Genomic DNA, 56481 nt, shown 5'->3' with positions numbered 1-56481 from the left:
TTCTTCGGACATGGCTGGGGACTCCACTGAAATGGTGGCGGCGGGCGGCGACGGCTCGTCGCTGGGAATGGGGGCCATTGTGCCGCCATCAGAGAAGACCACTTCCGGTGCCGTTTCGGGTGCCGGCGGTTTGTCGGTGATGGCCGGGAAATACAGGGTGAAGGTGGTGCCTTCGCCCAGGCGGCTGTCGACCGTGATCGCGCCACCGTGGGCCTCGACAATGCCGAGCACCATCGGCAGCCCCAACCCCGTGCCCTGGCCCACGCCCTTGGTGGTGAAGAAGGGCTCGAAGATGCGCGCGCGCGTGGCGTCGTTCATGCCGCAACCGTCGTCGCTCACGACGATGCGGACCGCGCCCGCGCCGCCGCGCCGGCAAGGCTCCTGCAGCGCCGGCGGCAGCGCCGGGTCGTCCAGCCCGACGGCGTCGATCCGGAAACCGATCCGGCCCGCCCGCCCCTGCAGCGCGTGCACGGCGTTGGTCCCCAGGTTGAGCAGCACCTGCCCCAGCCGGGTCGGGTCGGCCAGGATGGCGTGGCCGTTCGGCGCCACCTCCTTGACCAGCTGGACGTTGGAGCCGATGGCGGTCCGCAGCAGACTGCAGGTTTCGGTGACGATGGTGTCGGGGCAGACCGGCGTGCGCGCCAGCGGCTGCTGGCGACTGAAAGCCAGGATCTGGCGCACCAGCTCGCGCCCGCGCCGCGCCGCACTGCTGATCTCGTGCAGGCTCTGGCGCGCCGGGTTGCTTGGCGCCAGGTCCTGGCGCGCCAGGTCGGCATTGCCCAGGATCGCGGCCAGGATGTTGTTGAAGTCGTGCGCCACGCCACCGGCCAGCGTGCCCAGCGCCTCCATCTTCTGCGACTGCGCCAGCTGTTGCTCCAGAGCGCGCTGCTGCTGCTGCATCTGGCGCAGCGCCGTGATGTCGACAAAGGTGAACACCACATGGCGCAGGCCGCCGATGGCGTCGTTCTCCGGATAGGCGTTGCACAGCGCCCAGCGCAGCTCGCCCGTGTCACCGGTGCGGATGCCGGCCACCACGTCGCTGACCGGCTGGCCGCTGGCCAGCACGCGCTCGAACGGTATTTCATGTCGCGGCATGCGCGCCCCATTCTCGCCGAGCAGCTGCCAGTCCGGTATCTGCGGAAGGGAACCGGGGTCGTCGCTATCACCGGGCCAGCCGAAGAAGCGCCGCGCCGCACGATTGGCTGAGACGATGTGCTGATCGGCCTCGAACACCACCACGCCTGCCCCCAGATTGCTCACCAGCGCGCGCGAATCGGCAGCCCGCTCTGCCATGGCCAGACGGGCCTGGTCGGCCTCCTGCCGCAAGCGCAGCGAGACCAGTGCGCTGAACAGCAGCACGCGCAGGAACTTGGTCATCAGGAACACAAGGATGAAACCGGCCGCGACACTGTCCAGCGCCCGGCTCGCGAACACCACCCAGCCCGAGACCGCGAGCAGCAGCGCCAGCTCGAACGCCGTGAGCAGGGCCAAGGCCCGGTACTCCGGCGCGAGGCCCGGGGTACGCTCGTGCAACAGGTCGTACAGCACCAGCGCCGCCAGCACGACCATGGTCAGGGCATAGACCATCTGGTGGCCCGAGGGATCATCCCCGCGCATCGCCAGGCCCACCTGCAGCACCAGTTGCAGCGCCAGCAGAGCAGTCAGCGTCCGCCAGGGCATGGTCATCCGGAGGTAGGCGCGCAGGCCGATCCACGCGCAGGCGTGGGAGCCAAACAGCATGACGCCGGCCAGCCCGGCCGCGAACGCGTTGCCGCCACCAATGCGCGCCATCATCAACAGCGAACCGACAATGCTCAGCACCGCACCGAGCGACCACCATCCCGGACCTCCGATGCCGGGATAGCGGCGCATCTGGCCCCAGAAGGCCACGGCGATGAGGGCGTCCACGCCCAGCCGCACGAGCAGGAGCGTGGGCAGGTCAGGCAACATGAGCCATTGACGGGACAGACATGGCGCTCATTGAAGCACGACCGGAGGCTCAAGGTTCGTGTCAAAACGAACGGAAATGGCCGCCATTTCCGGCTTGAGCCGACCGGCGTGGCGTCTGCGCGACCCGCAGTCGCTGCGGGGACAAAGACCTGGCGCGGGCTGCGAACAGAATCCCGCCCCATGGGAACCCTCTACCTCGTGCGCCACGGCCAGGCCTCTTTCGGAGCCGCCGACTACGACCAGCTCAGCGACCTGGGCCAGCGCCAGAGCGAGCGCCTGGGCCGCTACTGGGCCGAACGCGGGCTGCGCTTCGATGCAGTGATCACCGGCACGCTGCGCCGCCACGCCCAGACCTGGGCCGGCATCGCGCGCGGCGCGGGGCTGGAGCTGTCGCCGCTGGAATGGCCGGGGCTCAACGAATACGACAGCGGGGCGGTGATCCGCGCCATCCTGCCCGGCCGGGGCGAGACCTCGCTGGGCGACCCGCACAGCCCCGAGGGCTACAAGGCGCACTTTCGCCTGCTGCGCGACGGCCTGCGGCAGTGGATGGCCGGCACCATCAGCCCCGACGGCATGCCCCGCTACACCGACTTCGTGCACGGCGTGACCAGCGCGCTGGAGCATGTGCGCGCGCACCACGCGGGGCAGAACGTGCTGCTGGTCTCCAGCGGCGGGCCGATCGCGACCGCCGTTGGCCATGTGCTGGGACTGAGCCCGGACGCCACCATCGACCTGAACATGCGCATCCGCAACAGCGCGGTGACCGAGTTCCAGTTCAACCCCAAGCGCCACCACCTGCTGACCTACAACACGCTGCCGCACCTGGACAGCATCGAGCTTCGCGACTGGATCACGTACGCGTAACCCCCCTGCGCCGCTTCGCGTCTTCCCCCCAGGGGGACCACACCAGTGGCCCGGCAAAGCCGGTTCCACGGTGCGTTCTGGACACTAGGAAAAGGCGGTCTGCTCGCGCAGGGTGTCGGGCGGCAGTTGGTCGATCTCCGCCAACGCCTGGGCCAGCGCCCGGCCGGCCGCGTCCAGCAGCGCACGCCCCTTCTCCGCCGTGGCCGCCGCGGCGTTGCCCACCGCGCCATTGGCGTTGTAGTCCTGCATCATCCAGCCGAGCTTGGCGCTGCGGCCGTTGCCCAGCGTGGCAAAGCGCTCGGCGCGGTCCTGCGAGCTGGATCGGAAGTACTCGGCCCGGTCCATGCGCACGCGCTCTGGCCGCAGCGCCAGCATCATCGAGGTCTCGATCTCGCCGGCATGGATGCCGAAGCGGTGTTCGTCGGCGCTGAACAGCGCATTCACGTCCTGCCCCTGGGCGTCCAGAAGCGGCAGGCCGAACCAGTTGACGCTGTAGACCAGCATCGAGAGCCGCGCCCGCAGGTCGCGCGCCACCAGGTCCAGCGCGCCCACCTGGCCGCCGTGGCTGTTGAGCAGCACCAGCTTTTTCACGCCGCTGGCGGCCACTCCCTCGCCGATTTCGGTCCAGACGCGGACCAGCGTCTCGGCCTTGAACGTGAGGGTGCCGGCAAACCGCGTGTGCTCGGGAGAAAAACCGACGGTCTGCGTTGGCAGGAACAGCGCCGGCAGGTCGCGCGCGAGGTGCGGCAGCGCTGCGGCCACCACGCCGTTCACGATGTCGGTGTCCACCGACAGCGGCAGGTGCGGCCCGTGCTGTTCGGTCGCGGCCACAGGCAGCACCGCGATGGCGCGCTCGCGGTTCAGTGCGGCGAAGTCGGCGGTGGACAGGTCGGACCAGAAGCGGATCGGGGCGTTCATGTGCCGGAGTGTAGGCCCGCCCGTTTCACGGGTACATCCAGTGCCGCGACCAGGGCAGGCCCTGCGCCGAGAGCCCCGCCGGCCGACACAGCACCTGGTAGATGGCGACCTCGTCGTGCTCGAAGGCCCAGGTGCAACCGGCCAGGTAGATGCGCCAGATGCGCCAGCGCTTCTCGTCCACCAGCGGGCGGACCTGCGCCGCGTGCGCCTCGAAGGCCTCGCTCCAGAGCTGGGTGGTGCGCTGGTAGTGGCGGCGCAGGTTCTCCACGTCCAGCGCCTCCAGCCCGCCTTCCTGCAGCGTGCGCAGCACGGTGCCGATGTGCGGCAGCTCGCCGCGCGGGAACACGTAGCGGTGGATGAACTGGCCTCCGCCGTGGCGCGTCTCGCCGTCGTGCGCGTCGGTGCTGGTGATGCCGTGGTTCATGGCCCAGCCGTCGGGCTTGAGCAGCTCGCGGATGCGGCCGAAGTACGCCGCCAGGTGGTCCAGCCCCACGTGTTCGAACATGCCCACGCTGGTGATGCGATCGAACGGGCCGTCGGCCACGTCGCGGTAGTCCTGCAGCCGGATCTGGACCCGGTCCTGCAGCCCGGCCGCCCGCACCCGTTCGGTCGCCAGCTCGAACTGGTTCCGCGACAGCGTCACGCCCACGCAGCGCGCGCCGAAGCGCTGCGCCGCCCGCAGCACCAGCGCGCCCCAGCCGCAGCCGATGTCCAGCAGGCGCTGGCCTGGCGCCAGGCGGATCTTGCGCAGGATGTGGTCGATCTTCTTCTCCTGCGCCTGGTCCAGCGTCTCGTCGCCCTGCTCGAAATAGGCGCACGAATAGACCATGCCCTCGCCCAGCCAGGGGCGGTAGAAGTCGTTGGAGACGTCGTAGTGGTACTGGATCGCCTCGCTGTCGCTCTCGCGTGTGTGACCGAAGCGGCGGCGGATGCGACCCAGCAGTCCGCTGGTCGGCTGGGCGCTGGCCGCCAGCCCGTGGGCCACCTCGACGATGTCGGACAGTCGCCCGTCCACATCGACCAGCCCTTCGACATAGGCCTGGCCCAAGGTGTCCAGCCCGGGTTCGATCAGCAGTGGCCAGGCCGCCGCCCCGTGTACCCTGATCTCGACCGTCGGCGCCTCACCCAGCGCCACCGTCGACGCACCGTCCGTCCCCCAGCGCAGGCGCACCGGCACATTGGCTTCGCGCCGCACCCGCTCGGCCCAGCTCTGCAGTGCCCGCTCCAGCATCGATCCCATGGCGCATCTCCCGTGAGGTCAACGCCCGGGTTGTAACATTTGCCGGCCGCTGCCGCACCCCCTGAGGAACTTGGCGCGCCCGGCTCCCTCCTACCTCGGCGCCCTTCCACCCCACTCCCCATGCGTTTCCTGCCCACCCTCCTCGCCCTCCTGCTGCTGCCCCTGGCAGGCTTCGCACAGAACCTGCTCGGCGGCGACGCCACCGTGGTCAAGACCGACCAGGTGCGCGCCGAACTGATGGCGCACGCGCCCGAAGGCGCCGCCCCCGGCGCGAAGGTCTGGGTCGGACTGCAGCTGACCCACGCACCCGAGTGGCACACCTACTGGAAGAACTCGGGTGATTCGGGTCTGCCGACCGATTTGCAATGGACCCTGCCGCCCGGTGTGACCGCCGGCGAGATCGCCTGGCCGACACCGCGCAAGTTCCCCATCGGCCCACTGGCCAACTACGGCTACAACGGCACGGTGCTGCTTCCGGTGCCGCTGACCGTGTCGCCCGACTTCCAGGGCCAGCAGCTGGACGTGAAGCTGCAGGCGGCGTGGCTGGTCTGCCGCAAGGAGTGCATCCCGGAAGAGGGCTCGTTTTCTCTGCGCATCCCGGTCATGGGCTCGACCGGGCTGAACGGCGCCGCCTTCGACGCCGCGTTCAGCGCAGCCCCCAAGGACCAGGCCGCCGCCGCCAGCGCGCTGACGCCCGAGGCCGGGTTCCTCAATGTCTCGCTCGACGCCCTGCCCGCCGCCTGGAAGGGCCAGAAGCTGGAGTTCTACCCCGAGCCCACCGGCCTGATTGACCCCGGCGCGCCCTGGACCCAGGCCTGGGACGGCGCGCGCTGGACGGCGAAGATTCCCCTGTCGGCGCAACGCGGGGACAGCCCCGCCGAGGTCGCCCTGGTGGTGGCGCAGGCCGACGCGCCCGGCGAGGGCCCGGGCCTGGCCGGCGTGCGAATGACCGTACCGGTGAAGGGCACCTGGCCGCCGGTGGCGGCCCTGCCAGCGGCCGGCGTCTCGCCCGCGCTGCAGGCGGCGCTGGACGCCAACGCCGCGCGCGCCGCGGCCGCACCGGCGGCCGGCGCCTCGACGCTGACGCTGGGCGCTGCGCTGCTGGGCGCGCTGATCGGTGGCCTGATCCTCAACCTCATGCCCTGCGTCTTCCCGGTGCTGGCGATCAAGGTGCTGGCGTTCGCGAAACACGCGGATGATCGCGCCGCCCACCGCCGGTCGGGCCTGGCCTACACCGCCGGGGTGGTGGTGTCCTTCCTCGCGCTGGGCGGCCTGCTGCTGGCGCTGCGCGCGGCCGGCGAACAGCTGGGCTGGGGCTTCCAGCTGCAGAGCCCAGCCGTGGTCGCCGGGCTGGCGGTGCTGTTCACGCTGATCGGCCTGAACCTCGCCGGCCTGTTTCAGTTCGGCCATGTGCTGCCGTCCGGCCTGGCCAGCCTGCAGGCGAAGAACCCGACCGCCGACGCGTTCCTGACTGGCGTGCTCGCGGTCGCCGTCGCTTCGCCCTGCACCGCCCCCTTCATGGGCGCCTCGCTCGGCCTGGCCGCCACGCTGCCCGCCGCCCAGGCGCTGGCGGTGTTCGGCGTGCTCGGCCTGGGCATGGCCCTGCCCTACCTGGCCGCGAGCTGGTGGCCCGTCATCGCGCGCGCGCTGCCGCGGCCCGGCGCCTGGATGGAACGCTTCCGCCAGTTCATGGCCTTCCCGATGTTCGCCACCGTGGTCTGGCTGCTCTGGGTGCTGGGACAGCAGAGCGGCATCGACGGCGCCGCCGCGCTGCTGATGCTGCTGCTGGCGATGGCGTTGCTGGTCTGGTCGCTCGGCCTCTCGGGCAAGGGGCGCGTGGTGCTGGGCGGCCTGTCGGCTGCGGCGCTGGTCTGGTTGGGTGTGGCCGTCGGCCCGAACGTGACCCGGCTGCAAGAGAGCGGCCCGGCCACCGTGGCAGAAACCGGTGTGCAGGGCGTGAGCTGGCAGCCCTGGAGCGCCGAGAAACTGAGCGCGCTGCAGGCCGAGGGCCGACCGGTGTTCGTCGACTTCACCGCCGCCTGGTGCGTCACCTGCCAGTTCAACAAGCGCAACGCCCTGGCCGACGAAGGTCTGCTGCAGGACATGGCTGCGAAAAACGTCGCCCTGCTGCGCGCCGACTGGACGCGCCGCGACCCGGCCGTGACCGCCGCGCTGGCGCAGCTCGGTCGCAATGGGGTGCCGGTGTACGCGATCTACAAGAACGGCCAGCCACCCGTGGTGCTGACCGAAGTGCTGAGCGTGGGGGAGGTTCGTACCGTGCTGCAAGGGCTCTGACCCCGCAGCGTCGCCGTTTCAATCACCGACCGGAGATTAACAATGCAACGACGCCCCTTCCTCACCAGCCTCGCCGCCCTGGGCTCCGCCGCCCTGCTGCCCCGCCTGGCCCAGGCCGCCGCCGCAGTCGGCCAGCCGGTGCCCGACTTCCGCCTCACCGACACCTCCGGGCAGGCCGTCAGCCTGTCGCAATTCAAGGGCAAGACCGTGGTGCTGGAGTGGAACAACCCGGGCTGCCCCTTCGTGCGCAAGCACTACAACGGCAACATGCAGTCGCTGCAGAAGGACTTCACGCAGAAGGGTGTGGTCTGGCTGGCGGTGAACTCGACCGAAACCCAGAGCGGTGACTACATGGAACCCGAGAAGCTGGCGCGCTGGATGCGCGACAAGGGCGCCAGCCCCACGGCCACGCTGATGGACCCGGACGGCAAGGCCGGCGCCTCCTTCGGCGCCCGCGTTACACCGCACATGTACATCGTCAACGCCCAGGGGATGCTGGTCTACGCGGGCGGCATCGACAGCATCCCCTCCGCCCGCGAATCCGACATCCAGAAGGCCACCAACTACGTGCGCCAGGGGTTGACCGAGCTGCTGGCCGGCCGGCCGATCAGCGTCGCCACCAGCCAGGCCTACGGCTGCAGCATCAAGTACAAGAGCGCGGCCTGAGCCCCGCCCACGGCGCTCACTTCTTCCCGCGGGCGCCGCGCTCGTACTTGCGCCAGTAGGCGAACTCGTCCTCGTGGACCTCCAGGTCCACTTCCGACACCCGCTGCTGCAGCCGCTCCTGCACATCGGCCACGGCCTTGTTGTAGACCACCGGGCCGATCTCTTCGAGGAAGAAACCGAGCAGGCCGCCCGCGGCGATGTTGCCAATGGGCTCGTCCATGTGTTCGCGGAAGTAGCGCTCGATGGACTGGATCGCCTGGGCGCGCTGGTCCTTGGGCAGTTCGATGGGCATGGCTCGGTCCCTTTCAGTCGCTGGCGCCAGCCCCATCGCGCCATTGGCTGAACGGGTGTGAGGCCAGATTGGAGTTGAAGTAGCGGTGATCGTGAGTCACCTCGTCGCCCACCCACGGGGGCAGATCCACGGCCTGGTCCTCGCTCGCCAGCTCCACCTCGGCCACCACCAGCCCCGCGTTGTCGCCCAGGAACTCGTCCACCTCCCACACCAGGCCGCCAAAAGCCACCCGGTAGCGCACCTTGTCGATCAGCGGCCCGTCGCACAGGCCCAGCAGCGCATCGGCGTCGGCCAGCGGGACCCGGTACTCGAACTCCGCGCGGGTGGCCCCGGTCGTCGCGCCCTTGATGGTCAGGAAGGCCTGCGGCCCGGCGATGCGCACCCGCACCGTGCGCGCCTTGTCGCGGTTGAGGTAGCCCTGCACGATGCGCTGACCGTCGGGGGTGCGCCAGGCGGTGCCGGTGACGAGGAATTTGCGTTCGATTTCGGTGGGCATGGCTTCAGAAGTGGGCCGCATGCACCGGCGGGGCAAAGCGGTCGTTCAGCCCGTCGATGCAGGTGACGGGGATGCGCGACAGCTCTTCGTCCGTCACATCCTCCAGACACCCCAGGTTGACGTCCACCATCAAACCGATCGGCGTGTCGGTGCCCACGCCATAGGCCTGCACGCCGCACACCCGGCAGAACCAGTGCTGGTTCTTGCGGGTGTTGAACAGGTACTGCGTGAGCTCCGACTCGCCTGTGAGCAGCCGGAACCCGTCCGCCCGCGCCACCGCCGGCCAGAAGCGCGTGCGCCGGCAGATCGAGCAGTTGCAACGGTAGGAACTCTGTGTGAGGTCCAGGTCGGCCTCGAAGGTCACGGCACCGCAGTGGCAACTGCCGCGGTAGGCTTTCAGCATGGACGGTCTCCAAAGATCTGACGGGTGGATTCTCGACGGATCACGGCCATTCAAGGCAACAAGACGCGCACATCGGCAGCATCTGGCGCTGTGGCGGCGGGCAGCAGACTGCGCATCAGGATACGGGTATCGAACTCCGTGTAATGAACATACCCGCCACTCATCCAGAAGATCGCTGCAGCACTGCGACCATTCCCGCGCGGGACCACCGGCCGCACATTGTGTTGCTTCGACCCCTTGGTGATGGCCGATGACGACCAGCGCCGCCCCGAGCCCGAGACCGTCCATCTTTCAATTTCGAAGACCCCGTTGACCGGCCTCGAAAGATACACAACAGATGGATTCTGGTGATCGATCACGATACCCCCTGAATAGTAGGGCTCGCGCTCTGTCACATTCGATGGCGTTTGTGGAAACCACGGCCCGCCCGGCGTGATCTCCTCATCCCGCCAGGCCAGTCCGTCCCAATGCGCGTAGTGGTAGCGGTGGTCCGCAGGGCGGGGCAGGCGCGTGTAGGCAATCACCGGCGCCCCCTTGTCCGACAGAGCGATATCCCAGACCCACCCGCGAACCTTGCGTGACCTGGCATCGTAGACAAGATCAGAGTCACGATGCTGTATCGGCAGCCTGTCCATAGAACCCACGACAGCACCATCGGCCTTATAAAAACTGCCACCGCGGTACTTCAAGTAGTAGATGGAGTTCTGTTCTTCGTTGGCAGGATGGGCATCTGTAAATGCGAAATGAATGGCGGACTGACCATCCGAAACCAGCTTCAGATAGGGACGCACACTCCTGTCTTCACGCCCACGGTCCTGAAGAAGAACCCTGGAGGCGCTCCACACCACCCCATCCGTCGAGGTAGAGAACGTGGGCTTCCAACTCTCTCCTCGCCAGAAGACATAAAACCTTTTCTCATCACTCAAATACACCGGCTGGCTGTAAGTGATCCCATGCGCTGCGGAAACAACAATTTCCTCGCCCCACTGACTGATGTCTTCAGGGTTTGAGGTGATTCGAGCATACAACCCGGTTCTGTTGTGCTCCGCATAGAAGATCATGATGCGGTTGTCAGGAAGCACCAGGAACGAGTTGTTGTTGTGGTCGTCAATCTCCCACTGTTCCTTGATGGTGACCCGCTCCAGCTCGCCCGTCGCGTGGTCATAGGCGCCGACCTGAAGCCTTCCGTCTCTCGTCACCCATCCGGCGTAGGTGCGGTTTCTTCGGCCCGAGACATGGATCGCACGTGGATCCTGAAACCAGCTCCAGGCCCCGGAATGCGTGAGTTCCAGCACCGGCCCAGGGGCGGGCGATGCGGTGCCAGGACTGCACGCAGGCACGGAAGCGGCAGCAAGCAGCAGTGAAATACAAAGGCCATTGAAGAGACCTGCAACAAGTTGTCCTGCCACCACGCGCGGCTACCTTTTGGCCAGATGCCAGGCCACCAGCGCGTTGGCGTGCCCATGGCCCATGGCGTGGTCGGCCTTGAGCAGCGCCACCAGTTCCATGTGCTTGCGGTCGCCCGCCTGGGCGAGGATTGTCATCCAGTGATCGATGGGCTGGCCGTACTTCTTCTCGATGGAAGGAAAGTACGAGGCTGGGCCCTTGACGCTTGCATCGGTGGCCATCGCTTGCTCCTATGAGTGGTTGTCAGAACACGACGAACGGTGCGGCCTCTTTTCGACAACGGTACTTGCACGTGAAAAGGTGACGATACCCCCGCTTTTGAACGTCATTTCGCCCTTTTGGGTGGCGCGGATGTGCCGAAGATGCAGGTGTGCCTTCGCAGGGCGACCGAAGGCACATGGGCCAGATCAGAGCCGTTCTGGTTCAGCGACTGGACGTCGTCGCCCGGAATTGGGGTACGTCATGATGACTCAACTCAACGCACCGGCGCATCAGCTGCGGTTTGCCTCGCTGTTCGACCCCGGCCGCGGAATCGCCATCCCGTGCGACGCCAGCGGCGAAGTGCAAATGGATGAACTGACCGAACGTCTGCGGAACGCCTACCTCGGCGCACGCGCGCTGGTCGGGCGGGAGTATGCGTTTCCCGTGGTCGAGACGCTGCACTGACCAGGTCTTTGCCGTCCACGGCGCGGAGTGGACTGCGAGGACGGCTGCCTGCCAGCCGCGTGCAGGGAAGAGTCAGGCGTCGCGCTCTTTGCGGACCGCTTGCCCTGCGAGCAATGCCAGGCACTCCGCCTGCCAAGCGAACTCCGGTTCGAAGGACTCCCGGTCCGTCACGGCACCATAGCCACCTTGGCCGTAGACCATGGCGTAAGCGGCGTACTCGGCCGCCTGCAATGTCTTCTTGCCCGCCAATGCATTGGCAACGGCGTATGTGGCGGATACAGCGGCGTGACCGGCACCATCGATGGACCTGGACCCTTGGTGTTGATTGGCCAAGCGAAAGGCTTGAGTTGCGAGTGCTTCCAGGTGAGGCCGACCAATGGAACCACTGAGAAATTGACCCAGACCGAACAGGCAGTCAGCCACCGCGGGCTCTTCGATGAAGTGCCTCACCCGAAGCACGCAGGCGTAGCCAAACTCCAGGCGCAGGCGCTCGTTGTCAGGCTCATTCAGTGCGAGCCTGGTGGCGAGGCGTTCGAGCGCTTGATTCACTGAGGACTCCGCTGGCAAGGGTTGCGAGGCCTGACGTTGCGCTAATTGGCCGCTGCCGGGAAGGCACCCCTGCCTGCGGTACACGAGCGGCTGTTGATGGGGATCGAGAAGCTGAAAAGCATGCCTGGGCATGCCCCCCACATGTGGGAGCGGCACCCACCACAGCAGCCACTCGTCGTTTGAACGCCGAACCTCCACGGGGGCCTCCGCCAGCCTGCAGGGGCCCACCGAGACGTCGGCGCTATGGACGAGGGGAGCCCAGGTCGCCGCCCACTGGGAGAAGCGCTGATAGCAGGTCAGGTACTGCTCCTGAGTGGGTTGTGAGGGAGGGGCTCCGGGGGGTGGCAGGCAATTTCCGACTGCCCCATCCGGGTGTACGGCCAGGATGTAACCCTCCGGCTCCACAGAGCGTGCGACAGCCAGCGGCTTGTTCGAGCGATCGCGAAACAAGAGGCTCACTTCGTGAGGTGAGCCATAGGCAGATTGAGCCGTGCTCAAGGCGTAGTCGTCGACCTGGAGCAGCAGGTCCGCGTGCCTGCTCGAGTGCCAATAACCCCACGCGAGGGCCACCGCGGCTGCCACCGCCATTGCCAGGAACACTCGGGCAGTGCGAAGCATGAGTCACACCCAACGTTTGAACTGAGGGGCTGTAGCCGGGAAGGTGCTTGGCCCGAGAGGCGAATGATGACCTGAAGCGCCCCAGGGGCCAAGTGCCAAGCCGGCGGAGGTCTCGCTCGATTGTCGGCACGGAACATTGACGATTCCACTCCATATGCCGGATGTGCGACTGCAGGTGCTTTACCCCGCGGTCCCCAATCGGTCAGTCCGTTGCCGTTGAGGGGGAGTCCATATGTGAGTAATTTGGAGGCAAAAACTCAGTCCTCATCCAAATCGTGGCGTTTGGAGACGCGACGCACCCTCACAGCGGTGACGCCAACGGCCACGACGAAGACTCCAAGGCTCCCCAAAAACCTGCCCACCAACTCCGGAACCTCTCTTGATTGACCCTGCCAATGGTCCACGGCCCACACTCCGATAGAACCAATCAGCAGCCACCACCATCGCCTTACGCCCAGCACGATTGCTTCAAAAATTGTCATCGCAGTCCCGCCTAACGAATGAATGGGAACCCCCCATCCCGAGTGATCCGTGCATGTGCGGGGGACGTCATCCAGGCGCCCCGAGGGGAGGCACGAACTCTCATTGTCTCATCGACTCGCTCGTTTGTTGGAAGGGGAAGTCCATGGCCCTCGTATCTGTTGGCATCGATCTGGCAAAGAACGTCTTTGCCATTCACGGCATGGATGAATCGGGCAAACCCGCAATGGTGTGGCCCGTTGTTCCGCTCGCCTGCGCAAGTCATTGCGCCTGTGCGTGAAAGAGGTTGCCGTCACCGCCATGCACTCATGCTACTGGGCAGCATGAGCGAAGTCAGTCCCGGTACGCCGCCAGCGCCTTCGCCAGGTCCTGGTATTCCTCACACGCGGTGCCGCCGCACAGGCGCTGCAGCGCCTGCAGGTGTTCGCGCGCCTTGGCGGGTTGCTTCTTCATGAGGTAGGCCTCGCCGATGTACTCGTGGGCGCCGCGGTGGCCGGGGTCGATATCCAGCGCCAGGCGGTAATGCTCGAAGGCTTTTTCGAGGTCGGGCCGGGCCTGCTTGCGGTAGGCAAAGCCCAGCAGGTTGTGCAGGTCGGCGTTGCGGCTGAGGCTGGGCAGCTGGGCCTTGAGCAGGTCCAGCGCCTTGGACCATTGCTGCGCGGCAATCGCGTCGCGCGCGGAGCGCAGCGGGTCTGCGGGTGCGGCGCTGTCGCTCGTCGCCTCGGGGCCCATGTTGGATGGTGTGTCCATGGCGCTGGCGCTGGCGGGCAGCAGGGCCAGGGCGACGACGGTGGCCAACGGCCAGCGGTGGCGTGTCATGAGCCAGCTCCGGGTGCAGGTTGATCGGATGGGCCGCATTGTGGCGGCAGACGGTGGCAAACGGGTGACCGCCAGGCCCGCGCGGGATAATCGCCGCTTCCTCCCGCAGCCCGACCCGGACACCCCCATGAGCTTTGCCCCCCTGCAGAACGACACCTTCCTGCGCGCCTGCCTGCGCCAGTCCACCGACCACACGCCGGTGTGGCTGATGCGCCAGGCCGGGCGCTACCTGCCCGAGTACTGCGCCACGCGCGCCAAGGCGGGTTCGTTCATGGGGCTGGCCACCAATGTGGACTACGCCACCGAGGTGACGCTGCAGCCGCTGGAGCGCTACGCGCTGGACGCAGCGATTCTGTTCAGTGACATCCTGACCGTGCCGGACGCGATGGGCCTGGGCTTGTCGTTCGCGCAGGGTGAGGGCCCGAAGTTCGCGCGCAACGTCCGCACCGACGCCGACGTGGCCACGCTGGCCGTGCCGGACATGGACCAGCTGCGCTACGTGTTCGACGCGGTGACCAGCATCCGCAAGGCGCTGAACGGCCGCGTGCCGCTGATCGGTTTTTCGGGCAGCCCCTGGACGCTGGCCTGCTACATGGTCGAGGGTGGCGGTTCGGACGACTACCGCGCGGTCAAGAGCCTGATGTACAGCCGCCCGGACCTGATGCACCGCATCCTGGCGATCAACGCCGATTCCGTGGCCGCCTACCTGAACGCGCAGATCGACGCCGGCGCGCAGGCGGTGATGGTGTTCGACAGCTGGGGCGGCGTGCTGGCCGACGGCAAGTTCCAGGACTTTTCACTGGCCTACACCAAGCGCGTGCTGGCGCAGCTCAAGCGCACCGACGCCACGGGCGCCATCGTTCCGCGCATCGTCTTCACCAAGGGCGGCGGGCTGTGGCTCGCCGACATGAAGGGCCTGGACTGCGAGGCCCTGGGCCTGGACTGGACGGTGAACCTGGGTGCGGCGCGCGCGCTGGTGGGGGACAGCAAAGCGCTGCAGGGCAACATCGACCCGAACGTGCTGTTCGCGCCGCCCGAGGCGATCGACCGCGAGGTGGCGGCCGTGCTGGAGAGCTTCGGCACCCCGCACGAAGGCGCGGGCACCGGCCCGACGCACATCTTCAACCTGGGCCACGGCATCAGCCAGTTCACGCCGCCGGAGCATGTGAAGGTGCTGGTGGACGCGGTGCACGCGCATTCCAAACGCCTGCGCGCGCAGTCTTAAGTCTCCATCGGCCCGAAAGCCGCGCCGGGCCTAGCGGAGCGTGTCAAAAGTCGCTTGTCAAGGCTCCCGCGGCAAATACTTTTGAAAAACAGCGCTTGACAGGCCTTGGTTATGCACAAATTTTTTGCTGCGGTGCAGAAGGTACATTGCATCACCATCACCCACTACCCCGGAGGGGTTGGTTTCGCAAGCCGTTGATTTCATTGAGTTTTGTGGTTTGCCATTTTTCCGGGCAGTTTAAGAAAGCCCTTGATTTACAAGGGCTCCCGAGCGCAAAAACACAGCTATCAACAAAGTTATCCACAGAAAATCTGGACAGCTGTGGAAGCCATGACAAATCAATGACTTACCCGGCTTTTCGACAGTTCAACTGAGGAAAAAGCGCCAAATATGCCTACTTGGTCCAGCGTGGTCGTTGCGACCCCGGCCCACAGCGGTCTGGGTGCGGCGCTGAGTTACCGAAGTGAGTTGTCGCTCGCGCCGGGAACGCTGGTGCGCGTGCCGCTGGGCGCACGCGAGGTACTGGGCGTGGTGTGGGACGGGCCGGGCGGACCGCCGCCGGGGTTGGACCCGGCGCAGGCGAAGTCGGTGATCGGGGCGCTGGAAGGGCTGGCGCCGCTGAGCGCCGCCTGGCAACAACTGGTCACATTTGCGGCGCGCTATTACCAGCGCAGCCTGGGCGAGGTGGCGCTGGCGGCGCTGCCGCCGCAGCTGCGCGAGCTGGACGCGGTGCAGCTGGCGCGGCGGCTCAAGCGCCGGGCCAAGACCGCGGCGCCAGCGGACCAGGCCGAGGCCGCCGCGGCGGCGGCGCCTGCGGCCAGTGAGGAACAGGCGGCGGTGCTGGCCGCCTTGCCGACGGCGACCGAGCCGGTGCTGCTCTACGGCGCCACCGGCAGCGGCAAGACCGAGGTCTACCTGCGCGCAACCGAGGACGCGCTGGCGCAGGCCGCGTCCGAAGGCGAACCGCCGACCCAGGTGCTGGTGATGGTGCCGGAGATCAACCTCACGCCGCAGCTCGAAGCCCGCTTCCGCGAGCGCTTCGCCCCGCTGTACGGCGAGGGCGCAGTGGTGTCCATGCACAGCGGCATGACGCCAGCGCAGCGGCTGGCGAGCTGGCTGGCGGCCCACAGCGGACAGGCGCGCATCGTGCTGGGCACGCGCATGGCGGTGTTCGCCAGCCTGCCCGGCCTGCGCCTGATCGTGGTCGACGAAGAACACGACCCGAGCTACAAGAGCCAGGACGGTGCGCGCTACTCGGCGCGCGATCTGGCGGTGTACCGCGCCAAGGTGGAGAGCGAGGCGCTGGCCGGCACAGGCCGCCGCTGCCAGGTGATCCTGGGCTCGGCTACGCCTTCGCTGGAGAGCTGGCACGCGGCCGACCAGGGGCGCTACAAGCGGCTGGCCATGCCGGCGCGCATCGGCGGCGGCGCCCTGCCCCGGCTGCGCCTGGTGGACATGAACCACCAGCCCAAGGGCGCCAGCATCGCGCCGCCGCTGCTGGCGGCGATGGAGGCGCGCATCGCGCGCGGCGAGCAGTGCCTGGTGCTGCTCAACCGCCGCGGCTATGCGCCGGTGCTCTCGTGCGACGCCTGCGCCTGGAAGAGCCAGTGCCCGCACTGCAGTGCCTTCCGCGTGTTCCACAAGCTCGACCGCACGCTGCGCTGCCACCACTGCGGCTTCAGCTCGCGCGTGCCGCGGTCCTGCCCGGACTGCGGCAACCTGGACATCGCACCGGTGGGGCGCGGCACAGAACAGATCGAGGAACAGCTCGCCGGCCTGCTCTCGGACGTGAAACGCCCCGACGGCCAGACCGCCAAGGTCGCGCGCATGGACGCCGACACTACGCGCCTCAAGGGCAGCCTGGAGCAGCAGCTGGCTGCCCTGCACAGCGGCGAGGTGGATGTGCTGGTGGGCACGCAGATGGTGGCCAAGGGCCACGACTTCCGGCGCATCACCCTGGTGGCCAGCATCAACGCCGACGCCGCCCTGTTCGCCAGCGACTACCGCGCACCCGAGCGGCTGTTTGCGCTGCTGATGCAGGCGGCGGGGCGGGCCGGGCGCGACGCGGCGCAGGCCGGCGCCAGCGAGATGTGGTTGCAGACCAGGCACCCGGAGCACGCGCTGTTCGCGTCCCTGCGCAAATACGACTTCCCCGGCTTTGCCGCCGCCCAGCTGGCCGAGCGCGAGGCCGCAGGCATGCCGCCCTTCGGCGCCCAGGCACTGCTGCGCGCCGACGCGCGCACGCAGGAAGCGGCCCAGGCCTTCCTCAACGCCGCCGCCGAAGCGGCCGAGGGGCTGCCGTACCGCGACGAGGTCACGCTCTACCCGGCGGTGCCGCTGACCATCCAGCGCGTGGCCAATGTCGAACGCGCGCAGCTGCTGGTGGAAAGCGCCTCGCGCGCGGCGCTGCAGCGCTTCCTCGCGGCCTGGCAGCCGCTGCTGCTGGACGGCCGCAGCGTGCCGGGCGCGCGCGGGCTGCTGCGTTTCGCGGTGGACGTGGACCCCTTGTCGATATAGCCCCCACGCTCCGCCGCTGCGCGGGTCGCTGCCCCCCGAGGGGTCTGATCCGGCTTGGGGCGGCCCGGCGCCAGATCTTCCTCACCCCCACGCTCTGCCGCAGAACCTCTGAGGCCCCCTACACTGGGCCGATGGATCTGATGCGTTCTGCGGCGCTGGGCGCCATCCGCCTCTATCAGCGCTGGCTCTCACCCCACAAAGGTTTTGCCTGTGCGTACCGCGTCCACACGGGCCGCTGCAGCTGTTCGCAGCTCGGTTATCGCGCCATCCGCCGCTTCGGCGTGGCCGGTGGCTGGCGCCTGCTGCAGCGACGCACCGCGCTGTGCGGGGTGGCGCACCGCCGGTACAGCCTCGCGCCACGGCGCCCGCCGGCCCGCGAGCGCGGCGACTGCGACCTGGGCTGCGACTTCGACGTTCTGCCGGGCAAGGGCCTGGACCTGTGCGACGTTTTCAACTGCTGTGACGCGGGCGGTTGCGACTGGGGCAGCGACAAGAAGAAGCGCAAGCAGGAGCAGCACGTCCACATCCCGCCCTACGCGGATCTGGGGCAGCGCCGCCGCAGGCGCGGCGAGGGAGCGGCCCGCTAGGGCGGCAGCGTCCTCGTCAGGAACTGGCCGTTGGCGATGCGCGCGGCCGTGAAGAACTCGGCTTCGGGGACTCCGTCGATCAGGTGGCGCAGGCAGCGCACCACGAAGCCGTGCGAAACCAGCAGCACGGTCTGGCCCGCGTGCCGCTCGCGCAGGCGCTGCAGGCCGCGCGCCACGCGCTCGACCACATCCCGCGTGGGCTCGGCGCCGGGCGGCTCCAGGTCCCAGCGGTAGGCGGCGTTGCGCGCCGCGAGCTCGGGGAACTGCGCCGCGGCCTCGGCTTCGGTGAGGCCGTCGAACACGCCGAAGTCGCGCTCGCGGAAGTCGGCGTCGAAGGCAATGGGCAGGCCCAACCGGGCCGCTGCGGGCTCCGCGGTCTGGCGCGCGCGCTGCATGGGCGAGGCGACGATGACCCCGATGCCCGTCGGCAGTTCATTGGCCAGGCGCTGCGCCTGCGCCAGGCCGGCGGCGTTCAGCGGCGCGTCGATGCGGCCTTGCCAGCGCTCTTCGGTGTTGAGGTCGGTTTCGCCGTGGCGGGCCAGCAGCAGGGTCAGGGGCATGGAGCGCGGGAATGGAAAAGGGGTGCCGGCAAGCTTACCGGACACCCCCTCCGGGGAGACCGCGCGGCAGACTCAGCGCGTGAAGGTCTGCGGCGCCGCCGCCCCCATGTCACCGCCCGGCAGCGCCAGCGTGCTCAGCGGCTTGAGCTCGGCCGCGTCGTACACCGCCAGGTTGTTCCAGGTGCCACCCAGGTACACCTTGCTGCCGTCCCGGTTCATCGAGACCGTGTAGTGCGAGTGCGGGATCTCGGCCGCCTTGAGCAGCTTCTTCTGTTTGATGTCGTACTTTGCCAGCCGGTTGAGCACACCGAACATGAGGTTCGGGTCCTTGGGTGAGCGCACGCCGGTGAAGTAGATCTCGGTGAAGGGCGCAAAGTCGCGCGTTTCGGTCTTGCCGGTCTTGAGGTTGATGTTGAAGTAGCCGTAGATCCAGTCGGCCGTGGCCGGGTCGTCGGTCTTGCCCTTGAACTTCGCCGTGGTGTAGAGGATGGTGAAGTCCTCGGCGGCGTTCTTCAGCGGCCAGACGCTGAGCACGTCGGGCGGCGCGTAGCGCGGGCGCTTCCAGTTGCGCGAGGGGATGGCGACGGTGTGCTGACCGGTCTGCGGATCGAACTTGTAGATGTCGGGCCCGACCATGTAGAGCGAACCGTCGTGGCCGGTGGCCATGACCGTGACCTGGCGCGGCGCGGGCATGGTGCGCAGCGGTTGGGCGCCCTCGCCGGCCAGCGCGTCGTACACCGCCAGCCGGGGCTGGCCGACGCGGTAGTGGTCGGGGTTGAGCGTGGTCGGCGTCTGGATCACGTAGAGCTGCTTGCTGTCGTTGCTCAGCGAGAGCGCAAACAGCGCCTTGGCGCGCTCGTCGGGCTTCTGCGACATCTTGGCGCGGAACACCAGCTTGCAGCTGTCGAGCGCGATGCCGTGCACCTCGTCGAAGCGGTTGGTGATGAGGTAGGCCGTGGCCTTGTCGGGCGACATGACCAGGGTGGCGGGGCCGACCGAGCCGGGCACGGCGCAGGTCTTGTAGAGGCTGTCGGTCTTGAGGTCGACGACGTGCAGGTTGTCGGGGTAGTTGCCGACCACCAGGTACTCGTCACCCGGAACCAGAGGCTTGTCGGCGTTGAGCGGTGCGGCGTGCACGGCGGCAGGCGCAAGGGTGGCCAGCGCGAGGGCTCGCCACGCGGGGGCAAAGGTCTTGTTCATGCGGGTTCTCCGGTGGCGGGTCACTCGTTGGGGAAGACGGAGCCGAGCTTGCGCCAGTCGTCCTTGGTGCTGGCGGTCTGTTTGCCCCAGTCCGGGTAGGTGTTCATGGTGTCCGGCACCTGGGCCGGCCACCAGCAGGGGTCGGCGCAGCCGTAGAGGTCGGCCTCCATGGGCTGGCACAGCGAGGCGACGCCGCCGAAGGCGTCGACCTCCCAGCCGGGGTCGAAGGTGGCGGTGCAGCCGGCCACGCTCTGCATGGCAACCACGTCCTCGACCTGGTTCTGTTCGGCCGCCTGATCGAGCAGCTGGGCCTTCTGGTTGATGGCTTGGAGGTGTTTCATGTCAGTGCACCTTTCGCGGTGAGATGAAGCGGTCGATGAAGGACGGGTTCTTGGCCATGATTTCGCTGTAGACGCCGATGCCGAAGTCCACCCAGTCGCGCATGAGCTCGCAGTAGTGGTAGGTCGGGTGGATCGGGTCCTGGTAGCGGGCGTAGCTCTCGTGGTAGCAGCCGCCGGCGCAGAAGTTGCGGATGCGGCAGGTTTCGCAGCCGGTGCCGGTGCGGTCCAGCCGCTGGTCGAGGAACTCACCCAGCGCCTCTTTCTCGATGCCGGTCTTGACGTCGCCGAAGGTCGGCAGCGAGGAGCCGGTGAAGCGGTGGCAGAGGTTGAGGCCACCTTCGTGGTCCACCGCCAGCATCTTCAGCCCCGCGCCGCAGGGCAGCGCCTTGCGCTGGCCTTCGTGCAGGTCGGTGATGAGCTGGTGCAGGTTGGAAAAGCCGGTGGTGCGGCCCTGCAGCGCTTCGCTCAGGTAGCGCTCGCCCAGCCGCTTGAAGCCGGCGAAGACCTCGTGCAGCTCGTCCACCGAGAGGTTGAAGGTGTCGATGTCGCCCGAGGTGACGGGCGCAAAGCCGACCTCGGCGAACCCCAGCTCGTTGAACAGATGGTCCCAGATGCGCTCGACCTCGGTGGTGCCGTGGGTGAGCGTGACGCGGGCGCCGACGGGCCGCGCGTTGTAGCGGGCCAGCAGCTTGCGCGCCTTGTCGCTGACGGTGCGGTAGGTGCCCTTGCCGCCCACGGTGCGCCGGTTGCGGTCGTGGATCGCCTCGGGGCCGTCCATGCTGATCGAAAGGCCGAAGCGGTGCGCGTCCAGCCAGTCGACGATCTCGTCGGTCAGCAGCGTGGCGTTGGTGGTCATGACGAAGTCCACCTGCTTGCCCAGCTGGGCGAAACGCTCCTCGCAGTAGTCCACCACCGCGCGGATCAGCTTGATGTTCGACAGCGGCTCGCCGCCGAAGAACACCACACTGAAGCGCTTTTCGTTCGGAGACTCGGCCAGCATCAGCTCGATCGACTGCTTGGCGGTTTCCAGCGACATGCGCCGGCCCTTGTCGGGCGTGTCGAGGTCCTCCTTGTAGCAGTAGGTGCAGCTGAGGTTGCAGCCGGTGTTGACGTTCAGCACCACGGTGTTGATCGCCAGGTTGCCCACCGTCGTCACCGGCTTGGCGGCGGGCTTGGGGCGGCCGTCGCTCAGCAGGTCCAGCGTCAGCAGTTCGCCGACGGTCTCGCGCAGGTCCTGTTCGTCGAACCGGCCGCGCAGTTGCTGCACCAGCTGGTCAGCCGAGAGGGATTCGGCGCGCACCCGTTCCAGCACGGTGTCGGTCATCTCGTCGATGCCGTACAGCGCGTTGGTCGGGATGTGCAGCATCATGGTGCGCTCGCCCACCCGCACCTTGTGCAGGTTGTGTTCGCGCAGGCTCAGGATGTCACTCATGTCTGTGCTCCTTGGGGTGTGCGCTCAGGGCAGCGGCGGGTTGTTCCAGCGCTGCACGGTCACGATGAAATGGCCCTTGCCGGTCAGCGTCTTCTTGCCTTCGGTCACCGTCGCCACCGCGTTCAGGTTGCCCGCGTTGTTGGTGCTCATGCGGCGTTTCGGGTTGGGGCCGGCGCCAGCTGGCGTGAAGATGCCGGTGTCGGCGTCCATCAGGCCCGCGAACTCGGCGTCGCGGTCTTCCTTGGCCACCTCGTTGAAGGGCTCGACCGACCACTTGGCGGGCACGGGACCGATGGCCCAGTCGTCCTTGGTGCCTTTCTTGCCGTCGCGGCCCACCGAATGGGCGATGGCCTCGAAACGGCCCTGCACCACCGGCGTCGAACCGCCGTTGCCGCCGATGCGGCCGACCGCGTACTCGGGCGCCACCTTCACATAGTCGATGCGGTCGAACACCGCCAGCGGGCTGCTCGCCGCGCCGACCTGGAGCGTCTTCACGCCCTTGGCCGCCGACTTCGCGGCCGCGACCTTGAGCACCAGCTGGTTCGCATCGCGCGAGACGGTCTCGGTGAGCGTCAGGCCCTTGGGCAGTTTCACGTCGCCATCGAGCCCGGCGCCGACAATGCGCAGCGTAGCGGTCTCACCCGCACGGATCAGCGCCGGCTGCACGGCCAGCACCACCGTGCCCGCGCCCTGCCGGGCGGCGCTGAGGTCGCCACCGCTGGCGTCCTGCTCACGCTCGTACATGCGGCCGCTGGCGCGGTCGCCGTCCAGCGCCAGCACCTGGCGCATCTTCACGCCACCCAGGTCGAGATCGGCGCGCCATTCGTAGCCGGTGTAGACCAGGGCCGCGCCGCTGCCCTTGAGCGGGCTGCCATCGGCCCAGGTGCCGTCGAGGCCGACGGTGTAGCGGTCAGGATCACTGCCGGCGGCTACCGTCATCACGCCCGCGTAGTCGCCCTTGCCGGGCCAGCGGCCGGCCACCGTCCAGGTGCCCACCGGGCTCACAGGCGCCTTGGCCTTCCAGTCGTTCCAGGCCTTGGACTCGTAGGGGTAGGTCTTGGCCAGGTAGGGCACCATCTCTTTCAGCGCGATGCCCAGCCAGTCGCGGTCGCGGCCACCGGCCTGGTACTCGGTGGTCGGGAACTGGCCCAGGTGGAAGTGCACCAGGTGCTCCCACTCGGCCATCGGCCGGCGCTGCAGCTCCACCCGCGCACCGGAGTGGCAGCGCGCGCACATCTGGCCGAACAGCTCGTTCTTGTGCTGCTCGATGGTGTTCAGGCGCCGTTCCATCGCGAAGCGCGCGCCCTGCGTTTCCGATGGCGCCAGGCCCTGGGTGTCGGCCAGGTGTTTCACCACGGTGCGCACTTCCTCGGGCGAGAGCGGCGCGTTGTGCATGGTGCGCATGCGCGTGACCGTCATCAGCCAGCCCTCGGGCGACTTGCGCTGCTGCAGGCGGTTGACCTGGTCGCCCACCTTGGTGTGGCAGGTGACGCACTTGCTGTTGATGATCTCCTGCGCAGTGGCGGCGCCCGCGGCCGGCGTTGCCGCCAGCCACGCCAGCGCCGCGCCCAGCGGCAGCAGCGACCTGAGTGTCTGTGTCCAGTTCATGGGGGTTCTCTCCTCGCAAAGTCACCGCCTTCTGGCGGCGTGCGGCTCACTTTAGGGAGATTCCCGATGGCGCCGTATCCACTTTTGGCAAACGCTTGCGCACCTGCCCGGCGGCATGTTTTTTGCACCGCAGCACAGGCGCGCACCACCCGCGTGCAGATTCCGCCCCACGAATTGCGAGTCGCCCCATGAACCGCTTCCTTGGACATCCCACCCCGCGCATCGCCAGCGCCGACGCGGTGGACGTGCGCGTGAGCGACACGCACGACGCCGACGAACAGGCCGCCTGCCTGACCGACTGGGGCCAGTGCTACGAGCAGATGAGCCACGGCAGCTTCGACGGCCACTTCGAGTCCTTCCGCTTCGACGGCATCGAAATCTTTCGCGAAGACACCAACCAGGTGGTACAGCAATACGGCCAGCCCCAGGCGGGCACCATGACGCTGGCGACGCTGCTGGACACCAGCGAGGATGGGAGCTTCTGCGGCACCCCCGTCACCACCGACCACTACTTCTTTCTGCGCGGCGGCCGGGAGTTTCACTTCCGAACACCGCAGCGCGTGACCCTGGCCGCGGTGACGGTGGAGCTGGAGCGTTTCGGCGCCTACTGCGAGCGCGTGGGCGAGCTGCCGCCACCCGGCGCCTGCGTGGACAACGGCCTGATCCGCAAGGGCGCGATGGACGAGCTGGGCGGCGTGCTCACCAGCCTGATGCAGAGCCTGCGCCACTCGCCTGACATGCTGCGCCACGACACCCTGCGGCGCTGCCTGGCCGAGGGCCTGCACAGCACCGTGCTGGGCCTGTGCGGACCGACGGAGAACATCAGCAAGGACCTGACCGCCTGCACGCGGCAGTACGTGGTGAACAAGGCGCGCGACTACATGCGCGAGCACGTGGACGAGCCGATCACCGTGAGCGACCTGTGCGCGCACATCCGGGTCTCGCGCCGCACGCTGCAGTACTCGTTCCAGGACGTGCTGGGCACCAACCCGGCGCGCTACCTGCGCAACATGCGCCTGAACGGAGCCCGGCGCGAGATCCGCCGCCAGACCGACGAGCGCGCGCCGGTGGCCGACATCGCGGCGCGCTGGGGCTTCTGGCACCCCTCGCGGTTTGCGGCGGAGTACAAGTCGCTGTTCGGCGAGCTGCCCTCGGCCACGCTCAAGGCCGCGGTGCGGCACTGAGCGGCCAGACCGCGGTTCAGCGCCAGCCCTGCGCGCGCAGCCAGCGCAGCGCCGCCTGCGCCCGCCCGGTGTCTCCGCCCAGCAGAGGCACCAGCGCCTCCACCTCGCGCCCCGGGGCGGCCTGCGCCGCGCGCCACAGCGGTGCGATCGCCACCCCGTCCACATGCCAGATGCCCAGCGGCTGTCCGGCCGTGACCAGCACCTCGGCCAGGCGGATGCGGTCGCGGTCCACCACCGGCCGTTGTTCGATGTGCGGCGGTGCGTCGCCTTCTGCGCCATGGGTCGGCAGCGCATCGGGCCAGGCGCGGCGGGCGGCCCAGAAGGGTTCGTCGGCCCAGCGCGCTTCCTGCGCGTAGAAGTCTCGCCCGATGCGCGCGAAGCGCTGGAACAGGCCATGCACCCGCTCGGTGTGGAAGCGCCGCGCGTGCGGCGCATCGGCCGGGTGGTTCAGCAGGGTGTGCACCACCATCGGCGCCTGCAGCGCCGACGAGAGCGACTGGAAGATGCCGTTGCCCGACAGCGGGTCGGCCGCCATCGCGGCGTCGCCGACGCGCAGCCAGGTGGCGCCACAGACCTCGGGCGCCAGCACGGCGCCGCTGGTGCGCGCCAGCGCGTGCACCTCGGTGGCCGCGGTATCCAGAAACGGCAAGGCCGCGTCGACAGCGGCCAGCTGTTCGCGGACGAAGGCGCCCAGCTGCGCGCGCGGCGGCAGCGCGATGGCCGACGGGTCCACGGTGAGCTGCAGCGCCACCGCGCCACCCGGCAGCCGCGCGCACCAGGCCCAGCCGCCGGGCAGGCTCTCCACCGCCGAGCCGGCCTCGCCACCCGCCGCGCCCTGGCCGCGCCAGAGCAGGGCCACGGTCTCGGGCCCGCGGCCCACGCCCTGCGGCGGGTGCGGGGCGAGGCGGCCGCGCGCTTCGACCACGAAGCGCGCGCGCAGGGTCGTCGGCTGTGTCTCGTCGGGGCGCTGGATCTGCAGCGTGTGGCCGCTTTCGCCGTGCTTGTCGTGCTCGCCGGGCGTCCAGCGCATCACCCGCGCGGCGATGCACTCGACGCCGTGGTCCTGCAGCTCCTGCCAGAGCAGGCGGTCGAAGGCGGCGCGGTCGACCAGGCGTTCGCTGTTCAGGGCAGTGGTCGCGCCGGCCCAGGTGGCGCGGCGCGGCGAGGGCTCGGCGATGGCGGCCAGCGCCGCCTCGATACCGACCCCGCGCAGGCCGGCGACCACGCGGTCGGACACGCCCTCGATGGCGTCGAAGGCGCGCGGCACGCCGACCACGGTGACCGCGTGCCCGAGCCGGCGCAGGCCCAGCGCCACGGCCGCGCCTGCCGGACCGGCGCCCAGCACCAAGATGCCGCGGTCGATCCGCGTCACCGCGTTCTCCGCTCGGGGCCGTGAAAGGCCGCGCTGGCGACCAGCGCCTGCCAGACCGCTTCGCGCGTGGGCGCCACACCTGCAGAGAGCAGCGCCGCCACGCGCCCGCTCAGGTGGGCGCAGCCCAGACTGGCTCCGGCGTTGGCGCGGTCGCCGTCGGGTGGCAGCACGCAGGCGCCGAAGTCGGCGTGGGGTAGCAGCAGCGTCGAGTGCTGGCCCGGCGCGCAGCGCGCATCGCCCATGGCGCGGATCGCGCCCGGGTAGGTGGCGGGGAACACCGGCTCGCCGCGCGCGGGCGTGGACGCGACCATCAGACAGCCGCTCGCCACGGCGCGCTCGCAGGCGGCGCGCAGGGTCGGGTAGTCCTGCCGCACACCCAGGCTGAGGTTGATCAGTGCAACGCCCTCACCCACCAACCAGTCCACCGCGCGCGCGACCGTGGCCATGTCGGTGCGCAGCGCCTCGCCGAACACCTGTGCCACCACGAAGCGGGCGTCGGGCGCCAGCGCGGCCATGGCCTGCAGGTTGCGCGCACCGTGACCGAGGCGGTCCTGCGCGTCGCCCCCTTCGGTCACGAAGCTGCGCGCCGCGAGCACCCGGTCCTGCAGCGCCAGCGGCCAGCCGCTGTCGACCACGCCGACCCGCAGCGGCTCAGCCATGCGGGGCCTCCGCGCCCTCGCGCTTCTGCACCTCAATGCGCCCGCCGGCCAGGTGCAGGCGCAGCGAGCAGCCCGCCCAGGCGCTGGGCCGGTGGCTGACGATCAGGCGTGTGCGGCCCGCGAAACAGGTGTCGATCTGCGCCAGGATCTGCGCCTCCATCGCCTCGTCCACGGCCGAGGTGGCCTCGTCCAGCACCAGCACCGCCGGGTCCTGCAGCAACGCACGGGCGATGGCGATGCGTTGGCGCTGACCGCCCGAGAGCGTCTGGCCGCGCTCGCCGACGGTGGTGTGCAGGCCTTCGGGCAGCGAGGCGATCCACTCACTCAGTCCGGCGCGCTGCGCCGCCTGCGCCACCGACGTCTCATCGGCGTCGGGACAGGCGTAGCGCAGGTTCTCCAGCAGCGGCGCGCGGAACAGCACGATGTCCTGGCTCACCACGGCCACCGCGCGGCGCAGGTCGGCCAGGGCGAGCTGCCGCAGATCGACGCCGTCGAGCGCGACCGCGCCGGCCTGTGGGTCGTGGTGGCGCAGCAGCAGGTCGATCAAGGTGCTCTTGCCTGCGCCCGAGGCACCGGTCAGGGCCACGCAGGCGCCCGCCGGAATCACCGCACTCGCGCCCGCCAGCACCGGCTCGCTGCGCCCGGGGTGGGCGAACACCACACCGTCCAGCCGCAGCTTGCCGCGCAGCGGCGACGGCAGCGGCCGCGGTTCGGCCGGGTCGCTCACGGCCACCGGCTCGTCGAGCAGCTCGGCCACGCGCTCCAGGCTCACGCGCACCTTCTGCAGCCCCACGTACCAGCCCAGCAGGCTGTTGACCGGCCCGCTGGCCATGCCGAGGTAGGTGGAGAACGCGACCAGCGAGCCCAGCGCCCACTGGCCGTCGATCACCCAGGCACCACCGATGAGAAAGGCCAGCGCGCGCGTCCACGCGGTCAGTTGCCCCGGCACCGCGTGGGTGGCGAACTCGATGATCTGCAGCCGCAACAGCGACGACAGGTAGCCCGCGTGCAGCCCGTCCAGCCGCCGCGCCTCGCGCGCCTCCTGCCGGCTGGCCTGCACGAACTTCAGCGCGGGCAGCACCTCGACAAAAAAGCTGGACACATCGCCCGAGCGCTCGCGCAGCGCGCGCGTGCCCTCGGCCACGCGCGGGCGCATGCGCCGCAGCCACCACCACTCCAGCGGCAGCAGGAGCGCCACCAGCAGGGTCAGCTCCCACGACAGCCAGAGCATCCAGCCCACCGCGCCCACAAGGCCGAGCAGGTTGGACAGCACGGCGAACAGGCTGTCGACCGCGAAGCGCTGGATTTCGGCCATGTCGCCGTCCAGCCGCGACATCACGTCGCCTGTGCGCCAGCGTGCCCAGAACGAAGGCGAGAGCCGCTGCAGGTGGGCGAACACGTCGTGCCGAAGGTCGAACAGCACCGCGGCCGAGAGCCTGGTGTGCAGGTAGCGGTTCAGCCCCGCGAGCAGCGTCGCCGCCAGACCGGCCATCAGCATGAAGAGTGCCGTGGTCCACAGCACCTCGTGGCTGCGCGCGATCAGCCCGTCGTCGATCAGCCGCTTGACCAAGAGCGGCTGCAGCAGCACCAGGGCCGAGGCGATGACCGAAAGCGCCATCACGCCCGCCATGGCGCGGGCGCGCGGCCGCACGAAACCAAGCAGCCACGCCCAGTGCCGGCGCTCGCCCTCCGGGTGCCGCCGAGCCAGCAAGGGAACGAGCAGGCCGAACATGCGGCATGGTGGCACAGGAGGTTCGATGCACCAATGCGGTTGTCGCGGCCAGACAGCAACTGCAGCGGTTTGCCAAAAGTGGCTACCCAGAAAGCAGAAAGACAAACCCCTCCGCAAGGGAGGGGGCGTGTTCGAGGGCACCCGAGGAACCGGCTCCGCCGGGCCTCAGGGTGCGTCCCCCTCCCGCCCAGGGCGAGAGAGGGCGAAGCGGCGTCAGCCGCGCAGGGGGTACCTTCTTCACAGACTCATGACTTTGTTCCAGGCCGCCACAAAGTCCTTCACGAACTTGCCGCCGTTGTCGTTCTGCGCATAGACCTCGGCGATCGCGCGCAGCTGCGAGTTGGAACCGAAGGCCAGGTCGACGCGGGTGGCGGTCCACTTCACGGCGCCGGTCTGGCGGTCACGGCCTTCGTAGGCGTTGTCACCGGTCGGCTTCCAGGCGGTGGACATGTCGACCAGATTCACGAAGAAGTCATTCGTCAGCTGGCCCGGGCGCTGGGTGAACACTCCGTGCTTCGAACCGCCGTGGTTGGCGCCGAGCACGCGCAGGCCGCCGACCAGCACCGTCATCTCCGGCGCCGACAGGGTGAGCAGCTGCGCCTTGTCGAGCAGCATCTCTTCAGGCGAGACGCGGAACGCCTGCTTGCGGTAGTTGCGGAAACCGTCGGCCACGGGCTCCAGCGCGGCGAAGGACTCGGCGTCGGTCTGCTCGGCCGTGGCGTCGGTGCGGCCCGGGGTGAAGGGCACCTCCACGGTGTGGCCCGCCACCTTGGCCGCGGCCTCCACACCGGCGTTGCCCGCCAGCACGATCAGGTCGGCCAGCGAGACCTTCTTGCCGCCCGCGGCGCCGGTGTTGAAGCCGCGCTGGATCTCCTCCAGCACGGCCAGCACCTTGGCCAGCTGGGCGGGTTGGTTGGCCTCCCAGTCTTTCTGCGGCGCCAGGCGGACGCGGGCACCATTGCTGCCGCCGCGCCGATCGGAACCGCGGTAGGTGGAGGCCGAGGCCCAGGCGGTCGAGACCAGCTCGCTCACAGAGAGGCCCGAGGCCAGCACGCGGGCCTTGAGTTCCTTCGCGTCGGCGGCGTCGATCAGCGGATGCGTGACCGGCGGCACCGGGTCCTGCCAGATCAGGTCTTCGGCCGGCACCTCGGGGCCGAGGTAGCGGCTCTTGGGCCCCATGTCGCGGTGGGTCAGCTTGAACCAGGCGCGGGCGTAGGCGTCGGCGAACTCGTCCGGGTTCGCCGCGAAGTGGCGCGAGATCTTCTCGTAGGCCGGGTCGAAGCGCAGCGACAGGTCGGCCGTGGTCATCACCGGCGGGTGCTTCTTGCTCGGGTCGTGGGCGTCGACCACCATGTCCTCGGGCTCGACGTTCTTGGCACGCCACTGGATCGCGCCCGCCGCGGTGGTCATCTGCTCCCACTCATATTTGAAGAGCACCTTGAAGTAGCCCATGTCCCACTGCGTCGGGTTGGGCTTCCAGGCGCCCTCGAAGCCGCTGGTGGTGGCGTCGGCGCCCTTGCCGCTGCCGTGCTGGTTGATCCAGCCAAAGCCCATTTCTTCGATCGGCGCGCCTTCCGGCTCCGGGCCGACCAGCTCCGCGGGGCCGGCGCCGTGCATCTTGCCGAAGGTGTGGCCGCCGGCCACCAGGGCCACGGTTTCGTAGTCGTTCATGGCCATGCGGGCGAAGGTCTCGCGCACATCCTTGCCGGAGGCCACCGGGTCGGGCTTGCCGTCCGGGCCCTGCGGGTTCACGTAGATCAGGCCCATCTGCACGGCCGCGAGCGGGTTTTCAAGGTCGCGGTCGCCGCTGTAACGGCTGTTGGGCTTGTCGCTGGTGGCCAGCCACTCGGTCTCGGCACCCCAGTAGATGTCTTCTTCCGGCGCCCAGATGTCTTCACGACCGCCACCGAACCCGAAGGTCTTGAAGCCCATGGTTTCCATGGCCACGTTGCCGGCCAGGACGAACAGGTCGGCCCAGGAGATGGCGTTGCCGTATTTCTGCTTGATCGGCCAGAGCAGGCGGCGGCCCTTGTCGAGGTTGCCGTTGTCGGGCCAGGAGTTCAGCGGGGCGAAGCGCTGGTTGCCGGTGTTGGCGCCGCCGCGGCCGTCGGCCGTGCGGTAGGTGCCGGCGGCGTGCCAGGCCAGGCGGATCATCAGGCCGCCGTAATGGCCGAAATCGGCCGGCCACCAGTCCTGGCTCTGGGTCATGAGGTCGGCCAAGTCCTTCTTGAGTGCCTTGAAATCCAGCTTCTTGAACGCTTCGGCGTAGTTGAAGTCCGGGTCCATCGGGTTGGACACCGGCTGGTGCTGGTGCAGGATGGACAGGTTCAGCTGGTTGGGCCACCAGTCGGCGTTGGACCGCGTGCCGTGGGTGGCGCGGGCGCCGCCGGCGGCGTGGAAGGGGCACTTGGCTTCAGAGGACGGTTGGCTCATGGTGATCTCCTGTGGTGTGGGACGGGGCCGGAATCGGGACTCAGTGCGAGGCAGCCAGGGCCGCCAGCACCTCGATCCAGTCGCTGTGAACGGTGGGGGACGATGAGGACGGCTTCATGACAGGCTCCGGTGTCTGGTTGAGGAGCCCTGACTTTAGAAGTTCACTATCGAGAAGTCGATTCAATTGCTTTCATCAATTTCATAGCCATTGCCAATGCAGCGGCGCAATACGCCGGGCCTGACAAGCCCTGCAAGGGGGGTGGAGACCGGGCGTCCGGTCATGCTCCAATGCGCGCCTGGGTGAAATCAACCGGGGAGGAAAAACATGACGACGATTCACACCGTGTTCCAGCGCCTGTGGCGCCAATGGCTGGCGCTGACGCTGCTGGTGGTGATGGCGGGCTGTGCGACAGGGCCGAAGATGGTGCCGCATGCGTTCAGTTTTGACGGCAACTACGACAAGTGGGCCGACAAGGTGGATCTGCTGGCCTATGCCTATGGCGACCGGTACCACATGGTCCGCGAAGATCTGGCGAACCCGAGCTCATCGCTGTACGCCGGCAAAACAAGTCTGCCGCCCAGCACCGGGGTCAATGGTCCGATGCCAGTGGGTGAGTTCCTCCACGTCAAATGGCGCCTCAAAGCTACTGGCGAGGTTTTTGAGGAGCGTGTCGATCTGCGGGACCGACTGCCCACGGACATGACCGATCAAGAGTTGACGTTTGTGATCGATGAGCGTCGGCTTTATGTGTATGTGGTGACCCCGTTGGCGCAAGCGCCCGGGGGCAAGACCGACACCCATCGCACCTGGCACTCCAAATACAACGTGACTTACGAAATATTCCCGACGCTCGAGAAACGGGGGGAGAAATAGTCATGAGTACCTCACTTCTGCGCCCACTCAATGATGAGGAAATAGCATTCTTGCCAACCGCCCGCACGGCAATGGAGGAAGCGGGCAAAGGCGGAAGCAGCAGCCGTTTCAGCTTCTTTGCGGCCTTTGATGGAACGTACAACCACAAAGACAAACCGAAACTGTCCGGAGACACCTACCCAACCAACGTGGGGAATCTGTTCAAACAGGCAGAGAGCGCCGCGTCAGACACGCTCCAAACGAGGTACTACCCAGGCGTCGGAACCGGCGGCGACCAAGGCAATATCGTCAACGCCGGCCCCAACCCGACCCCTGCCATCGATGCTGCCGCCGAAAAGGCTTACCGTGACTTCGTCAAAGCCTCGCGGGAATACCTCTCCACCCACCCCAGCGCCACCCCAGCCGACCTAGGCGCCTCCGTCACCGGCTTCAGCCGAGGCTGCGCCTCGGCCGTGCGCTTCTCGCAGCTGGTCAATGATCGCGGACTGGTCGCGCCCGACGGCACCGTCATCGCCCCGCCCGGCAGTGTCCCCATCACCGGGATGGCGCTGATGGACCCGGTGGCCACGGGCGTCCAGGGCGAAACGGGCATCCCGGCCAACGTCAAGGGCCAGGTGCTGGTGGTGCAGGCAGAGCACGAGAACCGCAGCTGGTTCCGGCCCGTGGACTACAGCGACGACCCACGTGTGACCACGGTGAAACACCCGGGCAACCACGTCGGCGTAGGCGGCGGCTACGACCGCGACGGCACGGCGGCCAACGTGCACGAAGGTGTGACGGCCTACTTCCAGCGCCGCGGCGTGCCGCTGGCCGACGTGCCGCCCGAGCAGCGCCACAACCCCAATGAGCGCGCCATGATCCGGACGGAGAACTACCAGACCGCACGCAATGGCGACGTGCTCACCGACGAAAACGGCAACAAGCAGCCGCGCTGGCCGCTGGACGACGAGAACAGGCCCCGCATCACGGTCAAACCCGTCATGTCCGAGCAGACCAAGGCCCAGCTGCGCCAGTCCTACACCGAGTTGGCGCCCGGCCTGAAAGCGCGCGGGCTGGACGGCGAACAGTGCCTGCAGGTCAGCGCCGCCTGCGTGGCCAAGGCGGCCGAGCACCCGGACTGGGGCGATCCGCAGCGTTATCTGCTCAGCAAGAACGGCGAGCAGGTGGCGGTGCAACACCAGAACGGGCGCTTCGACGAGGTGCGGGTGAACGACGCGCTCCAGCGCAGCACCACTGCCCACCTGGACCGTGTGCAGGATCTGCAGCAGACCCAGGCCACCTCGGCCGCGCAACCCGAGCGCGCCGCACCCGTTCAGACCGAACCGGCGCTGACACGCTGAGCCAGCCCGCTCAGGTCAGCAGCGAGACCGCGCCCGAGAAGGTGATGAAGGCGGCGACGGTGGTCACCAGGATGATGCGGGCGATGCGCCCGTTGTCCGCGCCCAGCCGCTCGGCCAGCAGCGAGACGTTGCTGGCGCTGGGCAGCGCGGCCACCAGCACGATGACTGTCAGCGCAAAGCCGTCCAGCGGCACCCCCAGCTGGCGCACCGCCAGCCCCACCGCCAGCACCAGCAGTGGGTGCAGCAGCAGCTTCATGACCGCCACCGGCAGGTAGTCGCTCACCGGCATCGGGTGGCTGGACTGGATCTGCGAACGCGCCAGCACCGCGCCGATGGTGAAGAGCGCCACTGGCGAAGCGGCATCCGCGAGCAGCCAGGCGGTCTTCTCCACCGGGCCGGGCAGACGGAACTGCGCGTACGAGGCCAAGGCGCCGAGCAGGATGGCCCAGGGCATGGGGTTGGCGGCCACGCCCTTGAGCGCCTTCTTGCCCGCGTCGATCATGGCCTCGCGCCCATGGCCTTCGCCCTCGTCCAGCCGCGACAGCGCCACGCAAAGCGAACTGGTGACCACCATATCCACCAGCATGGTCAGGATGGCCGGCCCCGCCGCCGCCGGCCCCAGCAGCGCCACCAGCAGCGGCACGCCCATGAAGCCCGAGTTGGGAAACGCCGCCACCAGAGCACCCAGCGAGGCGTCGTTCCAGCGGATGCGACGGTCCATGGTCCAGACGATGGCAAACGCGACCATCACCAGCGCACACAGCAGGTAGACGCCAGCCACCGTCGCGTCCAGCAGCTGCGCAATCGGCGTGGTCGAGCCGAAGCGGTAGAGCATGCAGGGCAGCGCAAAGAACAGCACGAAGCCGTTGAGCCCCGGAATCGCCTCCAGCGGCAGCATGCGCCGGTGGGCGGCGACAAAACCCGCCGCGACAAGCGCAAAGAAGGGGAAGGTGACGATCAGGATGTTGAGCACAGCGGGCGATTGTCTCAGGGCACCGGTGGCGGAGCCTGTGGAGGGTGTCACGCCGGCGCGGCCGACACCCCGCCGGTATCATTCGCCGCTCCGCCCAGCACCCTCTTCCGCCCCTCATGTCCTCCCCCGGCCCCGGCCTCAACCTTGCCCAGCTTGACGCTGTGAACCACCTGGGCGGCCCGAGCCTGGTGCTGGCGGGCGCCGGTTCGGGCAAGACGCGGGTGATCACGCACAAGATCGGCCGGTTGATCCAGGCCGGGCTGGCGGCGGACCGCATCGCGGCCATCACCTTCACCAACAAGGCCGCGGCCGAAATGCGGGAGCGCGCCGGGCATCTGGTGGGGCGCGATGCGCGCAAGGTGCTGATCTGCACCTTCCACGCGCTGGGCGTGCGGCTGCTGCGCGAGGACGGCCAGGTGCTGGGGCTCAAGCCGCAGTTCTCCATCCTCGACACCGACGACATCACCAGCCTGCTGAAGGACTGCGGCGGCACCACCGACGCCAACACCGCGCGCGCCTGGCAGTGGACCATCAGCAGCTGGAAAGGCGAGGGCCTGACCGCCGCCGAGGCCCTGAAGCGCGCCAAGGACGAGAACGAGCGCGTGACCGCGACCATCATGGCGCGCTACGAGGAACGCCTGACGGCCTACCAGAGCGTGGACTTCGACGACCTGATCCGCCTGCCGCTCAAGCTGCTGGGCGAGCACGCCGAGGTGCGCGAGAAGTGGCAGAAGAAGCTGGGCCACGTGCTGGTGGACGAGTATCAGGACACCAACGCCACGCAGTACGAGCTGCTCAAGCTGCTGGTGGGTGAGCGTGCGCGCTTCACCGCCGTGGGCGACGACGACCAGTCCATCTACGGCTGGCGCGGCGCGACGCTGGACAACCTCAAGAAGCTGCCGATCGATTTCCCGCAGCTGCGCGTGATCAAGCTGGAGCAGAACTACCGCTCCACCAGCGCCATCCTGCGCGCGGCCAACCACGTGATCGGGCCCAATCCCAAGCTGTTTCCCAAGACGCTGTGGAGCGACCTGGGCGAGGGCGAGCCGGTGCGCGTGGTCGACGCGGACAACGAAGAGCACGAGGCCGAACGCGCGGTGGCGCGCATCCAGAGCCTGCGCGCGAACTCGCAGTACAAGGAGTGGCGCGACTTCGCCATCCTCTACCGTGCCAACCACATGGCGCGCTCGTTCGAACAGGCGCTGCGCCGCGCGCAGATCCCCTACAAGGTCTCGGGCGGGCAGAGCTTTTTCGACAAGGCCGAGATCCGCGACCTCTGTGCCTGGCTGCGCCTGATCACCAACAACAACGACGACCCCGCCTTCCTGCGATCGGCCACCACGCCCAAGCGCGGCATCGGCCACACCACGCTGGGCCAGCTGGGCACCTTCGCCACGCAGTACAAGCTCAGCCTGTTCGAGGCGCTGTTCTCGCATTCGCTGCCCAGCGCGGTGAACAGCCGCGCCATCACCGCGCTGCACGAGTTCGGCCGGCAGGTGAACGACCTGGAATACCGCGCCCGCCACACCGTCGGCCACGAGGCCGCGCATGCCTTCCTGCTGCAGTGGCTCAAGGACATCGGCTACGAACAGTACCTGTACGACAGCGAAGAGAACGAAAAGATCGCCGCCGCACGCTGGACCAACGTGATGGACTTCGCGGACTGGGTGGCCGGGCGCTGCGGCGGCAAGATGGAAGACGATGGCGCGGGCGTGCAGGTCGAAACCGAGCGCAAGAGCCTGCTCGAAGTGGTACAGACCATCGCGCTGATTTCCACGCTCTCCGACCGCGAGCAGGACCAGAACGTGGTCACGCTCTCGACCCTGCACGCGTCCAAAGGACTGGAGTGGCCGCATGTGATGCTGGTGGGCGTCAACGAGGGCCTGCTGCCCTTCAAGACCGACGACGCCGACAGCGACCTCAGCGCCGAGCTGCTGGCGCTGCGGGTCCAGGAGGAGCGTCGCCTGATGTACGTGGGCATCACCCGCGCGCAGCGCACGCTGGCGGTGAGCTGGCTCAAGCGCCGCAAGAAGGGCCGCGAGAGCGTGCCCGGCACGCCCAGCCGCTTCATCAAGGAAATGGCGCTGGACCAGGCCACGGTGAAGGAAGACCCGCGCGAGAAGCTGCGCGCGCTGCGGGCCGAATTCGCGCAGCGCGCGGCCGCCGCGCCCAAGCCGGAGGCGATGTGAGGCGGTTCTCACCCTCCGCGCGCGCCCTCACGCTGGCCAGTCTGACCCTGCTGGGCCTGATGGCCACCGCCCGCGCCCAGTCGCCGCAGGCCTCGCGTACAACCCCGTGCCCCACCGCAACCGAGCTCAGAGCCCAGGACCTGCACGGCCTCTGGCGCCTGGTCCTCTGGCCGGAAGGCGGCAGCGAATCGGCACCCGCCTCCACCGGCGCCATGCTGTTCGGCCCGCACCCGGAATACCCCGGCAGCGTGCGCGGACGGTTGCGGCGCTCCAGCCCGGGGGCCGACCTCGAAGCCGAGGTGGCGGGGGACGTGGGCGACGACGGCGAGTTCAACCTCGACGAATCGGCCGACGGCGTGGCCATGGACGCCGTCTGGACCGGCCAGCCTTCGGACTGCGGGCGCACCATCCGGGGCCTGCGCAGAACCTCCGAAGGCCGCCCGGACGCCGGCCAGGCGCTGCAGTTCCTGTTGCAGCGTGCGCCCGCGGGGCACTGACGCGCAGGCCCTCAGGGCTGGGTGTCGTCCAGCAGTTCCGCACTCAGTTCGCGAATGCGCTGGTCCTCGTAATAACCGCCGTATTCGGTGTAGCGCAGGAAAGGCCGCGCGCAAGCCCTGCAGACCCACACATCGCACCGGTTGTAGGGGAAAAAGGCCGGGGCGATGGGCGCATCGGGCGACCAGACGTGTGTGCCGCGCGGATGGTGTTCCAGCAAGGTGGGCTCGTCGAACTGTCCGTCGCGCAATGTGCCGACACACCGCAAATTGGACAGGTCAAAGATGGCCGGCACGGAGTCCCACCCGGCCCCCACCAGCGGCGCACAGGCGCCGCAGCGACCGGGTCGCCTCGCCGCCGCCAGCGCGCGCAGGTCGTCGGCCAGCAGGCGTGGCAAGGGCTCAGCGGTCATGACCTGTGCCTCCCGCCTGGCGCTTCGCGCCGTAAGGGCAGTGGTTCGGCCGAGGCCCCACCTGCGGGTGCTTGCGGCAGGTGTCGGGCCGCTGCTCGTAGACGGTGCAGCGCCGCGACTTCGCATCCAGAAAATGGCAGTCGCCGCTGGCGCGGCGCGCGATGGTGAAAACCTCGCGCTTGAAGTTGAAGTGCTCGACCAGCCCGGCCTTCTCCAGTCGTTTGGCGATCTGCTTGGGCGCCTCGTGTTCGACCTCGAACGGATCGACCAGCCCCAGCCGCACGAGATCGGACAGCCGCACTTCCAGCGGCATGGTGCAGCAGTTGGCCTGGCAGCTGTCGCACATCCCGGCGCGGTAGCGCGTCCAGGTTTCGGTGCGGTCGACATCGACGATGTGGATCGAGGATCTCACGGAGGGTCTGCCACAAAGCAGAACGCCCAGCAGGTGCTGGGCGTTCTGGAGTTTGGTGGCCTGGGGCGGAATCGAACCACCGACACGCGGATTTTCAATCCGCTGCTCTACCAACTGAGCTACCGGGCCAAGAGCTCTCGATTATAGCAGGACTTTGGAGCGATACCCGCTCACAACGCGTTTCGCTTGCTGCGCGCCAAGTCCACGCCCAGCTGCTTGAGCTTGCGGTAGAGATGGGTGCGTTCCAGGCCGGTCTTCTCCGCCACACGGGTCATCGAACCGGACTCCTTGGCCAGGTGGTATTCGAAGTAGGCCTTCTCGAACTCGTCCCGCGCCTCGCGCAACGGACCGTCGAGGTTGAAGGACTGCTGGGACTGCGGCCCGATGTCCAGCACCATCTCGGGCAGGGTACCTCCGGTCATGGCCGCCTCGACCGTCAGGTCGGCGGACGCGATCGGCAACCCGGGCTTGTGCACCACAGGAGCCGCCGGTTTGTGCGCGGTCTTGTTCAGGCCGACATCCACCGCCTTGAGCAGCTTCTGCAGCGTGATGGGTTTTTCAAGGAAGGCGGTGGCGCCGATGCGCGTGGCCTCGACCGCGGTGTCGATGGTGGCATGGCCGCTCATCATGATCACCGGCATGGTCAGCAGACCGGTGCTGGCCCATTCCTTGAGCAGGGTCACGCCGTCGGTGTCGGGCATCCAGATGTCCAACAACACGAGATCGGGTCTGAGCTGGGAACGGACGCTGCGTGCCTGGGCCGCGTTTTCCGCCAGTTCGACGGTATGCCCTTCGTCGTTGAGGATCTCGGAGAGCAGGTCGCGGATGCCCAGCTCGTCGTCTACTACCAGAATGGTTGCCATGGTCCCGAAAGTGTCCCTCGTTCGATGTTGTCAATTCGCAACTGCGAATGATAACGACACTTGCGCCCCTGTCACTTTGTTCTCCGTCATGCGGTTGCCGATGTCGACCCGGCCCCCGTGCTCTTCCATGATCTTCTTGACCACGGCCAGCCCCAACCCGGTGCCCTTGGACTTGGTGGTCACGTAGGGCTCGAAGGCCCGCTTGAGGATGTGTTCGGCAAAGCCGGGCCCCTGGTCGATCACCGCCAGCCGCACCCAGGGCCCGCTATCGGAACGGCGCGTGCGCAGCAGCACGAAGGCGTCCGCCTGACCGGCCATGGCGTCCTGTGCGTTCTGCACCAGGTTGTGCACGATCTGGCGCACCTGCTGCGGGTCCGCCATCACGGGGGGCAGCTGCTCGGCCAGCTCGGTCCGCACCGGAATCGCCGCGTGGTCGTAGAGCACCAGGATGTCCTTGATGAGGGCGTTGAGGTCGGTCGGCGCCAGGTGTGCTGCCGGCAGGCGGGCGTAGTCGCGAAACTCGTTGACCAGCCGCTTCATCGCGTCGACCTGGTCGACGATGGTGCGCACGGACTTGTTCAGGATGGTCTGCTCGGGGGGCTGCACCTTGCCTTCGAGCTTCATGGCCAGTCGCTCGGCCGAGAGCTGGATCGGTGTCAGTGGGTTCTTGATCTCGTGCGCCAGCCGCCGCGCGACGTCGCCCCAGGCCTGCGCGCGCTGCGCCGACACCATTTCGGACACGTCGTCGAACACCAGCAGCCGTTCGTTGTTGGGCAGCAGCGCGCCGCGGGCGATCAGGGTGATGCTGCCCTCGACCGGCAGGCGGTCGTGCTCTCCCAGCTCGAACGACTGCTGCCAGTGGCCGCCCCCGTGGGGCGTGTCGTCCGACAGAAAGCGCTCGAACTGCTGCATCACGCCCTGTCCGAAGGCCTCCAGCCCGGGCACCTCGGTCAGCGACTGACCGAGGTGCAGAACCAGCGGTGTGCGCAGGATGCGCGAGGCACCAGGGTTGACGCTGCGCAGCCGCCCCTGCTCGTCCAGCACCGCCACGCCGGCGGTGAGGTTGTCCAGGATCGTCTGCAGGTTGTCGCGCGCGGCGTCCACCTGCTGCATGCTGCGCTGCACCGTTTCGCGCGCGTCGGCCAGTTCCTGGGTCATGCGGGCAAAGGTGCGCGTGAGCCCAGCCAGCTCGTCGCGCGAAGCCATGGCTGCCTTGGGCGACAGGTCGCCCTGTGCCACCTCGCGCATGCCCTCGGCCAGCACCAGCAGCGGCCGCACCATCTGGTTGCCCAGCACCACGGCCAGCAGCACGGCACCGAACACGGAGAGGAACAGCGCCAGTGTCAGCGTGCCGATGTACATGCGGCGCAGGCCTTCGCGGCCCAGCGCACGCTCCTGGTATTCGCGGTTGGCCACCTGGACCGCCAGTGCGTCGGTGACCAGGGCCTCGGACAGCGGCACCACCACCTGCAGATAGCGCGGCTCGTCGTCCAGGTCGAAGCCCGGCGCACTGACCAGGGCCAGCACCTTGATGCGCGCCTGTCCCAGTGCCAGGCCCTCGGTGGCCGCGTCTCCCGCGTCCCGCTCTTCCAGACCTTCGACCTGGGCCACCACCCGCTTGGCGCGCACGGTGCGCAAAACCGCCAGCGGCGGCCGGTTGGGCGTGAAGTCGAAGCGGGACGCGCCCGCCGTGGCGAGCGCCTGCCCGGATGCACTCCAGAGCACCATGTCGCTGGCCCCCAGGCGCGTGCGCAAGCGCTCCATGGCCAGCAAGGCCGACGAGCGGGGCTGGCGCGCCAGCTCCTCCGCCACCATGCGGGTCTTTTCGCCCAAGTCGGCGCTCATGGTCTCCAGGGTAGTGCGCCCCAGGTTCAGGCCGGCGGCCAGGGCCGACTCCACGCGCACGTCAAACCAGCTTTCGATGGAGCGCGAGACGAACTGGTAGGACACCGTATAGATGAGCACGCCGGGCAGCACGCCCACCAGCCCGATGATGGCGGCCAGCTTGAGCAGCAGCCGACTGCCGAAACGCCCGAGCCGGAACCGCATGTACAGGCGCACGGCCAGCCACACGATGATCAGCGCCAGGAGCACCGCCACCGCCACGTTCACCAGGGCCAGCCAGCCGAAGTTCTGTTCGTAGAAGGCGCGGTTGCGGGTGGCCAGCGTGAGCAGGAACATCAGCACCAGGCCCAGACCAGCCATGAACACCAGCGCGACCAGCAGCGCCCAGCGCCGCCGCCGGGAGGCCTTGGGGTCGAGCTTGGGGTCGTCCCGGTTCACCTGGTTCGGATCCACGGCAGGGGTCAGCGGGTGTCGCCCGCGGCAGCGGCAGGCGCGCCCTCGGCCTCGTTGCGGGTCGGCAGGTCGAAGCTGCGTTGCACCTCGATCAGCCATTCGGGCTGGTTGGCCATGCCGATCTGGAAGGGCCGCGGCAGCAGCGACAGGTCCAGCCGGAAGCGCCACTGGGCGCGGTAGTCCACCCCCTCTTCCAGGCGCCCCGGGTCCACGATGGTCCAGCCCGCCACCCGGCTGACCGAGGCCAACGCTTCTTGCAGGTCGTCGAAGTTCTGGTGCAGCGCGTACTGCAGCCCTGCGGCGTTCGGAGCGCCGTCGGTGGAGACACTGACGCGCCAGCGACGGGTCAGCGGCTGGTAAGCCAGCCGCACCGTGCGGGTGGCCGAACCCATGCGCTTGTCGGTCCAGTACCAGCGCTCGCGGACCACGTCGGCCTGCCAGACGAAGTAGAGCGGCACGCCCTTGAGCAGTGCGTCCTCCACCGGGGGAGTGGCTTCCAGGGCCAGCCGCACCGACAGCTTGGCGCCATCGGCGCTGCGCTGGACCGTGCTCTGCAGCACCTCCGGTTCGCGCGCCATGGCCGGGGTCGCCAGCAGCAGGCAGCACAACAACAAGCCGGCCAGCAGACAGGTCCACCCCCGTCGCCACGGCCGGACCTTGGGTCCGGTCGTCACGGGATCAAGGCCACGCCTTGTCCATGCGGGCGTAGAAAAATCCGTCGTATCCACCCGGATCATTGTCGTTGAACTCCCCGTTGGCGATGACAGTTCCGGGCCGCAAATGCCCCGGGGAAGGGAGCGCGAGGGCGTCGGTGTGGCGCTCAAGGAACGCATCGACCTGTTCCTGCCCCTCGGCGCGAAAGACCGAACAGGTGCAGTAGACCAGGCGACCGCCCGGCTTCAGCAGCGGCCAGAGGGTATCCAGCAGGCGGCGCTGGATGGCCACGAGTTGTCCCACGTCGCCAGGACGGCGCAACCAGCGCACGTCCGGGTGGCGGCGCACGATGCCCGATGCGGTGCAGGGCGCATCCAGCAGGATGGCATCGAAGGGACGGCCATCCCACCAGCCCGCGGGCTCTCCGGCGTCGGCGGCCCGCACCTCGGCCTGAAGGCCGAGCCGCTGCAGGTTCTGGTGGATGCGCTCACAACGGCGCGGGTCGACGTCCAGCGCCAACAGGTCCGGATCGGCGCGCTCCAGCAGATGGGCGGTCTTGCCACCCGGCGCCGCACAGGCATCGAGCACCCGGTCACCGGGACCCCATTCGCGTCCGTCCAGCAGCAGTCCAGCCGCCAGCTGGGCCGCGCCGTCCTGCACGGAACACCAGCCCTGATCAAAACCAGGCAGTCGTTCCACGGGTTGGGGCGAGACCAGCAACAACCCGTCGTCGCCAAGCGGCGTTGCGCCGATGCCCTGTCCGGCCAGCTGCGCCGCGTACGCCTCGCGCGACGCCCGGCGCCGGTTCACGCGCAGCACCATAGGACCGGGCTGGTTGCTTGCCGCCAGGATGGCCTCCCAGTGGTCCGGGTGATCGCGCCGCACACGCTCGACCCACCAGGCCGGGTGGTTCCAGCGAGCGACCGGATCCTGCCGGGTCTGCGCCAGCAGGGCCGGCGATTCGCGCAGATACCGCCGCAGGCAGGCGTTGAGAAAGCCGGACTGCATGCGCGTGTCGCGCCCGCGTTTGGCGGCGTCGACCGCCTGGTCGACCAGGGTATGGGGCGGGTAGGAGGCACCCTGCCCGTCGCCGATCAGCAGGGCCAGCGCCGTGTGCAGCAGCGCCAGCGCCGCGGGTGCCGGCGGGCGCCGGGCCAGCAGCCGGGCCACAGCCCGGGCTGCGCCCAGGTGGCGGAGAACCTGAAACGTCAGCGCCTGCACGCCGGGACGCAGTCCCGACGGCACCTGGGGCAGGACCTCGGTCAGGGAGCGCCCCTGTTCGACCGCCAGCACGCAGCGCGCCACTTCGTGCAACTGATCGCTCAGGCGGGGCGCCTGGCGCAGAGAAATAAGGTCGTTCAAAAGATCAGGCCTGGTTCAAGGGCAGAGGCGCCATGCGGCGTCCGTAAATGCGGCGCACGCGCTCTTCAAGGGAGGGGTGGGAATCGAACCAGTGTGCCATGCGGCCTTCTTCGGTACCGACCAGCAACATGTGCTGCACCATGGAGCCGATGCGCCGCGAGGGTACGCCTTCGTTCTGCTGGCTCATCACCTTGCGCAGCACGCCGCCGATGCCGTCGCGGCTGCGCGTCCACTGCACCGAGCGGGCGTCCGCCAGGAACTCGCGCTGGCGCGAGACCGCGGCCTGCAGCGCGTGGCCCGTCATCCAGCCCAGCCAGCCGGCCCCCATCAGTGCCAACCCGAGCAGAGTGGCCAGGGTGCGGTGCTCGCGGATGTCGGGTTCGGCCAGGTCCTGCCCCATGCGAAACAGCAACTCCAGCCCGAACACCATACCCACCAGCCGCATGTTCATGCGGGTGTCGCCCTCGCGGATGTGGCTGAACTCGTGCGCCACAAGCCCTTGCAGCTCTTCGCGGCTGAGGTGCTCCAGTGCACCGCTTGTCACTGCCACCACCGCATCTTCTTCGTCCCAGCCGGCGGCAAAGGCATTAATGCCCTCGTCGCGCGCCAGCACCATCGCTGTCGGCCGCTTCATGCCCGAAGAAATGGCCATTTCGTCGACGATGTTGGCAAAGCGCTGCTCGGCGAAGTCGCTGGACTGCACCAGCCGGGCGCCCATCTGTTCCGCCAGCACCCGGCCACCGCGCGACAGGCGGGAGGTCTCCAGCCACCAGCCGCCCAGAACGAACAGCAGGGTCACCGCCGTGTTGACCTCGAAGAAATAGTGCGGATACCCCGCGCCGGGCACCCAGAAGCTCCAGGTCAGCCCCCAGGCCAGGGCCAGCGCGGCATTGACCAGAACGACCAGCAGTCCCACCGCCACGCCAAAGGCCAGCAACAGCCGCAGCGTGCGGACGCGCGCTTCTCGCTGGGACTCGAAGATCAGCACGGGCTGGGGACAGCGTCGGTCAGAAAGACACCTTGACCGGCTGGCGCTCGGCCTCGCTGGTGGTCGAGGCCAGCATGGACTGGGTCTGGAAGTTGAACAGGCGCGCGATGATCAGGGTCGGGAACTGCGCCGCCGCGTCGTTGAATTCCAGCACGTGGTCGTTGTAGGCCTGGCGTGCGAAGCCGATGCGGTTCTCGGTGCTGGCCAGCTCCTCGCTGAGCTCGCGCATGGTCTGGTCGGCCTTGAGTTCGGGGTAGGCCTCGGCCACCACCATCAGACGCCCGAGCGCGCCGCCAAGCACCTGCTCAGCCCCGGCCAGCGCGCCGATAGCCTCGGCGTTCAGTGGGCTCGCTGCGGCCGACTGCTCGGCGCTGCGGGCCTGGTTGCGCGCCGCGATCACGGCCTCCAGGGTCTGCGCTTCGTGGGCCAGGTATTTGCGTGCGACCTCGACCAGGTTGGGAATCAGGTCGTAGCGGCGCTTGAGCTGCACGTCGATCTGCCCGAAGGCGTTGGCGATCGCGTTCTTCAGGCGGGTCAGGCGGTTGAAGGCCCCAATGGCCCAGAACACCACCAGCAGAGCGACGGCCAGCAGGATCCATGACACAGGCGACATCTCGAACGCTCCTTCTTGAGGCACCGGGAGCACCCCGGCGGGCGTGCGCAATATAGCCCAAGCCCCTGTTCACCGCGGTGTGGAGCGACCATGAAAAACGCCCCCGGCCTGACGGCCGGGGGCGTTGAGGGATCGGACGGCTGTCCGGTCCTGCGTCGGCTTAATCCGAGGCTTCGCCGGTACCGGCGGCTTCGGCCTGGTCCGCAGCCAGCGACAGCGCGTCGGCCTCGGCGATGGCCCGGCGCTCTTCGTCGTCCATCTTTTCCTTGACCTTGCGGGCCTCGTGGTAGGCCATGCCGGTGCCAGCGGGGATCAGGCGGCCGACGATGACGTTCTCCTTCAGGCCGCGCAGCTCGTCCTTCTTGCCCATGATCGCGGCTTCGGTGAGCACGCGGGTCGTTTCCTGGAAGGAAGCGGCCGAGATGAACGAGTCGGTCGACAGCGAGGCCTTGGTGATGCCCAGCAGCACGTTGGAGTAGGTCGCGGGGATCTTGCCGTCGGCGCGCAGGGCGTCGTTGGTGTTGAGGATCTCCGAACGCTCCACCTGCTCACCGGCGATGTAGGACGAGTCGCCCGGGTTCTCGACCACGACGCGGCGCAGCATCTGGCGAACGATCACCTCGATGTGCTTGTCGTTGATCTTCACACCCTGCAGTCGGTACACGTCCTGCACCTCGTCGACGATGTAGCGCGAGAGCTCTTCAATGCCCAGCAGGCGCAGGATGTCCTGCGGATCGGCCGGGCCGTCCACCACGCTCTCGCCCTTGTTGACCACCTGGCCTTCGTGCACCAGGATGTTCTTTTCCTTGGGGATGAGCTCGTCCCAGACCTTGCCTTCCGGATCGGTGATCTGCAGGCGGACCTTGCCCTTGGTCTCCTTGCCGAACGACACGGTACCGGTCATCTCGGCCAGCATGCCCTTGTCCTTGGGCGAGCGGGCTTCGAACAGCTCGGCCACGCGCGGCAGACCACCGGTGATGTCGCGCGTCTTCTGGCCTTCAACCGGAATGCGCGCCAGCACGTGGCCGGGGCCCACTTCCTGGCCGTCGCGCACTTCCAGCAGCGCGCCGATCTGGAAGCCCACCGTCACCGAGTGGTCGGTGCCGGGGATCTTCACTTCCTGGCCTTGCGCATCGAGCAGCTTGACCAGGGGACGCACCACCTTGGCCGAGCCGCGGTGCTTCGGATCGATCACCACCAGAGAGGACAGACCGGTCACGTCGTTGACCTGCTTGGCCACCGTCAGACCTTCTTCCACGTTTTCGAACTTCACCGTACCGGCGAATTCCGTGATGATGGGTCGGGTCAGCGGGTCCCAGTTGGCCAGGATGGCGCCGGCCTTGATCTGCTGGTCGGCCTTGACCGACAGCGTGGCGCCGTAGGGCACCTTGTGGCGCTCGCGCTCACGGCCGTGTTCGTCGTGGATGATGATTTCGCCGGAACGCGCAATCACCACCAGCTCGCCCTTGGTGTTGGTCACGTAGCGCATCGTGGCGTTGAAGCCGATCACGCCCGAGGACTTGGCTTCCACGCTGGAGGCCACGGCCGCACGCGACGCGGCACCACCGATGTGGAAGGTGCGCATGGTCAGCTGCGTGCCGGGTTCGCCGATCGACTGCGCGGCGATCACGCCGACCGCTTCGCCGATGTTCACCAGACCGCCGCGGCCCAGGTCGCGGCCATAGCACTTGGCGCAGATGCCGAAGCGGGTCTCGCAGGTCAGCGCGGTGCGCACTTTGACCTCGTCCACGCCCGCGGCCTCCAGGTCGTCCAGCATGTCTTCGTCCAGCAGCACGCCGGCCTGGATCAGGACCTTGCGGGTTTCCGGATGAATCACTTCCTCTGCCGTGGTGCGGCCCAGGATACGGTCGCGCAGCGATTCAATCACCTCACCACCCTCGACGATGGCGCGCATCAGCGTGCCATTGGTCGTGCCGCAGTCTTCCTGGTTCACCACCAGATCCTGGGTCACGTCCACCAGACGGCGGGTCAGGTAACCGGAGTTCGCGGTCTTCAGCGCCGTGTCGGCCAGACCCTTACGGGCGCCGTGCGTGGAGATGAAGTACTGCAACACGTTCAGACCTTCACGGAAGTTCGCCGTGATGGGGGTCTCGATGATGGAGCCGTCCGGCTTGGCCATCAGGCCGCGCATGCCGGCCAGCTGGCGGATCTGGGCCGCGCTACCGCGGGCGCCAGAGTCGGCCATCATGTAGATCGAGTTGAACGACTCTTGGTCGACTTCCTTGCCCGACGCGTCGATGGTCTTCTGCTTGGCCAACTGGGCCATCATGACCTTGGAGATCTCGTCACCGGCCTTGCCCCAGATGTCCACCACCTTGTTGTAGCGCTCGCCGGCGGTCACCAGACCGGAGGCATACTGCTGGGCGATTTCCTTCACCTCGGCTTCGGCGCGCTCGATCACGCCGGCCTTCTCCTTGGGCACCAGCATGTCGTCCACGCAGATCGAGATGCCGGCGCGGGTGGCCAGGCGGAAACCGTTCTGCAGCAGCTTGTCGGCGAAGACCACCGTCTCCTTCAGACCGCACTTGCGGAAGGAGGCGTTGATCAGCTTGGAGATTTCCTTCTTCTTCAGCGCCTTGTTCAGCACCTCGAAGGCCAGGCCCTTGGGCAGGATTTCGGACAGCAGGGCACGGCCCACGGTCGTGTCCACCAGCTTGGTGGAGGGCACGAACTCGCCGGTTTCCTTGTTCTTGGTCCACTCGGTCAGGCGCACGCTGATCTTGGCCGTGATCTCGACCACGCCATTGTCCAGCGCGCGCTGCAGCTCGGCCAAGTCGGCAAAGATCATGCCTTCGCCCTTGCCGTTGATGCGCTCGCGGGTGGCGTAGTACAGACCCAGCACCACGTCCTGCGAGGGCACGATGGAGGGTTCGCCGTTGGCCGGAAACAGCACGTTGTTGGAGGCCAGCATCAGGGTGCGGGCTTCCAGCTGGGCTTCCACCGACAGCGGCACGTGAACGGCCATCTGGTCACCGTCGAAGTCGGCGTTGAAGGCCGCGCAGACGAGCGGGTGCAGCTGGATGGCCTTGCCTTCGATCAGGATCGGCTCGAAAGCCTGGATACCCAGACGGTGCAGCGTGGGCGCACGGTTCAGCAGAACCGGGTGCTCCTTGATGACCTCTTCCAGGATGTCCCAGACCACCGGCGTGCCGGATTCGACTTCCTTCTTCGCCGCCTTGATGGTGGTGGCGATGCCCATGGCTTCCAGGCGCGAGAAGATGAAGGGCTTGAACAGCTCCAGCGCCATCAGCTTCGGCAGGCCGCACTGGTGCAGCTTCAGGGTCGGGCCCACGGTGATCACCGAACGGCCCGAATAGTCGACGCGCTTGCCCAGCAAGTTCTGGCGGAAGCGGCCGCTCTTGCCCTTGATCATGTCGGCCAGCGACTTCAGGGCGCGCTTGTTGGCACCCGTCATGGCCTTGCCACGGCGGCCGTTGTCCAGCAGCGAGTCCACGGCTTCCTGCAGCATGCGCTTCTCGTTGCGCGCGATGATCTCAGGGGCCTTCAGTTCCAGCAGACGGCGCAGACGGCTGTTGCGGTTGATGACGCGGCGGTACAGGTCGTTCAGGTCGGAGGTCGCGAAGCGGCCACCGTCCAGCGGCACCAGCGGACGCAGGTCCGGCGGCAGCACGGGCAGCACGTCCAGCACCATCCACTCGGGCTTGATGCCCGACTTCTTGAAGGCCTCCAGCACCTTCAGGCGCTTGGCGTTCTTCTTGATCTTCAGTTCGGAGCCGGTCAGGTCGTTGCGCAGCTTCTCGATCTCGATGTCGAGGTCGATGGCCTGCAGCAGTTCCTTGATGCCCTCGGCGCCCATCTTGGCGATGAACTCGTCACCGTATTCCTTGCGCTTGGCGTCGTAGTCGTCCTCCGACATGATCGCGAATTTCTTCAGCGGGGTCATGCCCGGATCGACGATGACATAGGCTTCGAAGTACAGCACGCGCTCGATGTCGCGCAGCGTCATGTCCAGGATCAGGCCCAGACGCGACGGCAGCGACTTCAGGAACCAGATGTGGGCGCAGGGCGCGGCCAGGTCGATGTGACCCATGCGCTCGCGACGCACCTTGGTCTGCGTGACTTCAACGCCGCACTTTTCGCAGATCACACCGCGGTGCTTGAGGCGCTTGTACTTGCCGCACAGGCACTCGTAGTCCTTGATGGGGCCAAAGATCTTGGCGCAGAACAGGCCGTCGCGCTCGGGCTTGAACGTGCGGTAGTTGATGGTCTCGGGCTTCTTGACTTCACCGAAGGACCAGGAACGGATTTTTTCCGGCGAAGCCAGACCGATGCGGATCGCATCGAAATGTTCGTCGGGCGTGAACTGCTTGAACAGGTCGAGCAAGGATTTCATGGAATGCTTTCCTTTACTTCAGTGAATCAGGAGCGGTCCAGCTCGATGTCGATACCGAGCGAACGGATTTCCTTGACCAGCACGTTGAACGACTCGGGCATGCCCGCGTCGATCGAGTGCTCGCCCTTGACGATGCTTTCGTACACCTTGGTGCGACCCTGCACGTCGTCGGACTTGACGGTGAGCATTTCCTGCAGAATGTAGGAAGCGCCGTAGGCTTCCAGCGCCCACACTTCCATCTCACCGAAACGCTGACCACCGAACTGGGCCTTGCCGCCCAGCGGCTGCTGGGTGACCAGGGAGTACGGACCGGTGGAACGGGCGTGCATCTTGTCGTCGACCAGGTGGTGCAGCTTGAGGTAGTGCATGTAGCCCACGGTGGTCTTTCGCTCGAAGGCTTCGCCGGTGCGGCCGTCGTAGAGCTGCGCCTGGGTGCGGGACTCGGTCAGGCCCTTGGCCTTGGCGATGTCGTCCGGATAGGCCAGCTTGAGCATGTCCATGATTTCCTGTTCGGACGCACCGTCGAACACGGGCGAGGCGAACGGGACACCGTGGGTCAGCTCCTGCGCCATCACGCGCAGCTCGTCGTCGGACAGCTGGGACAGGTCTTCCTTGCGGCCGGTGACGTTGTAGATCTGGTCCAGGAAAGCACGGACTTCGGACATGGCGGCTTCACGCTGCAGCATGTCGCCGATGCGCTGGCCCAGGCCCTTGCCGGCCCAGCCCAGGTGGACTTCGAGCACCTGCCCGATGTTCATGCGCGAAGGCACGCCCAGCGGGTTCAGCACGATGTCGACCGGGGTGCCGTCGGCCAGGTGGGGCATGTCTTCCACAGGCGTGATCTTGGAGACCACACCCTTGTTGCCGTGGCGGCCAGCCATCTTGTCACCAGGCTGCAGGCGGCGCTTGACTGCCAAGTAGACCTTGACCATCTTGAGCACGCCAGCCGGCAGCTCGTCGCCCTGGGTCAGCTTCTTGCGCTTCTCTTCGAAGGCCAGGTCGAAGCTGTGGCGGGTCTGCTCCATGGAGTTCTTGATCGACTCCAGCTGGGCGGCCACGTCGTCTTCCGCCGGGCGGATGTCGAACCAGTGGTACTTTTCGACCTCGTCCAGGTAGGCCTTGTCGATCTTGGTGCCCTTGGCCAGCTTCTTCGGACCGCCATTGGCAACCTTGCCGATCAGCAGCTTCTCGATACGGTCAAAGGCGTCGGCCTCGACGATGCGCAACTGGTCGTTCAGGTCCAGGCGGAAGCGCTTGAGTTCGTCGTCGATGATCTGCTGGGCGCGCTTGTCACGCTGGATGCCTTCGCGGGTGAAGACCTGCACATCGATAACGGTGCCCTGCGAGCCCTGGTCCACACGCAGCGAGGTGTCCTTCACGTCGGAGGCCTTCTCACCGAAGATCGCACGCAGCAGCTTCTCTTCCGGCGTCAGCGTGGTCTCGCCCTTGGGCGTGACCTTGCCCACCAGCACATCGCCCGGCTGCACTTCGGCACCCACGTAGATGATGCCGGAGTCATCCAGACGGTTGAGCTGCTGCTCGGCCAGGTTCGGGATGTCGCGGGTGATTTCTTCGGCGCCCAGCTTGGTGTCGCGCGCCATGACCACCAGCTCCTCGATGTGGATGCTGGTGTAGCGGTCATCGGCCACCACACGCTCGCTGATCAGGATAGAGTCTTCGAAGTTGTAGCCGTTCCAGGGCATGAAGGCGATCAGCATGTTCTGGCCGATCGAGATCTCGCCCAGATCGGTCGATGCGCCGTCAGCGATCACGTCACCCTTGGCCAGCTTGTCACCCTTCTTGACGATGGGGCGCTGGTGGATGTTGGTGTTCTGGTTGGAACGCTGGTACTTGATCAGGTTGTAGATGTCCACACCGACTTCACCGGCCACGGCCTCGGCGTCGTTGACGCGGATCACGATACGGGTCGCATCCACGTAGTCGACCACACCACCGCGACGGGCGGTCACCACCGTGCCCGAGTCGATGGCGGCCACGCGCTCGATGCCGGTGCCGACCAGCGGCTTTTCCGGACGCAGTGTGGGCACGGCCTGGCGCGACATGTTGGCGCCCATCAGTGCGCGGTTGGCGTCGTCGTGCTCCAGGAACGGCACCAGCGAAGCAGCCACCGACACGATCTGCGCCGGCGACACGTCCATGTACTGGATGGTGTCGGCCGGGGTCAGGATCGATTCACCCTTTTCACGGGCAGAGATCAGGTCACCGGTCAGGCGGCCTTCGGCGTCCAGCGTCGCGTTCGCCTGGGCGATGACGTACTTGCCTTCTTCGATGGCGGACAGGTAGTCGATCTGGTTGGTCACCTTGCCGTCCACCACGCGGCGGTACGGGGTCTCGATGAAACCGTACTCGTTCAGGCGGGCGTACAGGGCCAGCGAGTTGATCAGGCCGATGTTCGGGCCTTCCGGCGTTTCGATCGGGCAGACGCGGCCGTAGTGGGTCACGTGCACGTCGCGCACCTCGAAACCGGCGCGTTCGCGGGTCAGACCGCCCGGGCCCAGGGCCGAGACGCGGCGCTTGTGCGTGATCTCGGCCAGCGGGTTGGTCTGGTCCATGAACTGCGACAGCTGCGACGCACCGAAGAACTCCTTGAGGGCCGCGGAAATCGGCTTGGAGTTGATCAGGTCGTGCGGCATCAGCGGCTCTTGCTCGGCCTGGCCCAGACGCTCCTTCACGGCCTTCTCGATGCGGGCCAGACCAGTGCGGTACTGGTTCTCGGCCAGCTCGCCAACGCAGCGCACGCGGCGGTTGCCCAGGTGGTCGATGTCGTCGACTTCACCGCGGCCGTTGCGCAGGTCCACCAGGATCTTGACCACGGCCAGGATGTCGTCGTTCGACAGCACCATCGGGCCGGTGGCTTCGTCGCGGCCCACACGGGCGTTGAACTTCATGCGGCCGACGCGCGAGAGGTCGTAGGTGTCCGGGTTGTAGAACAGGCGGTGGAACAGGGCCTGGACGGCGTCTTCGGTCGGCGGCTCGCCGGGGCGCATCATGCGGTAGATGGCCACGCGGGCGGCGAACTCGTCGACGGTTTCGTCGGTGCGCAGGGTCTGGCTGATGTAGGCGCCCTGGTCGAGTTCGTTGGTGTAGATGCAGGGCAGTTCCTGCACGCCGGCCGAGCGCAGCTTCTTCAGCAAGGCTTCGGTCAGCTCGTCGTTGGCCTTGGCGATGATCTCGCCGGTGTCCGGATCGACGATGTTCTTGGCGACCACGCGGCCGATCAGGAAGTCTTCCGGCACGCTGATGTGCGTGGTGCCCGACTGCTCCAGCTCACGGGTGTGGCGCGCGGTGATGCGCTTGTCCTTGGCCACGACCACCTTGCCCGACTTGTCGGTGATGTCGAAGCGGGCCACCTCGCCACGCAGGCGCTCGGACACGAAGGCCATCTGGGCGCCGCTGTCCATCAGTCGGAAGTGGTCGTTGACGAAGAAGTTCGCCAGGATGGTTTCCGGCGTCAGGCCGATGGCCTTGAGCAGGATGGTGACCGGCATCTTGCGGCGGCGGTCGACGCGGAAGAACAGGATGTCCTTGGGGTCGAATTCGAAGTCCAGCCAGGAGCCGCGGTAGGGAATGATGCGGGCCGAGAACAGCAGCTTGCCCGAGCTGTGCGTCTTGCCTTTGTCGTGTTCGAAGAACACACCGGGCGAGCGGTGCAGCTGCGACACGATGACACGCTCAGTGCCGTTGATGATGAAGGAACCTTTGTCGGTCATCAGGGGCACTTCGCCCATGTAGACCTCCTGCTCCTTGACTTCCTTGACCACCTTGGACTGCGCGGTCGACGATTCGCGGTCATAGATGATCAGCTGCACACGCGCGCGCACGGCCGAAGCGAAGGTCAGACCGCGGGTCTGGCACTCGCGCACATCGAACGCCGGCTTGGCCAGGTTGTATTCGACGAACTTCATCTCGACAAAACCGTTGTGCGAGACGATGGGGAAGGCGGCCTCGAAGGCGGCCTGCAGCCCCTCGGGGGTGCGCTTCTTGGGTGCGGTGTCGGCCTGCAGGAACGCGGTGTAGGCGTCCTTCTGCATCTGCAGCAGATAGGGAATCGCGAGCACGTTCTCGCGGCTGCCAAAGCTTTTGCGGATGCGCTTGCGTTCGGTGTAGGAATATTTCGATGCGGATGCCATGAGATCTCCGGGCTTGAGGTCTGCGGCGACTGATCAGCCAAACCGTCGCTCTCAGGGCGGCGGGTGACGGGCTTGGCGGCAGGCCACTACCTGCCGTTGGCGGACGACCTGCGCGTTGCACGCAGGCCCGGACCAAGTGGTCTTCTGCAGTCGGGGTCAGAAGACACGGATAAGAAGACTCGGCGAATCTGCTTATCGGTGTTCTGAAAGCACCAAAGGCTGGAGGCCCTTTCGAGCACTCCAGCCCCTGACCAGAACCGAATTACTTGAGTTCGGCCTTGGCGCCGGCTTCCACCAGCTTCTTGACAGCGGCTTCGGCGTCGGCCTTGGCAACGCCTTCCTTGACGTTCTTCGGAGCGCCGTCGACCAGGTCCTTGGCTTCCTTCAGACCCAGACCGGTGATTTCGCGCACGGCCTTGATGACGGACACCTTGTTGGCGCCGGCTTCGGTCAGCACAACGTTGAACTCGGTCTTCTCTTCAGCGGCTGCGGCAGCGGCACCGCCACCACCGGCGGCCGGAGCAGCCATGGCTGCGGCGGACACGCCGAACTTCTCTTCAATGGCCTTGACCAGGTCATTGAGTTCCATGACGGTCATGCTGTCCAGCGCCGTCAGAAATGCGTCTTTATCGAATGCCATTTTGATTTCCTAACAATTGGTTAAACGAACTCACCGCGCCGATCAGGCTGCGGCAGCTTCTTCTGCCGGAGCGGCAGCGCCTTCGCCTTTTTTCGCCGCCAGGGCACCAAGCACCACAGCGGTGCGGGAGATCGGCGACTTCAGCAAGCCACACAGCTGGGCCAGCAGCACTTCCTTCGAAGGAATGCTGGCGAGCTGCTTCACGCCGTTCTGATCCAGGACTTTGCCGCCGTAGACGCCACCGCGGATGACCAGCTTGTCGTTGGTCTTCGCGAAATCGGCCACCACCTTGGCGGCGGCCACAGCGTCTTCGGAGAAGCCGTAGATCAGCGGACCGGTCATCTGGTCGCCGGCCACTTCGAACGGGCTTCCGGCCACAGCGCGGCGGGCCAGGGTGTTCTTCAGAACACTCAGGCTGACACCGCTGCTGCGTGCCTTCACGCGCAGTTGGTCCATGGCAGCAACCGTGATGCCGCGGTATTCCGCCATCACGAGCGTTTGAGCTTTTGCGGCGAGGCTGGTCACTTCGGAAATGACCGCTTCTTTCTCACTGCGATTCAGACTCAAGGTCTACTCCTTCAATGTGCTTGGGGCTTGCGCCCGTCCACACGCTTCATTGCAGCGACCAACTGTTGAGGGAAACGGGTCCCATCTGCAGCGGGATCGCCATCTGCGCTGGCTTTCTCCGATTAAGTCGCCGGGCACAAGCCCATTGACACCAGCGGTCTTGGATGGCCCCACCTGCCTGCCTCACGGCTGACAGGCGGGCCCACCACACCCGGTCGGCCTAAACCTCCCGGGAATCTCTTGCGATTACGCCGAGATGGACTGGGTGTCCACGCGGACGCCCACACCCATGGTCGACGACACCGCCACCTTGCGCAGGTACACACCCTTGCTGGTGGCCGGCTTGGCCTTGTTCAGCGCATCGATCAGCGCGGCCAGGTTACCCTGCAGCTTGTCGGCGTCGAACGAACGGCGACCGATCGTGCCGTGCACGATACCGGCCTTGTCCACGCGGAACTGCACCTGACCGGCCTTGGCATTGCGCACCGCCTGGGCCACGTCGGGCGTCACGGTGCCGACCTTGGGGTTGGGCATCAGGCCACGGGGACCCAGCACCTGACCCAGGGTACCGACCACGCGCATCGCGTCGGGAGAAGCGATCACGACGTCGAAGTCCATCTTGCCGCCTTTGATTTCGGCGGCCAGGTCGTCCATGCCGACGATGTCGGCACCAGCGGCCTTGGCTTCTTCGGCCTTGGCACCCTGGGCGAACACGGCCACGCGCTTGGTCTTGCCGGTGCCGTTGGGCATCACGACAGCGCCGCGCACCACCTGGTCCGACTTCTTCGCGTCCACGCCGAGCTGGATGGCCACGTCGATGGATTCGTCGAACTTGGCGTTGGCGCACTCCTTGACGATCGCCAGGGCGTCGGTCAGAGGGTACAGCTTGTTGCTGTCAACTTTGCCCTCAAAGGCTTTTTGCTTCTTGGTCAGCTTGGCCATATCACACGCCCTCCACGATCACGCCCATCGAACGGGCAGAGCCGGCGATGGTCTTGACGGCTGCGTCGATGTCGGCAGCGGTCATGTCCTTCATCTTGGTCTTGGCGATTTCTTCCAGCTGAGCGCGGGTGATCTTGCCAACCTTCTGCTTGTTGGGCACCGGAGAGCCCTTGTCCAGCTTGATGGCCTTCTTGATGAGAGTCGTCGCCGGAGGTGTCTTGATGATGAAGGTGAAGCTCTTGTCCGCGAAGGCGGTGATCACCACCGGCAGCGGCAGACCGGGCTCGACACCCTGGGTCTGGGCGTTGAACGCCTTGCAGAACTCCATGATGTTCAGGCCGCGCTGACCCAGCGCCGGACCGATCGGGGGAGAGGGGTTGGCCTTACCAGCTGGCACTTGCAGCTTGATGAAGCCGACGATTTTCTTCGCCATGTTTTAGCTCCTGCGAGTACAGACGGTTGTCACAAAAACAACCTCCTCGCGGTTGAAACCCGGAAAGGATGGAAGCCGCAAGCGCCGGGTGAAACCGCCTGCGGCCAGAAATCTCAGGTCTTCTCGACCTGACTGAATTCGAGCTCGACCGGCGTGGCGCGACCAAAGATGGTCACCGAGACTCGCAGCTTGTTCTTCTCGTAGTTGACTTCTTCGACCGTGCCGTTGAAGTCGGTGAACGGGCCTTCCTTGACGCGGACGTATTCGCCGACCACGAACTCCACCTTGTGGCGCGGCTTGTCAGTGCCTTCCTGCATCTGGCTGACGATCTTCTGCACGTCCTCTTCAGAGATCGGCGCCGGACGGTTTTTGGCACCGCCAACGAAGCCGGTCACCTTGTTGGTGTGTTTCACCAGATGCCAGGTGTCGTCGTCCATCACCATTTCGACCAACACGTAGCCAGGGAAGAATTTGCGCTCGGTGGTGCGCTTCTGGCCATTCTTGACCTCCACCACCTCTTCGGTCGGCACCAGGATGCGGCCGAACTTGTCCTGCATGCCGGCCCGGTTGATGCGCTCGACGATGTTGCGCTCTGCGGCTTTTTCCATGCCGGAATATGCATGCACCACGTACCAGCGCATGCCCTCCGTCGGCGTCCCCAGCAGACTGTTGTTTTCGTTCATTATTTTCTCCAGCCCAGAATCAGGTCGTAGAACAGCCACTCCAGGGTCTTGTCGGCCAGCCAGAGGAAAAGCGCCATCACCACCACGAAGGCAAAAACATAGGCCGTCATCTGGATGGCTTCCTTGCGGGCCGGCCACACGACCTTCTTGGTTTCACGCCAGGAGTCCCGCCCGAAAGCCACCAGTTGTTTGCCGGACTCGGACACACCGAACACCGCCACTGCTGCCAGGACGCCCACGATCAGGGCGCCCCATTGCGCGAGCGAGCCTTGCCCGGACAACAGGTAGAACGCGACAAATGCCCCCAGAAGCAAGGCGACGGCAACCGCCAGCTTGGCCTTGTCGGCACCTGTGTTGACGGTTTGTACTTCGGATGTGGCCATGAGATACCAGAGATGCTTGACTTGTGGGCGAGACCAGAACCCGAAAGCCCCAGACACGCAAGCCCACCAGAAGTCCCGAAGACTTCGGCGGGCCTGATGACACTCAACAGCCAGGGCTCAGAACCCTGATCGACTCATTTGTCCTGTTGGGTGGCAGGGGCAGAGGGAATCGAACCCCCAACCTTCGGTTTTGGAGACCGACGCTCTGCCAATTGAGCTATACCCCTATTTGGCTGAAATCCTGACGAGCAGGATGATTAGGCAATGATCTTGGCCACGACGCCGGCGCCGACGGTACGACCGCCTTCACGGATGGCGAAG

The 56481-nt window shown here is 67.3% G+C and carries 49 protein-coding genes and 2 tRNA genes (1 of these 51 only partly in view); 13 read left to right on the top strand and 38 right to left on the bottom strand.

The genetic code is table 11. The features are described 5' to 3' along the window. Positions 1-1950: the 5' portion of a hybrid sensor histidine kinase/response regulator gene (locus tag ACFOPI_RS14595; protein WP_382175091.1), read on the bottom strand. 390 nt of this gene lie to the left of the window's left edge; the window shows 1950 of its 2340 coding nt (coding positions 1-1950); the start codon lies at positions 1948-1950; the stop codon falls past the left edge of the window. 180 nt (positions 1951-2130) lie between these two features. Between ACFOPI_RS14595 and ACFOPI_RS14590 the strand changes: the two genes are divergently transcribed. Next, positions 2131-2814: a histidine phosphatase family protein gene (locus ACFOPI_RS14590; protein ID WP_382175088.1), complete on the top strand. Its 684-nt coding sequence runs from the start codon at positions 2131-2133 to the stop codon at positions 2812-2814. Between the two features lie 84 nt (positions 2815-2898). Here the strand turns inward: ACFOPI_RS14590 and ACFOPI_RS14585 are convergent, their stop codons facing one another. Beyond that, positions 2899-3732 carry a creatininase family protein gene (locus ACFOPI_RS14585; RefSeq protein ID WP_382175085.1) on the bottom strand — a complete coding sequence of 278 codons (834 nt, stop codon included), beginning with the start codon at positions 3730-3732 and terminating at the stop codon, positions 2899-2901. A gap of 25 nt (positions 3733-3757) precedes the next feature. After that, the gene (locus ACFOPI_RS14580; RefSeq protein WP_382175082.1) at positions 3758-4972 is read right to left on the bottom strand and encodes a class I SAM-dependent methyltransferase; all 1215 of its coding nucleotides are present in this window, start codon (positions 4970-4972) and stop codon (positions 3758-3760) included. 120 nt (positions 4973-5092) lie between these two features. Here ACFOPI_RS14580 and ACFOPI_RS14575 point away from each other — a divergent pair, with 120 nt between their 5' ends. Then, positions 5093-7267 (top strand): protein-disulfide reductase DsbD family protein, encoded by a 2175-nt coding sequence (locus tag ACFOPI_RS14575; protein WP_382175079.1) that lies wholly within the window; start codon positions 5093-5095, stop codon positions 7265-7267. A gap of 42 nt (positions 7268-7309) precedes the next feature. After that, positions 7310-7933 carry a thioredoxin family protein gene (locus ACFOPI_RS14570; RefSeq protein WP_382175076.1) on the top strand — a complete coding sequence of 208 codons (624 nt, stop codon included), beginning with the start codon at positions 7310-7312 and terminating at the stop codon, positions 7931-7933. 16 nt (positions 7934-7949) lie between these two features. Here the strand turns inward: ACFOPI_RS14570 and ACFOPI_RS14565 are convergent, their stop codons facing one another. The 5 genes from ACFOPI_RS14565 to ACFOPI_RS14545 all read right to left on the bottom strand — a co-directional run bounded on the left by ACFOPI_RS14565 (position 7950) and on the right by ACFOPI_RS14545 (position 10752). Continuing rightward, a complete protein-coding gene (locus tag ACFOPI_RS14565; protein ID WP_382175073.1) occupies positions 7950-8225 on the bottom strand; it encodes a DUF2164 domain-containing protein in 276 nt (91 codons plus the stop codon). Between the two features lie 13 nt (positions 8226-8238). Next, entirely contained in the window at positions 8239-8721 is a 483-nt protein-coding gene (locus tag ACFOPI_RS14560) for a CYTH domain-containing protein (RefSeq protein WP_382175070.1), read from the bottom strand. A 4-nt stretch (positions 8722-8725) separates the two neighbouring features. Continuing rightward, the gene (locus ACFOPI_RS14555) at positions 8726-9124 is read right to left on the bottom strand and encodes a GFA family protein (protein ID WP_382175067.1); all 399 of its coding nucleotides are present in this window, start codon (positions 9122-9124) and stop codon (positions 8726-8728) included. Positions 9125-9174: 50 nt separating this feature from the next. After that, on the bottom strand, positions 9175-10419 hold the full coding sequence (locus ACFOPI_RS14550) for a BNR-4 repeat-containing protein (RefSeq protein WP_382175064.1): 1245 nt from the start codon (positions 10417-10419) through the stop codon (positions 9175-9177). A 123-nt stretch (positions 10420-10542) separates the two neighbouring features. After that, entirely contained in the window at positions 10543-10752 is a 210-nt protein-coding gene (locus ACFOPI_RS14545) for a DUF4287 domain-containing protein (protein WP_382175061.1), read from the bottom strand. Between the two features lie 241 nt (positions 10753-10993). Between ACFOPI_RS14545 and ACFOPI_RS14540 the strand changes: the two genes are divergently transcribed. Then, complete coding sequence (locus ACFOPI_RS14540) at positions 10994-11197, top strand: hypothetical protein (protein ID WP_382175058.1); 204 nt, start codon at positions 10994-10996, stop codon at positions 11195-11197. Between the two features lie 72 nt (positions 11198-11269). Here the strand turns inward: ACFOPI_RS14540 and ACFOPI_RS14535 are convergent, their stop codons facing one another. Beyond that, positions 11270-11746 carry a hypothetical protein gene (locus ACFOPI_RS14535; RefSeq protein ID WP_382175056.1) on the bottom strand — a complete coding sequence of 159 codons (477 nt, stop codon included), beginning with the start codon at positions 11744-11746 and terminating at the stop codon, positions 11270-11272. Between the two features lie 1243 nt (positions 11747-12989). Between ACFOPI_RS14535 and ACFOPI_RS14530 the strand changes: the two genes are divergently transcribed. Continuing rightward, a complete protein-coding gene (locus ACFOPI_RS14530; RefSeq protein WP_382175127.1) occupies positions 12990-13124 on the top strand; it encodes a hypothetical protein in 135 nt (44 codons plus the stop codon). A gap of 53 nt (positions 13125-13177) precedes the next feature. Here the strand turns inward: ACFOPI_RS14530 and ACFOPI_RS14525 are convergent, their stop codons facing one another. After that, positions 13178-13663, bottom strand: coding sequence for a tetratricopeptide repeat protein (locus tag ACFOPI_RS14525; protein ID WP_382175054.1), 486 nt, complete (start codon positions 13661-13663; stop codon positions 13178-13180). Between the two features lie 127 nt (positions 13664-13790). Here ACFOPI_RS14525 and hemE point away from each other — a divergent pair, with 127 nt between their 5' ends. The 3 genes from hemE to yidD all read left to right on the top strand — a co-directional run bounded on the left by hemE (position 13791) and on the right by yidD (position 17992). Next, entirely contained in the window at positions 13791-14888 is a 1098-nt protein-coding gene (gene hemE / locus ACFOPI_RS14520; RefSeq protein WP_382175051.1) for a uroporphyrinogen decarboxylase, read from the top strand. A gap of 390 nt (positions 14889-15278) precedes the next feature. Further along, entirely contained in the window at positions 15279-17405 is a 2127-nt protein-coding gene (gene priA, locus ACFOPI_RS14515) for a replication restart helicase PriA (protein WP_382175048.1), read from the top strand. A 131-nt stretch (positions 17406-17536) separates the two neighbouring features. Next, the gene (yidD, locus tag ACFOPI_RS14510; RefSeq protein WP_382175045.1) at positions 17537-17992 is read left to right on the top strand and encodes a membrane protein insertion efficiency factor YidD; all 456 of its coding nucleotides are present in this window, start codon (positions 17537-17539) and stop codon (positions 17990-17992) included. Here yidD and ACFOPI_RS14505 read toward each other — a convergent pair. The 5 genes from ACFOPI_RS14505 to peaA all read right to left on the bottom strand — a co-directional run bounded on the left by ACFOPI_RS14505 (position 17989) and on the right by peaA (position 23133). Then, the gene (locus ACFOPI_RS14505) at positions 17989-18552 is read right to left on the bottom strand and encodes a histidine phosphatase family protein (RefSeq protein WP_382175042.1); all 564 of its coding nucleotides are present in this window, start codon (positions 18550-18552) and stop codon (positions 17989-17991) included. The genes yidD and ACFOPI_RS14505 overlap by 4 nt on opposite strands. A 72-nt stretch (positions 18553-18624) precedes the next feature. Next, positions 18625-19752 (bottom strand): quinohemoprotein amine dehydrogenase subunit beta, encoded by a 1128-nt coding sequence (gene peaD, locus ACFOPI_RS14500; RefSeq protein ID WP_382175039.1) that lies wholly within the window; start codon positions 19750-19752, stop codon positions 18625-18627. Positions 19753-19772: 20 nt separating this feature from the next. After that, positions 19773-20093, bottom strand: a complete 321-nt coding sequence (gene qhpC / locus ACFOPI_RS14495; RefSeq protein ID WP_068176082.1) for a quinohemoprotein amine dehydrogenase subunit gamma — start codon at positions 20091-20093, stop codon at positions 19773-19775. Position 20094: 1 nt separating this feature from the next. Next, positions 20095-21525 carry a quinohemoprotein amine dehydrogenase maturation protein gene (gene peaB, locus ACFOPI_RS14490; protein WP_382175035.1) on the bottom strand — a complete coding sequence of 477 codons (1431 nt, stop codon included), beginning with the start codon at positions 21523-21525 and terminating at the stop codon, positions 20095-20097. Positions 21526-21549: 24 nt separating this feature from the next. Next, entirely contained in the window at positions 21550-23133 is a 1584-nt protein-coding gene (gene peaA, locus ACFOPI_RS14485; RefSeq protein ID WP_382175032.1) for a quinohemoprotein amine dehydrogenase subunit alpha, read from the bottom strand. 188 nt (positions 23134-23321) lie between these two features. On the opposite strand from peaA, the gene ACFOPI_RS14480 reads away from it, so the two are divergent. Beyond that, positions 23322-24317, top strand: a complete 996-nt coding sequence (locus ACFOPI_RS14480) for a helix-turn-helix domain-containing protein (RefSeq protein ID WP_382175030.1) — start codon at positions 23322-23324, stop codon at positions 24315-24317. 16 nt (positions 24318-24333) lie between these two features. On the opposite strand, the gene qhpG is transcribed toward ACFOPI_RS14480, so the two are convergent. The 4 genes from qhpG to katG form a co-directional block, all read right to left on the bottom strand. Beyond that, entirely contained in the window at positions 24334-25689 is a 1356-nt protein-coding gene (gene qhpG / locus ACFOPI_RS14475; RefSeq protein WP_382175027.1) for a flavin-dependent monooxygenase QhpG, read from the bottom strand. Continuing rightward, complete coding sequence (qhpE, locus tag ACFOPI_RS14470) at positions 25686-26348, bottom strand: subtilisin-like serine protease QhpE (RefSeq protein WP_382175025.1); 663 nt, start codon at positions 26346-26348, stop codon at positions 25686-25688. Before qhpE ends, qhpG begins: the two co-directional genes overlap by 4 nt. After that, positions 26341-28080, bottom strand: a complete 1740-nt coding sequence (locus ACFOPI_RS14465; RefSeq protein WP_382175023.1) for an ABC transporter ATP-binding protein — start codon at positions 28078-28080, stop codon at positions 26341-26343. The genes qhpE and ACFOPI_RS14465 overlap by 8 nt, the downstream gene beginning before the upstream one ends. A 237-nt stretch (positions 28081-28317) precedes the next feature. Then, complete coding sequence (katG, locus tag ACFOPI_RS14460) at positions 28318-30513, bottom strand: catalase/peroxidase HPI (protein ID WP_382175020.1); 2196 nt, start codon at positions 30511-30513, stop codon at positions 28318-28320. Positions 30514-30838: 325 nt separating this feature from the next. Here katG and ACFOPI_RS14455 point away from each other — a divergent pair, with 325 nt between their 5' ends. Further along, positions 30839-31387 (top strand): hypothetical protein, encoded by a 549-nt coding sequence (locus ACFOPI_RS14455; RefSeq protein ID WP_382175017.1) that lies wholly within the window; start codon positions 30839-30841, stop codon positions 31385-31387. Positions 31388-31575: 188 nt separating this feature from the next. Next, positions 31576-32727 (top strand): hypothetical protein, encoded by a 1152-nt coding sequence (locus ACFOPI_RS14450; protein ID WP_382175015.1) that lies wholly within the window; start codon positions 31576-31578, stop codon positions 32725-32727. Positions 32728-32737: 10 nt separating this feature from the next. On the opposite strand, the gene ACFOPI_RS14445 is transcribed toward ACFOPI_RS14450, so the two are convergent. Beyond that, complete coding sequence (locus tag ACFOPI_RS14445; protein ID WP_382175013.1) at positions 32738-33700, bottom strand: AEC family transporter; 963 nt, start codon at positions 33698-33700, stop codon at positions 32738-32740. 116 nt (positions 33701-33816) lie between these two features. Between ACFOPI_RS14445 and ACFOPI_RS14440 the strand changes: the two genes are divergently transcribed. Both ACFOPI_RS14440 and ACFOPI_RS14435 read left to right on the top strand, forming a co-directional pair. Next, the gene (locus tag ACFOPI_RS14440) at positions 33817-35889 is read left to right on the top strand and encodes an ATP-dependent helicase (protein ID WP_382175010.1); all 2073 of its coding nucleotides are present in this window, start codon (positions 33817-33819) and stop codon (positions 35887-35889) included. Next, the gene (locus tag ACFOPI_RS14435) at positions 35886-36386 is read left to right on the top strand and encodes a hypothetical protein (RefSeq protein ID WP_382175007.1); all 501 of its coding nucleotides are present in this window, start codon (positions 35886-35888) and stop codon (positions 36384-36386) included. Before ACFOPI_RS14440 ends, ACFOPI_RS14435 begins: the two co-directional genes overlap by 4 nt. 11 nt (positions 36387-36397) lie before the next feature. Here ACFOPI_RS14435 and ACFOPI_RS14430 read toward each other — a convergent pair whose 3' ends face one another. From ACFOPI_RS14430 to ACFOPI_RS14345, 18 genes are all read right to left on the bottom strand, one after another. After that, complete coding sequence (locus ACFOPI_RS14430; RefSeq protein ID WP_382175005.1) at positions 36398-36796, bottom strand: hypothetical protein; 399 nt, start codon at positions 36794-36796, stop codon at positions 36398-36400. After that, a complete protein-coding gene (locus ACFOPI_RS14425) occupies positions 36786-37208 on the bottom strand; it encodes a YkgJ family cysteine cluster protein (protein ID WP_382175002.1) in 423 nt (140 codons plus the stop codon). The genes ACFOPI_RS14430 and ACFOPI_RS14425 overlap by 11 nt, the downstream gene beginning before the upstream one ends. Positions 37209-37261: 53 nt before the next feature. Further along, positions 37262-37337 (bottom strand) — tRNA-Phe (locus tag ACFOPI_RS14420). Positions 37338-37378: 41 nt separating this feature from the next. Next, positions 37379-38071 carry a response regulator gene (locus ACFOPI_RS14415; protein WP_382175000.1) on the bottom strand — a complete coding sequence of 231 codons (693 nt, stop codon included), beginning with the start codon at positions 38069-38071 and terminating at the stop codon, positions 37379-37381. 30 nt (positions 38072-38101) lie between these two features. Next, positions 38102-40369 carry a sensor histidine kinase gene (locus ACFOPI_RS14410; RefSeq protein ID WP_382174998.1) on the bottom strand — a complete coding sequence of 756 codons (2268 nt, stop codon included), beginning with the start codon at positions 40367-40369 and terminating at the stop codon, positions 38102-38104. An 8-nt stretch (positions 40370-40377) separates the two neighbouring features. Beyond that, positions 40378-40947 (bottom strand): DUF4390 domain-containing protein, encoded by a 570-nt coding sequence (locus ACFOPI_RS14405; RefSeq protein ID WP_382174996.1) that lies wholly within the window; start codon positions 40945-40947, stop codon positions 40378-40380. A gap of 100 nt (positions 40948-41047) precedes the next feature. After that, entirely contained in the window at positions 41048-42385 is a 1338-nt protein-coding gene (gene rsmB / locus ACFOPI_RS14400; protein ID WP_382174994.1) for a 16S rRNA (cytosine(967)-C(5))-methyltransferase RsmB, read from the bottom strand. A gap of 4 nt (positions 42386-42389) precedes the next feature. Further along, positions 42390-43373 carry a M48 family metalloprotease gene (locus ACFOPI_RS14395; protein WP_382174991.1) on the bottom strand — a complete coding sequence of 328 codons (984 nt, stop codon included), beginning with the start codon at positions 43371-43373 and terminating at the stop codon, positions 42390-42392. A 19-nt stretch (positions 43374-43392) separates the two neighbouring features. After that, entirely contained in the window at positions 43393-43986 is a 594-nt protein-coding gene (locus ACFOPI_RS14390; protein WP_382174988.1) for a LemA family protein, read from the bottom strand. A gap of 160 nt (positions 43987-44146) precedes the next feature. Next, positions 44147-48361, bottom strand: a complete 4215-nt coding sequence (rpoC, locus tag ACFOPI_RS14385; RefSeq protein WP_382174986.1) for a DNA-directed RNA polymerase subunit beta' — start codon at positions 48359-48361, stop codon at positions 44147-44149. A 26-nt stretch (positions 48362-48387) separates the two neighbouring features. Next, a complete protein-coding gene (gene rpoB, locus ACFOPI_RS14380) occupies positions 48388-52512 on the bottom strand; it encodes a DNA-directed RNA polymerase subunit beta (protein WP_382174983.1) in 4125 nt (1374 codons plus the stop codon). 262 nt (positions 52513-52774) lie between these two features. Continuing rightward, entirely contained in the window at positions 52775-53152 is a 378-nt protein-coding gene (gene rplL, locus ACFOPI_RS14375) for a 50S ribosomal protein L7/L12 (protein ID WP_066160529.1), read from the bottom strand. Positions 53153-53194: 42 nt separating this feature from the next. Further along, positions 53195-53719: a 50S ribosomal protein L10 gene (rplJ, locus tag ACFOPI_RS14370; protein WP_382174981.1), complete on the bottom strand. Its 525-nt coding sequence runs from the start codon at positions 53717-53719 to the stop codon at positions 53195-53197. Between the two features lie 246 nt (positions 53720-53965). Continuing rightward, positions 53966-54661: a 50S ribosomal protein L1 gene (rplA, locus tag ACFOPI_RS14365; protein WP_382174978.1), complete on the bottom strand. Its 696-nt coding sequence runs from the start codon at positions 54659-54661 to the stop codon at positions 53966-53968. Between the two features lies 1 nt (position 54662). Then, on the bottom strand, positions 54663-55094 hold the full coding sequence (gene rplK / locus ACFOPI_RS14360; RefSeq protein WP_066160539.1) for a 50S ribosomal protein L11: 432 nt from the start codon (positions 55092-55094) through the stop codon (positions 54663-54665). A gap of 113 nt (positions 55095-55207) precedes the next feature. Continuing rightward, a complete protein-coding gene (nusG, locus tag ACFOPI_RS14355) occupies positions 55208-55777 on the bottom strand; it encodes a transcription termination/antitermination protein NusG (protein WP_382174975.1) in 570 nt (189 codons plus the stop codon). Beyond that, on the bottom strand, positions 55777-56160 hold the full coding sequence (secE, locus tag ACFOPI_RS14350) for a preprotein translocase subunit SecE (RefSeq protein WP_382175121.1): 384 nt from the start codon (positions 56158-56160) through the stop codon (positions 55777-55779). The genes nusG and secE overlap by 1 nt, the downstream gene beginning before the upstream one ends. Positions 56161-56311: 151 nt before the next feature. Next, positions 56312-56387, bottom strand: a tRNA-Trp gene (locus tag ACFOPI_RS14345). Between the last annotated feature and the right edge of the window lie 94 nt (positions 56388-56481).

It is taken from the genome of Hydrogenophaga luteola, from assembly GCF_042648585.1.
Taxonomy (GTDB): Bacteria; Pseudomonadota; Gammaproteobacteria; order Burkholderiales; family Burkholderiaceae_C; genus Hydrogenophaga; species Hydrogenophaga luteola.
This window is presented reverse-complemented; position numbering and strand designations above follow the sequence as displayed.

Excerpts from the sequence above, each read along its gene's own strand:
- ACFOPI_RS14590 (WP_382175088.1), top strand. The coding sequence starts at position 2,131 with ATGGGAACCCTCTACCTCGTGCGCCACGGCCAGGCCTCTTTCGGAGCC.
- ACFOPI_RS14585 (WP_382175085.1), bottom strand. The coding sequence starts at position 3,732 with ATGAACGCCCCGATCCGCTTCTGGTCCGACCTGTCCACCGCCGACTTC.
- ACFOPI_RS14580 (WP_382175082.1), bottom strand. The coding sequence starts at position 4,972 with ATGGGATCGATGCTGGAGCGGGCACTGCAGAGCTGGGCCGAGCGGGTG.
- ACFOPI_RS14575 (WP_382175079.1), top strand. The coding sequence starts at position 5,093 with ATGCGTTTCCTGCCCACCCTCCTCGCCCTCCTGCTGCTGCCCCTGGCA.
- ACFOPI_RS14570 (WP_382175076.1), top strand. The coding sequence starts at position 7,310 with ATGCAACGACGCCCCTTCCTCACCAGCCTCGCCGCCCTGGGCTCCGCC.
- ACFOPI_RS14565 (WP_382175073.1), bottom strand. The coding sequence starts at position 8,225 with ATGCCCATCGAACTGCCCAAGGACCAGCGCGCCCAGGCGATCCAGTCC.
- ACFOPI_RS14560 (WP_382175070.1), bottom strand. The coding sequence starts at position 8,721 with ATGCCCACCGAAATCGAACGCAAATTCCTCGTCACCGGCACCGCCTGG.
- ACFOPI_RS14555 (WP_382175067.1), bottom strand. The coding sequence starts at position 9,124 with ATGCTGAAAGCCTACCGCGGCAGTTGCCACTGCGGTGCCGTGACCTTC.
- ACFOPI_RS14545 (WP_382175061.1), bottom strand. The coding sequence starts at position 10,752 with ATGGCCACCGATGCAAGCGTCAAGGGCCCAGCCTCGTACTTTCCTTCC.
- ACFOPI_RS14540 (WP_382175058.1), top strand. The coding sequence starts at position 10,994 with ATGATGACTCAACTCAACGCACCGGCGCATCAGCTGCGGTTTGCCTCG.
- ACFOPI_RS14530 (WP_382175127.1), top strand. The coding sequence starts at position 12,990 with ATGGCCCTCGTATCTGTTGGCATCGATCTGGCAAAGAACGTCTTTGCC.
- ACFOPI_RS14525 (WP_382175054.1), bottom strand. The coding sequence starts at position 13,663 with ATGACACGCCACCGCTGGCCGTTGGCCACCGTCGTCGCCCTGGCCCTG.
- hemE (WP_382175051.1), top strand. The coding sequence starts at position 13,791 with ATGAGCTTTGCCCCCCTGCAGAACGACACCTTCCTGCGCGCCTGCCTG.
- priA (WP_382175048.1), top strand. The coding sequence starts at position 15,279 with ATGCCTACTTGGTCCAGCGTGGTCGTTGCGACCCCGGCCCACAGCGGT.
- yidD (WP_382175045.1), top strand. The coding sequence starts at position 17,537 with ATGGATCTGATGCGTTCTGCGGCGCTGGGCGCCATCCGCCTCTATCAG.
- ACFOPI_RS14505 (WP_382175042.1), bottom strand. The coding sequence starts at position 18,552 with ATGCCCCTGACCCTGCTGCTGGCCCGCCACGGCGAAACCGACCTCAAC.
- peaD (WP_382175039.1), bottom strand. The coding sequence starts at position 19,752 with ATGAACAAGACCTTTGCCCCCGCGTGGCGAGCCCTCGCGCTGGCCACC.
- qhpC (WP_068176082.1), bottom strand. The coding sequence starts at position 20,093 with ATGAAACACCTCCAAGCCATCAACCAGAAGGCCCAGCTGCTCGATCAG.
- peaB (WP_382175035.1), bottom strand. The coding sequence starts at position 21,525 with ATGAGTGACATCCTGAGCCTGCGCGAACACAACCTGCACAAGGTGCGG.
- peaA (WP_382175032.1), bottom strand. The coding sequence starts at position 23,133 with ATGAACTGGACACAGACACTCAGGTCGCTGCTGCCGCTGGGCGCGGCG.
- ACFOPI_RS14480 (WP_382175030.1), top strand. The coding sequence starts at position 23,322 with ATGAACCGCTTCCTTGGACATCCCACCCCGCGCATCGCCAGCGCCGAC.
- qhpE (WP_382175025.1), bottom strand. The coding sequence starts at position 26,348 with ATGGCTGAGCCGCTGCGGGTCGGCGTGGTCGACAGCGGCTGGCCGCTG.
- ACFOPI_RS14465 (WP_382175023.1), bottom strand. The coding sequence starts at position 28,080 with ATGTTCGGCCTGCTCGTTCCCTTGCTGGCTCGGCGGCACCCGGAGGGC.
- katG (WP_382175020.1), bottom strand. The coding sequence starts at position 30,513 with ATGAGCCAACCGTCCTCTGAAGCCAAGTGCCCCTTCCACGCCGCCGGC.
- ACFOPI_RS14455 (WP_382175017.1), top strand. The coding sequence starts at position 30,839 with ATGACGACGATTCACACCGTGTTCCAGCGCCTGTGGCGCCAATGGCTG.
- ACFOPI_RS14440 (WP_382175010.1), top strand. The coding sequence starts at position 33,817 with ATGTCCTCCCCCGGCCCCGGCCTCAACCTTGCCCAGCTTGACGCTGTG.
- ACFOPI_RS14430 (WP_382175005.1), bottom strand. The coding sequence starts at position 36,796 with ATGACCGCTGAGCCCTTGCCACGCCTGCTGGCCGACGACCTGCGCGCG.
- ACFOPI_RS14415 (WP_382175000.1), bottom strand. The coding sequence starts at position 38,071 with ATGGCAACCATTCTGGTAGTAGACGACGAGCTGGGCATCCGCGACCTG.
- ACFOPI_RS14405 (WP_382174996.1), bottom strand. The coding sequence starts at position 40,947 with ATGGCGCGCGAACCGGAGGTGCTGCAGAGCACGGTCCAGCGCAGCGCC.
- ACFOPI_RS14390 (WP_382174988.1), bottom strand. The coding sequence starts at position 43,986 with ATGTCGCCTGTGTCATGGATCCTGCTGGCCGTCGCTCTGCTGGTGGTG.
- rpoC (WP_382174986.1), bottom strand. The coding sequence starts at position 48,361 with ATGAAATCCTTGCTCGACCTGTTCAAGCAGTTCACGCCCGACGAACAT.
- rpoB (WP_382174983.1), bottom strand. The coding sequence starts at position 52,512 with ATGGCATCCGCATCGAAATATTCCTACACCGAACGCAAGCGCATCCGC.
- rplL (WP_066160529.1), bottom strand. The coding sequence starts at position 53,152 with ATGGCATTCGATAAAGACGCATTTCTGACGGCGCTGGACAGCATGACC.
- rplA (WP_382174978.1), bottom strand. The coding sequence starts at position 54,661 with ATGGCCAAGCTGACCAAGAAGCAAAAAGCCTTTGAGGGCAAAGTTGAC.
- rplK (WP_066160539.1), bottom strand. The coding sequence starts at position 55,094 with ATGGCGAAGAAAATCGTCGGCTTCATCAAGCTGCAAGTGCCAGCTGGT.
- nusG (WP_382174975.1), bottom strand. The coding sequence starts at position 55,777 with ATGAACGAAAACAACAGTCTGCTGGGGACGCCGACGGAGGGCATGCGC.
- secE (WP_382175121.1), bottom strand. The coding sequence starts at position 56,160 with ATGGCCACATCCGAAGTACAAACCGTCAACACAGGTGCCGACAAGGCC.